This window comes from Methylobacterium sp. E-045 (assembly GCF_022829685.1).
Classification (GTDB): Bacteria; Pseudomonadota; Alphaproteobacteria; order Rhizobiales; family Beijerinckiaceae; genus Methylobacterium.
The window spans coordinates 1-53,975 of sequence record NZ_JAKSYE010000117.1 but is presented as its reverse complement, the minus strand read 5'-3'; the positions used below and the strand labels follow the sequence as shown (position 1 = coordinate 53,975).

The following is a 53,975-nucleotide window of genomic DNA, read 5'->3' as shown; positions in this document are numbered from 1 at the left end:
GCAGCACCAGGGCGTCGCCGTCGTCGAGAACCGTCGGCTCGGGCAGGTCGAGCAGGAAGGACAGGCCGCCGACCCCGCGCATGGCCATGCGCCGGCGATGGCGGTCGCCATGGTCGAGGACGATGCGGTCGACGATCTCGTCGGAGAGCGAGTCGCGGCGCAGGGCGCGGGTGGCGGGGAGCATGGCTCGCGACGTTTCCACCAATTCGCGCCGCGGATGGCGTCGTCCCCGTAAGTATCGGGCAGGAATCCGAGCGTCAAGATCTCGTCCTCCAGGAACGGCGAGCGACAAGCCCGCGCCGGTGGAATCCACCAAACCGCCGGTTCGTGACAATCCGCCCCCTGCGCCGGCTCCCGCCCCGCTCGGCTTCTGGGCCCGGCTACACGCCGCCCTCTCGCGAAAGGCCGCCTGATGCCCCGTCGCCTCTTCCGCACGCGCGTCCGCGCCTGGCTGTCCTCGCTGAAGGGCTGGCGCACCTATCTCGTCGCCTTCGTCCTGGCCCTGCCTGAGATCCTGGAAGGCCTCGGCGCCGTGGATTTCAGCGCGGTGCTGCCGGCGGCTATTGCCTCGAAGGTCGGCCTGATCCTGCTCGTCGCGCGCCTGGTGCTCGCGCCCTACCTGCGCACTCTCGCCGCCGCGAAGGCGCCGGCCGCCGAGGAGCCCCGCTGATGTGGGGCTTCCTCGCCAAGCTGCTGCTCGGTCTGCCGGGCCTCGCCGACGGCCTCTTCGGCTACCTGAACAAGCGGTCCGACAACACCGTCCTGGTGAACGGCCAGAACGTCACCGCCGATGTCTCGATCGGACAGGCGCAGCTCGCCGCCTACGTCGAGGAGCGCAAGGTCATCGCCCAGGAGCGGGCGGCGCAGAACGGCTCGCCGTGGACCGCCTGGATGATCCCGACGGCGTTCGGGCTCTGCATGATCCACTTCGGCGCGATCGTCCTCGACTCGACCTTCCTGTTCAACTGGCGCGTGGCGAAGCTACCGACGCCGTACGATCAGATGGAATGGTCGATCGTCATGGCGGTGATCGGTGTCGCCGGCATCGCCGGGACCGTCCGCAAGGTCTTCTCGAAGTAGCACCCCTCCCCTGAGGAGGGGGAGGGTCATTGACCCCGCGCGACCGGAACGCCGGCGCGCCACCTCGCCCGTGGGGGCTTGCATCATGGACACCTCGTTCCTCGCCGGCGGCCCGATCACCTGGGCCGCCCTCATCGCGTTTGCGCTGTTCCTGGTCGCGGTGCTGAAGGTGGTCGACTGGATCGCCTCCAAGCTCAAAACGCGAGAGAAGGAGGCTGTCAGCCCGCTGGTGCTCGATCTCGCCTCGGTGAAGCTGAACGTCGAACGTCAGGGCGACGCCCTGAACGCCTTCAAGGTGGAGGTCGCGCAGAAATACGTGACCGGCGATGTCATCACCCGCCTCGAGGGGCGGATCGACGGCATGGTGTCTTCGGTGCGGGATGAGATGCGGGCGACGCGCACCGAGCTGCTCGACGCGGTTCTGAACGGGCGATCGAAGTAGCCGTCCCTGCTATCCACAGCCCTGTAAACCTGTCCTGCCCCGCCCGGCTCACGCCGCGGCGGGGCTTTCTGCTGTCTGCGTGTCGTCCTCGTAGACGACCTTGCCGTCCACCGCGATCGAGACGGTGTAGAGGTTGTCACTGCATAAGATGTTCGGATCGTCCTCGCCTACGCACTCTGCAAAGAACTGCGCGCGATTGCAGTCACAGGCATAGTTGCCCTCACACCATATGTAATTGTCCGTCCACTCGCTCGGATGAGTGTAGCTGCGGCTTTCGCCAGTCTCTCGTTTCGTGATCGTCACGTCATAGGGCATCCTCAACTCCTCACGCCCGGCCGCCGTCATGGCGCGCCGGGCTTTTTCGCGTCTGTGGCCCGGACCTCGGACCATCGTGCCCATGCGGCCTTCACCGCGTCGGCCGCCTCCTGCTTCGTCGGCGCCTCGCCGTTCAGGGCGCATCCGACAGTGCCGGGCGAGGCCTGGATGCCATTCGCGAACCACAGCCATCGGCCGTCCTGCGGGCCGCCGCCCATCCGGTAGATGCGGCCGACGAGCTCGCCGTCGTCATGCGCGACGAAGTCGTGCTTGCGCTCAGTGCCGGGGTACGTGTGGGTCCAGACGATCGGCATTCAGCGAGACGTGTCCTACTTCTCAGCGTGCCGGAGTCCCGCGACGACGACCGCGATCGCGCTCCCAAGGATGGCAGTGCTTACCCCGGCCTCTGCGGCAGTTGTCGAGAAGCCCTGCGCGAGAAGCGCCTCATAGAACCATCGAACCACGTTCCACGCCACGACGACGAGCGCCGCCGAGGCGAAAGGCCCGAGGGCGATCAGGGCGATGTTCGTGCGGCTCATTCCTGTGTTCCTTCCTGTGCCGACCTGATGTGCCGACCCCCGGTTTCGGCGGGAATCGGCGGAACGAGCCCCTACGAGGGGGATCGAGAACGGGCGGGGAACGGAATGTGCCGAGTCTTGTGCCTTGACGAAGCGCCAGCAAACGTCTTTAAAGTCGCCCCTGACGCGACTAAACCATGAATTTCTTCAATGGTTTCAGAGCGAATGCCGGATTAGCTCAGCGGTAGAGCAGCGGTTTTGTAAACCGAAGGTCGGGGGTTCAATCCCCTCATCCGGCACCATCCCCCAGCGCTGATGACCATCGGTTGCGCGTCCCAGGGCCGGTCCGAAGGCGGACTTCGTTAACGATCAGGCGCCATCAAGAGGCGGTCGGGAGATTTCGGTCGTCCGTTCATATCGGCACGTCGGGAACGAGGGCGGAAACCCATGCGGATAGGTGTTGCGGCGGGTGTGCTCGCGGCGTTGGGCGTCGGGATGGCGGCTCATGCACAAGGTCTCGCACGGGGCACCGAGGACGGCGCAGAGCGCGGCGGCAACATCGCCGGCCCCCTGGGCGCGGCCGTCGGCAGCGTGATCGGAGGCGCGGTGGGGACCGCCAACGAGATCCTCGGGATCGATCGCCGGGAACGGTTCAGGATCTACACCCGCGGCGAGCGGCGCCCGTCCTTCGCCTACCGCGGCAAGGTGCAAGTCGGCACCGTGCTGCCCGAGGGCGGTGTCGTCTATTACGACGTACCCCCCGAATTCGCCCTGAAAGGCTACAACTACACCGTCGTGAACGATATCCCGGTGCTGGTCGAGCCGGGCACCCGCCGGATCGTCGAGGTGATCGACTGAGTCGAGAGCGCGTCCGAGACGGCCCTTCGTCTCTTGTTCCCATGACGACCCACTTGACCATCGCCGCCGATGGCGAACGCCATGCCGGCGCAGAGGGCCCCCGGTGACTTGCTTCGCGGCCTATTGCGACGGCCTTCAGGCGATAAATATTGCCGATTAACAGTCCCGCTGCATTGAAGCGGGAATAGACATTCAGTCATGCTCTCTGCGACGGGCGTGAGACTGTCTCCGACCCGGGTCGAGGTAGGGTCATGGACCGTAGGGGCACCACTCACTGGGTGAGCGACGACCGACTAAGCGTCCGAAAGGCGACGCAACCGACATCCTGTCCGGTCTCGGGTTAGGATGGGTCCATGGCTGACGATGTCTCCAACCGAGAACCAACCATCGGTCACGCCAGGGAAGCGGCGGACGCGGTCGAAACATGGGCCGTCGATGACGAGCGGTACCGCCTGCTGGTGGACAGCATCGTCGATTACGCCATCTATATGCTCGATCCGCAGGGGCGGGTGGCGAGTTGGAATCGCGGCGCCCAGCGCTTCAAGGGCTATACCGATTCGGAAATCATCGGCGAGCATTTTTCGCGCTTCTATACAGACGACGACCGGGCCATCGGTCTTCCCGGCCGCGCCCTGAGGATCGCCGAGACCGAGGGCCGTTTCGAGCAAGAGGGCTGGCGCGTCCGCAAGGACGGCAGCCTGATGTGGGCCCACGTGCTCATCGATCCGATCCGAGGCAAGGACGGTACCCTCATCGGCTACGCCAAGGTCACCCGCGACCTCAGTGAGCGACGGGCTGCGCGGGCCGCCCTCGAACGGAGCGAGCAGCAGTTCCGCCTCCTCGTCCAGGGCGTGCGGGACTACGCCATCTACATGCTCGACCCTCAGGGAAAGGTCACGAGCTGGAATCGCGGCGCCCAGCGCTTCAAGGGCTACACGGACGACGAGATCATCGGCGAGCATTTTTCGCGCTTCTATACCGACGAGGATCGCGCCTCCGGCCTGCCCGCCCAGGCGCTCCGGACCGCGGCCACCGAAGGCCGTTTCGAGGCGGAGGGCTGGCGTATCCGCAAGGACGGGACGTGTTTCTGGGCGCATGTCGTCATCGATCCGATCCGGGGCGAGCATGGCGAGCTGATCGGTTTCGCCAAGATCACGCGGGACGACACGGAGCGGCGAAACACCGAGCAGGCTCTCGAGGACAGCCGCGCGCGCATCGTCCAGTCGCAGAAGATGGAGGCGATCGGCCAGCTCACCGGCGGTGTCGCGCACGATTTCAACAACCTCCTCGCCGTCGTGCTCGGCAATCTGCATCTCGCCCTCAAGCGCCTTCCGCCGGATCGCAAGCTGCTGCGGCTGGTGGAAAACTCCATTCAGGCGGCCGAGCGGGGGGCCACGCTGACCAAGCGCATGCTCGCCTTCGCCCGCCAGCAGAAGCTGGAGACCGGCCCCGTGGACGTGCCGGAGCTCGTGCGGGGCATGGCCGAGCTGCTGAAGGGCTCCATCGGCTCGGCCATCCCGGTCGCCATGCTGTTCCCCCCGGAACTGCCGCTCGCCAACGTCGATGCCAACCAGCTCGAACTCGCCCTGCTCAATCTCGCCGTCAACGCCCGCGACGCCATGCCGGAGGGCGGCACGATCACCATCGCCGCACGCGAAGCGGCGGTCGCCTGCGACGAGGTTCCCGGTCTCGGCCAGGGACGCTACGTCTGCCTGTCGGTCACCGACACGGGCGGCGGCATGGACGGGCAGACGCTTGCCCGCGCGACCGAGCCGTTCTTCACGACCAAGGGTGTCGGCAAAGGCACCGGGCTGGGCCTTTCCATGATCCACGGCTTCGCCGAGCAGTCGGGCGGCCGGCTGTTTCTCAGGAGCGTACCGGGCCAGGGCACGATTGCGGAGCTGTGGTTGCCCGAGGCCGAGGTGGGTGATCCGGGAACGGGGACGCCGGAAACGGCCCTCTCCCCGGCAGCGACGACGCCGTTGAGGGTTCTGGTGGTCGATGACGACCCACTGGTCCTGATGAACACGGCGGCCATGCTGGAGGATCTCGGTCACGTGGTGGCCGAGGCGGCGTCTGCCTCGCAGGCCCTGGACCTCCTCCGCAATGCCGAACCGTTCGATCTCGTGATCACGGACCAGTTGATGCCGGGTATGAGCGGCACGCAGCTCATCGCGGCGATCAGCCGGGGATCCCCCGGACTGCCGGTCATCCTCGCCAGCGGCTACGCCGACCTGACGGAGGGCGAGCATGCCGATGACGTGCGCCTGACCAAGCCGTTCGGGCAGGAAGAGCTGGCGCGGGCCATCCAGACGAGATTGCGGGTGGAGCCTCCGATCCTGGCGTTCCGGCCGGCGGTGGACGAGTCCAGTGCCTCCCCCGACACGATGACGGCCGGGGTCGGCTCATATCTCGGCTGACCGGACGAGTACGCCGGTTCGCCATCGACGAATTCGAGACGTGCGAAGCCGCCATCGCCGTGACCTCGCGCGAAAAGGCCCCGATGAGACGAACTCATCGAGGCCTGGCGTGACGGATCGGCTCGAAGGAGTTCTCAGAACCCCATGGCGACCTTCAACGAGCCGACGATCGTCGCGATGAGACCGACGGCGAAGACGCCGATCATCGCGTAGTTGAACGGTTTCAGCTTCATCGGCGAACCCTATCGACCGATCAACAGCGATTCCCGCCGGAGGTCTGGCCGTATTGCTGAACCGGAAAGTTCTGCTGGTTGGCGTTGCCTTCGGCGGCCGAACTCATCGGGCAGGTGGCTGGGTTGCGCGAGAAGACATCGCCGCGGGACTGAAACGAACCCGTCGTCTCAACATCGTAAGGCGAGGACCCCGTGTAGCGGGAGGGGTGATCGTAAGCCATCGCCGACGAAATCGAAGAAACACCAAGAAAAAGAGCGGTAGCTATGGCGGCAATACAGGTCTTCATGGGGATGGCGTGGCTCCTATAAGCTGCAGATCTGGAATGAGGTCTGCTTGTTGCTGTTGAAAACGAATATGGGGTGCCATCTCCATTCTTGGCGTGCTCGCGCGCACGCGCTGTCGCGGATTATAACGCGCGCCGCACGTCCGCCCGACCCGCTCAGACGACGAGGCGCGCCTCCACCAGATCGATCTCCCGGACGAGCCGCCGCAGCACCACGTCGTCGATCGCTTCCGAGCGGCGCAGGCGATAGAGGGCCTGGCGCTCGGCCTCGATGCCGACGAGGCGCAGGCGCTTCTCGGTGAGGGCGAGCTGCTTGATGCGGCTGACATCCTTTCGCGGCTCCGCCGTCGCCGCTTCCAGCCCCTCGTAGCGGTCCATGGCGCGGGCGCTGGCTTCCACCGCGATGGAGGCGTCCTCCTGCTCCTCCACGAGCCGGTGCTGCAGGGCCTCGATGGCCTTCACGGCGTCGTCTCGCGCGGCGGCGCGGGCGGCGTCCTCCTCGGAATCATGGCTGGGTTCGGGGGGAAGGCGCAGGCCCCGCAGCAGCGGGGGAAGGACCGTGCTTGCGAGGAGGAGCGAGGTCAGGATCACACCCATGGCCAGGAGGATCGAGAGATCCCGCGCGGGGAACGGCGTGCCGTCCTTCAGGGTGAGCGGCAGCGTCAGGATACCCGCGAGGGTGATGGCGCCCTTGACGCCCGCCAGGGTCGTCGCGGCCACGAGGCGCAGGGTCGGCGTCTCTCGTCGATCGCCGCTCCGGCGCGCCTTCATCAGGACGAACTGGAGCGAGATCCAGACCCAGACGAAGCGGATCGCCATCAACCCGGCGGTGATGGCCAGGATCCAGGCGACGAGCCAGCCGGCCCCCTGGACGTCGGCCTGCCTGACGGCCTGCCGGAACACCTCCGGCAACTGCTCGCCCAGCAGGACGAAGATCGAGCCGTTGGCCGCGAGAGCCACCGTGTCCCAGACGGCGGTGCGCCGGACGCGCGTGGCCCCCAGGCTGCGCCCCTGGATCTCCACATAGGTCATGGCGATGCCGGCCGCGACGGCGGCCAGGATGCCGGAGGCGTGGACGTGCTCGGCGGCGAGATAGGCGCCGAAGGGCGTCAGCAGGCTGAACAGGATCTGCAGGCCGGGATCTTCGCCCGTGCGCCGCCGCAGCAGGTCCTGGGCGCCCATGAGGAGGAAGGTCGTCGCGGCGCCGATGCCGATTCCACCCAGGGCGAGCCACACGAACGTGGTCGCCGCCTGAGGAAGCGAGAAGGTACCCGTGAGGGCGGCGGCGATGGCGAAGCGCAGGCAGACGAGGCCGGTGGCGTCGTTGAGGAGGGCTTCCCCTTCGAGGATGTGCATGAGGCGCCGCGGGACCGGGGCCTGTGCCGCCACGGAGGAGACGGCGATGGGGTCCGTCGGCGACAGGACGGCCGCGAGGGCGAAGGCCACCGCCAGCGGCATCCCCGGAATCATGCCGTGGATCAGCGCGCCGATGCCGAGCACCGTCAGGACCACGAGGCCCAGCGCCAGGGCCAGCACGGTCTTGCCGTCGCGGAACAGGTCGCGCTTGGGGATGCGCCACCCGTCGAGGAACAGGAGCGGAGGCAGGAAAACGAGGAAGAAGATTTCGGGGTCGAGGGACGTGCTTGGGAGCGGTCCAAGAGCCAGGGCGACGCCGATGGCGATCTGGATCAGCGGCAACGGCAACGGAATCAAGCGGCCGAGGGCGCCGCTGACCAGGACGGACAGCAGCAGGGCCAGTACGACGGTAACGCTTTCCATTCGTCTCTTTCATGCATGGGCCGGCAGGGCTGACGGTGCCTCGACCGGGTTGACGTCATGACCCCCGATGCCTGTCGCGGCGCTTACTGACCGAGGGCTCGGTGGGGTGGGCGTGCCGCCCGGATGTCCGCGGGCACCCCATGGCGGGCGGTCACGTTCCAGTGATCGACCGGCACGTCTTTGACGGTCGATCGCGGCCGAATTCCTAGCAGCGCGAGGGTGGCGATGTCCCGCGCGATGCCATCTCCAGCCCGTTCGATCCTACCTGCCTCTGATCAAGGCAGGGTGCCTAGCAAGATTGCAAAGCGAGGGAGGGTCTGTCAGTATTCTTCTGGTATACCAGACGACATGACTGGCAAGTGCAACTTTTGCCTGCCGGTTGGGCGCTCTGAGCGCGCGAAGGAAAGACGGGATGTCCCATATCGGCAACCTGCTCGCATCCCGGATGTTTCGGCCGATCCTGGCGGGCGCGACCCTGCGCGAGCGTCTCATCGCCTGCCTCGGTGCCCTGATCGGCATCGCACTGACGGGTCTCGTGAGCGGCTGGATCGTCGGGGAGGGGCCGCACATTCCCTTGATCGTGGCTCCCATGGGGGCGACGGCGGTGCTGCTCTTCGCCGTGCCGGCAAGCCCCCTCGCACAGCCCTGGCCGATCATCGGCGGCAACACGATTTCGGCCCTGATCGGTGTCACGGCGGCTTATTTCATTCCCCATCCCGTCCTGGCCATCGGCGTCGGCGTCTCGCTGGCCATTGCCGCCATGTCATTGACGCGGTGCCTGCATCCGCCGGGAGGGGCAGCCGCCCTGACGGCGCTCATCGGCGGGTCGGCGGTCACCTCGTCCGGCTTCCTGTTTCCCTTCGTCCCCGTCTGCCTGAACTCGATCATCCTGGTGGGCCTCGGCATCGTCTTCCATCGCCTGTCCGGGCGGACCTATCCGCATCGCCCGGCCGCGGCTCCCGCCAACCTCCACGGGACGGCCGACCTGCCTCCTCCGCTCCGCGTCGGCTTCAACGCCGGGGACGTGGATGCGGCGCTCCAGTCCTTGAACGAAACCCTCGACATCGACCGGACCGACCTGGACCGGCTGCTGCGGGAGGTCGAAAGCCAGGCAATGACCCGCACGCACGGGACGCTGGACTGTGGCACCGTCATGTCGCGGGACATGGTCACGATCGGGGTGGACGAACCCATCGCGAAGGCGCGCCGATTGCTGCTCCTGCACAACATCCGGACGCTGCCCGTGGTGGATGGCGAGGGCCGCCTTGCCGGCACGCTGGGCCTGCGCGAACTCGCCTTGCACGGTGACGGGGCCATCGCGCAGGTGATGTCCGAGGCCCGGACGGCCATGGCGGATGAGCCCGTGCTCTCCCTGGTCGACGCGTTGAGCGACGGACGCACGCATGCGGTGGTGGTCACGGCCGAGGATCGCAGCATTCGCGGAATCGTCACCCAGACCGACCTGCTGGCGCTGCTGATGCGCCTGGTCTCGACCAAGGTCTTCGAGGTGCCCACCCCTCATCGAGCTTGAACGGCCTGTCGCAGAGCATGGCCCGGTTGTTGCGGAGAGAGGTGCTTTCCTCCCACCGTACCAGCACGGGTCCGGGGCCGATGAACGACACGCCGCTCCTCCTTCATCTCCTCTACGCGATCCTGATGGCATCGAGCATGATGCTCACGTGGCAGGTCCATCGGCTCCTCGGCCGCGCCTAGAGACGACACGTCGGGCCATTGGCACCAGCACGGGAATGCCCACGAGGGCGGCGGCCCGGGATCGCGAGACCGGAGTCCACCGTTCGACGGCCGGAGCGGGGCGCCCTCACGAGGCCGCCCTCCGGTTGCGGATCATCCCGGCGATGCCCAGCACGATGATGGCGGCCAGCGCCCCGGTGATCGCCAGGAAGGTGAGGGTGCGGTTCCACAATTGGTCGAGTCCGAGATCGGTGGTGACGAGGTCGGGACGGCCCGCATCGGCCATCACCCGGATGCTATAATCGCCCACATGCAGGCCGGTGAACACGTAGTTCACCCGGCGTGCCACGGTGCCGGTGGGCGTACGCAGGTTCAGCGTCGCGTCGCAGATGTGGATCACGATCTTGGCGCTGCACTTGCCGTCCGTCACCCGCGCGTCGGCGACGGGATGGGCCGTGTCGCGGACCTGCCAGTCCGAGAGCAATGGCGGTGCCGTGTAGACGAGGCAGGCGCCCAGGAGGCCCGCGAGCGCCGCGAGGCCGAACAGCGTCCAGACCATGTTGCCCCAGCCCTGGCGGGGAGGGGGGAGGCGCAAGGTGTCCGGGCTTTTCGCGGAAGCGGTCATGGGTGCGGGCCTTAAGGGGCTCTGGCGTGGGAGGTGGCGCGGGCCGGGGATGAGCCGGCCTCGGCGAGGACGCGGCGCGCTTCCGCCGCCTGCCGGTAGCGGCCGATCAGGTCGGCGAAGTCCTGCAGCGTCATCCTTCGCGGCAGGCTGGCCCATATCGTGACGATGCGGCGCTTGGGGTCGAGGCGGATCTTCCGGCCTCCCGGCACCCGCTGCGGGAAGGGGGCTTCCGGCGGCAGCAGCAGGCGCGTGACGATTCCGGTCTGCTGCAACGTCATGTCGAGGTCGGCCATGTCGTCCCAGGGGATGGGCCGGTCGAGGCCGGGAATCGTCAGCGCTTCAGGCCGCAGGATCATCGTCGTCCGCTCGCCCCGCCACAGCCTGAACAGGCCGAATCCCGCGAGCCCGATCCCGCAGGCGAGGGCCACCGCCGCCACGAGGCGTGCCTCCCAGGCCGCCAACCCCGGAAAACCGAGGGCCACGAAAGCGAGGGCGGCCATGGCGAAGAGCAGGCCGGCGACGATCAGGACGATGGCGCCGGGCCGGCTGTTCTCGCGCAGGACCCGCTCCTCGGCGTCGATCGCCGCCGCCGTCGCCTCCAGATGCGCGCGCACGGCCGCGTCATGCTCTTCCACCGCCCCCCGGAAATCCGCCGTGGCCGCCCGGCACAATCCGGCGGGGTCGACGAAATAGGCGGCGAGCTGGCCCAGCGCGTGCGGCGGCGGCACGATGGCAGACGCAGCCAGGAGATCGGCGTCCAGGGGCCTGCCGAGGGCGGCGATGCGCTCGCGGGTCGGCGGATGGGTGTCGGTGGGGTGGAGCTGCTCGGCCTCCAGATGCGCGGCCGGGTCGTCGAGGCCGCGTGCGATCACATGGTCGAGGATGGCCGCGACGAGATCGGCGGGGGCCGATCCGGGCTTCTCGGCGGCGGCATCGAGCACCTCTGCGATGCGCGGCTGGACCGCGCCGGTGCGGAGCAGCGCCCGCGCGGCGGCATCCGGCGAGGTCGGCCCGGCGCCCGCGGCGTCGGCGGCGAATTCCCGCGCCCGGCTCCAGTGCCGCACGGCGAGGTGGAAGCGCTCCATCACGAAGGCGCCGAGGCGCAAGGACGGGGTCAGCAGCCCGAAGGATCCGGCATGGCCCTCCGCCACCGCGTCGAGGGAGCGCCCGACCCCGGCATAGATCGGCAGGAAGCGCTGGCTGTAGACGGTGTCGCCACCGGCGTAATGGGCGAGTTCGTGGCCGATGATTGCCGCCACCTCGTCGCCCCGCATCAGGGCGAGGTAGGGCAGCGGGAGATAGAGGATGCGGCCCGTCAGCCGCTCGCCGCCCGGCTCTACCACGGCGGGCCCGGCGCTGACGAAGAAGCCCCCGGTGAGGCCCACCACCACGGCGTCGGGCGTCAGCGCGCCGAGCCGTTCGGCCAGGCCCTCGGTGAGCCGCCACAGGCCGGGCGCTTCCGCCGGCGAGACGGTCCGGCCGAAGATCGGCAGCGGATCGGGCTCGAACGCGGCCAGAGCGCGGCGCAGGCCGAGAACGGTGGCGCCGGCCGTGACGAGGACGGCGCCGACCGCTACGGCGGCGGCCAGCAGCAGCTTGATCTCGCCGCTGCCGAGGCCGGGCCGGGCGAGGATGCCGGCCTCGACGATCACGGCCGCGACGAACCCTCCCGCGGTGAGGAGGACCTGGATGGCGAGGATGGGAGGCAGCAGCCGCCGCACCAGGGAGAAGCCCGCCACCAGCACGTCCCGCGAGGCCCGCCCCATCCATCCCAGGACGGCGCCGGCCAGGAGGACGAGGATGGACAGGGCCGCCGCGAGTCCCCCGGCCGCGATGACGACGGGCGGCAGCATCCGGCGCCAATCCATCAACCGGGTCAGGGTCGCGGCCTCGTCGCGCGCCGCGCGGGCCTGAACGAGGGCGAGGGGGCCGCCATAGACCTGACCGTTACGGCGGAACTGCATGCGGAAATCGATGCGGCCGTCCCGCGGCTCCCGCGCCTCGAGATCCTGGACGATCCGCGTCAGGTTCAGGTGTTGGGCATCGAGCTCGGCCCAGTCGGCGGCGGCGCGCTCCCGCTCCCAGACACCGAGCAGCATGACCGCCAGGGGCAGCAGGACGGTGGCGGCCACGAGGCCGGCCAGCGAGCTCAGATGCGACGGTGCGCGCGTCATCGTTGCGTCGGCGATGCCTGCCTCCTGAGATGCGTCTTCGCGCAATCGGGCACCGGCATAGGCCGTTTCCTAGGAAAAATCACCCGTCCGGCCGCGGGTGCGGTCCGGGCGACCTTTTGGGTTGTGTCCCCATGGCGAGGCGGAGGCCGCAGGCACCAGTACCAGGGCGCTCCGGTTCCATCGGAGCGCCCTCTGCCGCGACCAATCTCTGGGATGAAGCATGAAACTTTATTGTATGCCACTCCGTAGCGAGGCGGATGGATCTCAACCTCTTTCCGGGTTTCTCCACCCCCGTGCTCGCCTCCACGGAGGCCGACCTGATTGCTGCCGACGCGGCATGGATCGCGGAATTGGCGAGCGTGTTCGGATGCGACAGGATCGACGAGATGGCGGCTCAGGGCGCGGGCCGGGGGGAGGAGGGAAGTCGCCTCCGGCATCTCTACGATGCCCGTGAGGGCGCCTTGGCGGCATGGCGCGCCGCGCGCGGCATGGATTAGGGCGGCCTCGTAAGATTCCCAATCACCACCGGTTTCTGCCTTCGGCATGAGGGTGCTGCGGGCGTTTAGCAAGGGACACCGAGCCGCGCCGGTCCCATTGGATCAGAGGCGATGGCTGCCCGTCATCCCCGACCCTGTGCCCGATCCCGCGAGGCTGACACCCTTCTTCGACGCGCGGTGTCCGTCACCATAGGTGGGGGCCGTGTAGCCCTGTCGGGACTGCCGGTGGATCGCGTCGCCGAGATCGCCGGCGACCTGTCGGAGGGTGGTGGCATGGCAGGATGCGGCCACCTGGGTCGCAAGCTCGCGGGTATGGCTTCGGGCATAGAGGAAGGCGGCGAGGCGGGCGCGGGTCCGCTCCGGGATGGTGGCCAGCAGCGCGGGAATCGCATCAGCGTGGGCACGGTAGATCGTCCCGAGCTGTTCGCCGGAAACAGGGCAGTCGTCGTTGAAATCTTCGATGCCGATCGAACGGGCCTGGAACACGCGGATACCTGCAAGTTGGGTTGCTCCATCAGTGCGGTGCCGTGGTTAACGAATGGTATCGATCCCCGCCGATCGGTGGGACGTCATTAACAGACGGCCGGTCGGCAGAGCGTCACCGGCCGTGTGTCGATCGATCCCGTCGTGTCGGGGTCGTGACTGAGCGTGGCGTGAGGGCCGGGCTGAGGAGCGGTCTTGGGGATCTTCATCAGCTGGAGGGCGCACACGCAGCAGAGAGCCAGTGAGGCCAGCCAGAGGGCGCATCGTGCGGTTTTGACGGTTTGTTTCGACATGCCCCCAGGGTGGGGCCGATTGGTTAGCCAATGTTGAATACCGGTCGGCGGCCTGGAGGGCTTCATCCAAGCCGCAATTCGGCGGCGAGCCGTTCCGCGTCGCTGCGCATCAGGGCCAGGAAGTTCCGGGCCATCGGTCCCGAGCGCAGATGGTAGAGGGCATAGACATCCGCCGACAGGATCGGCGAGACGACCGGCCGGTAGGTGACGTTCGCATGGGCGAGCTTCGCCACGAATTCCGGGATCAGGGCGACGCCGAATCCCGCCGCCACGAGACTGGTGAGCGAGGCGGCCTCCACCGCCTGCTGCGAGATTGTCGGGTAGAACCCGCTGCCGATGCAGCATTGCAGGATGTGCTTGGCAAACAGCGAATCCCGCAGCCGCAGGAAGACGAACTTCTCGTCCTTGAGGAGGCTCAGGGTCACCGAATCGCTGACGATCCCGTGACCCTTGGGCAGGACGACGGTGATCCCCTCGCTCCAGGCCAGTTCGCTCATGAGGTCGGGGTCCTGCGGCGGCGTGCGCAGGAAACTGATGTCCGTCTGCCCCGACTTCAGCGCGGCGATCTGCTTGTCCGGCGACATCTCGTGGATCTGGATGTCGACTCCGGCAAAGGTCTCCTGGAATTTATGGATGAGTTTGCCTAGCGGTCCGGCGAGCATCGAGCCGGTCAGTCCGACATTCAGAACGCCGACGCTGCCGCAGCCGATGGCATGGGCCCGTTCGGAGGCGTCCTGCGCGCTGTGGAGAATGGCCTTCGCCCTGACCAGAAAATCCTGGCCGGCCTGCGTGAGCGAGACGCGGCGGGTCGTCCGCTCCAGCAGACAGGTTCCGATCTCCGTCTCGAGATCCCGGATCTGCTGGCTCAACGGCGGTTGCGCCACGCCGAGGGCCTCCGCCGCCGCCGTGAAACTGAGCTTTTCTGCGACGGCGACGAAGTAGCGGAGGTGGCGAAGTTCCATACCCACCATTCATACGGAGAAGCTCTTAATGGCGACGAAAGATATATTTGACGGCCGCCACGGGTCGTACAATGCTGCGCATGGCGATGGGTGACGACATGCCGCTCCTGAACGATTCCGCAGGACGTGACGTCTCCCGTCGGCGAACCTTCCGATGCACCGGGGCCGGGCACGCGGAGCGACGAACGGCCTGAAGCAACGGTTGGAGGTTCGCATGCGGCGCTTCTTTGCGTCCCTGTTCGGTCAGGTGGTCGCGGCCCTCGTCCTCGGGGTCGTCCTCGGCATCGTATGGCCGGATTTCGCCGTCGCCCTGAAGCCCCTCGGCGACGGATTCATCAAGCTGATCAAGATGGCGATCGCGCCGCTGGTCTTCGGTGTCGTCGTGCACGGCATCGTCGGCGCGGGAGACCTGCGCAAGGTCGGCCGGGTCGGGCTCAAGGCCCTGATCTATTTCGAGGCGGTCACGACGCTGGCCCTCGTCCTCGGCATCGTCCTCGCCTACGCGTTCGCGCCGGGGGCCGGCATGAACATCGATCCCGCCACCCTCGATGCCAAGGCCATCGCCAGCTACACCGATCGGGTCGGTCAGGTGACGGGCACCGTCGACTTCCTGATGAAGATCATCCCGACCACGATCGTCGACGCCTTCGCCAAGGGCGACATCCTCCAGGTCCTCATCATCGCGATCCTGTTCGGTGCGGGACTGGCGCTGCTGGGGGAGCACGGGCAGCCCCTGGCTCAGAGCATCGAACGGATCACCGCGGTCCTGTTCCAGATCGTCGGCTTCATCGTCAGGCTGGCCCCCCTCGGCGTCCTCGGCGCCGTCGCCTTCACCGTCGGCAAGTACGGCATCGGCTCCCTGCGGCAACTCGGGATGCTGGTCGCCCTGTTCTATGTGGGCGTCGCCTTCTTCGTCTTCGTCGTGCTCGGCGCGATCCTGCGCGCGGCCGGCTTCAGCATCCTGAAGCTGCTGGCCTATCTGCGCGAGGAGCTCTTGGTGGTGGCGGGCACGGCCTCCTCCGACAGCGTGCTGCCGCAGATCATGCGCAAGCTCGAACGGCTCGGCATCCGCGACTCCACCGTCGGCCTCGTGATCCCCACCGGCTACTCGTTCAACCTCGACGCCTTTTCCCTCTACCTCACCCTTGCCACCGTCTTCATCGCGCAGGCCACCAACACGCCCCTGTCCTTCGGGCATCTGCTGCTGATCCTCGGCATCGCCCTCCTGACCTCCAAGGGTTCGCATGGCGTCCCCGGATCGGCCATCGTCGTCCTGGCGGCGACCCTGTCGGCGGTGCCGGAAATCCCGGTGATCGGGCTGGTGCTCGTGCTGTCCATCGACTGGTTCGTCGGCATCGCCCGGGCGCTCGGCAACCTCATCGGCAATTGCGTGGCGACGGTGGTCATCGCCGCCTGGGAGGGCGATATCGACCGGGCGCAGGCCCACCGGGTCCTCAACGGAGAGGTCGCCACCGACACGACGGCGGTGCTCGATAGCCCCCTCGCCAAGGCGTAAGCGTCCGGGATCGCATCCGGCGCGCCCGAGCTGGAACCGCCCGGCCCGGGTCCGCCGTGGCACGATCCGCGCCGCGCCCGCGACGACGATGGCCCGTCCGGGCCGCATGATCTCTTGGAGACGAGCCCATGACCGCCTCTTCCTACAACCCGCCCTGCGGGGGGCTGCCGCCCCAGACCGCGCTGATGACCGGTCGGGCCGTGTTCACGGAAGCCTATGCGGTCATCCCGAAAGGTGTGATGAGCGACATCGTCACCAGCGTCCTGCCGTTCTGGGACGACACCCGCGCCTGGATCCTGTCCCGACCGCTCTCCGGCTTCTCCGAGACCTTCGCTCAGTACTTGATGGAGGTCGCCCCCGGCGGCGGCAGCGAGCGCCCGGAACTCGATGCCAGCGCCGAGGGCGTCCTGTTCGTTGTCGGCGGTCATGCCGGCCTCGTCCTCGACGGGACCGCGCATGCCCTGCGCCCCGGCAGCTACGCCTATCTGCCGCCGGGCGCCGCCTGGACGTTGCGCAATCACGGTGACGAGCCGACCCGCTTCCACTGGATCCGCAAGGCCTACGAGCACGTTCCGGGCATCGACGTGCCACCCGCCTTCATCCGGCACGAGTCCGAGATCGAGCCCCGGGGCATGACCGGTACGAACGGCGCCTGGGCCACGACCCGCTTCGTCTCACCTGACGACCTGCGCCACGACATGCACGTGAACATCGTAACCCTCCAGCCCGGCGCCTCGATCCCCTTCGAAGAGACGCACGTCATGGAGCACGGGCTCTTCGTCCTCGAAGGCAAGGCGGTCTACCGGCTGAACCGCGACTGGGTCGAGGTGGAGGCCGGAGATTTCATGTGGCTGCGCGCCTTCTGCCCCCAGGCCTGCTACGCGGGCGGCCCCGGCCCCTTCCGCTACCTGCTCTACAAGGACGTCAACCGCCACCCGGCCCTCACGCCGCGCAGGGTCGGCTGATGGGCGCCCGCCACATCGTCGCCCGCCCGCTCACGCCCGAGGCCTTCGCCCCGTTCGGGACGGTCATCGACAGGGCGGCCGTCGATCCGCGCCCCATGAATGCCGGCATGGCCCGCCGCTTTCACGATCTGGCGGAGGTCCGCGCCATCGGCGAGGGCGCACGGGTGGTGATCGGCCTCGTGGAAGCCCAGCCCTATCCCCTTCCGCTGACGGTCGGCCTCATCGAGCGCCATCCCCTCGGCGCCCAGGCCTTCGTGCCGCTGAACGCCGCGCCGTTCCTCGTCGTCGTCTGCCCCGACGAGGACGGGCGTCCCGGACCGCCACAGGCCTTCGTCACGGCGCCGGGCCAGGGGATCTGCTACGACGTCGGAACCTGGCACGGCGTGCTCACCCCCTTCGGCGCCCCCCAGGAGTTCCTGGTGATCGATCGCGGCGGGACGGGCCTCAATCTCGAAGAGGTCCGGCTCGACGCGCCCTGGACGGTCGCTCTGCCGGCCGCATAGGCCGCCGTTGCGGGGGGCTCGGCTCCCGTCCCCGCCGGGCGAGGTGGGAAACGGGTCGCGTTCCCCTTATTAAAATATGATCGACGACCGGTCCCAGGCCCGCAAATGGCCGGGAGACAGGCTCGCAGCGCAACAGGAGGAGGGCTTTCGCGTCCTGCGGCGAGCGAGGCGGTGTGGCACGAGGAGTACCTCGAGACGATGTTTCCGACGGAACCACAACGGCTTGATCCGCGCTCGGCCATCGATTTCAGAAATCATATAAATGATTGAAACAACTTCATAATTTGCAGCGTGCCCTTTTGTTTCCAGCTCCGAAGGATTGTGCGATCCCGCGATGATCCCGAAGCGATGGGGCTGGTGTCGTGCAGCTGGCAGCGATGAATGCGCTGCATCGTAGCCAAGGCGCGAAACTTCGCCGCCGCCATCGACGCATGGCCGGCCCCGGTGCTGTGATCGTCTTCGAGACGTGACGTCCGGTATCGGCCCCTTCGTTGATCCCGGAGAACGGAGACGCACGGCCCGGCACTCGGGGCCGGAGAGCACCCCGCGTCCCTAACGCGATCCCGGGCCCGCTACTGGCCGGCGCTGACCCTAAGTCGCGTTCGAAGCCGACGGCCTGTTGGACGCGCTGAAGACGGCCCTGTCCGAGCGGGCGCTCGACGCCGAGATGGACCGCCAACTGGCGGGCGAGGAGGCCGGCAACGGCCGCAACGGCTGGCGAGCCTCGAACGGGCTCGTCTTCCAGTACCGAAGAGGCGCTCGCCCGGCCGGAGCGGGCCGGCCGGGTCCCGCAGGCGAAGGGCGGCGAGGTGCCCCGCCGGATCTCCTCGATGGCTGCGATCCGAACTCGGTCTACGAGCCGAACTTGTAGTTCAGCCCGACCCGGACGACGCTTCCCTCCGACCGGAAGCGCGAGGTCGCCTCCACGAGGGACTGGCCGAGTCCGCTGGAACTCGTCAACGGGACGCTGCGCTTGCCGAGATCGTAATGCAGGTATTCCACCTTCAGCGTGACCGCGGAGGACCGGAAGACGTTGAGGAAACTCTCGGTCGGCAGCGCGTATTCGATGCCCCCGCCATAGGCGAAGCCGGTCTCCAGGCGGTCGATTCCGCCGGCGAAGAGGTCGAGGGTCGGAACCCCCGCCACCTGGAAGCTCGTCGCACTCTGGTAGCTCACGTTGCCATAGGCGAGACCGCCGGTGCCGTAGACCAGAACGCGGTCGAACGCATAGCCGAGCCGGCCGCGCACGGTGCCGAGGAAATCGAGGCTTTGCCGCGTGGTGTTGACCACGAACGAATCGCTGCCCGAACCGAAGATCCCGCGCGACCGGCTCTTGGTCTCATCGAGGTCGGTATAGGCGATGTCGGTCTCGATGCCGAGAACGAGGCCCGAGCCGGGGGTGAGCTGGTAATTGTACCCGGCCTGACCGCCGGCCACGAAGCCCTGCTGCTGCGAGGACAGCGAGGCGATGCCGGAGCGTTCGATGAAGAAATCGGTGCCGCTTCCGTTCCCCGAGGTTGCCGCGGTGCGGACGGTCTGCCGGTCGGTGAAGCCGTATCCGGCCTGCACGCCCGCATAGAAGCCGGTCCAGCTGAAGCTCGGGAGGGGCACGAAGACGGGCGGGGGCGAAACGCGGCGAGGCAGGTCCGCCGCAGCCACGCTTCCGGTCATCAGCCCGATCATCGCGCCGACACCCAACAAAATTTTCGCCATCGTCCCCTCACCGCCTCCGTTGAGGCAGCGACGAGAATCGAAGGCGCGATTCTGGGATAGTGCCGGGAAGACACAAATTCGGTCCGACCGCCCCAAATATTTAACCAAGAAGCGACGCGGCCGACTCCCCCTCGGAGAGGTGCAAAAATGCCACTATCGGGCGCTTGGCGGTCGGTCTCCCACACTCCGTTAGAGCTGCCCTTCCACGAAGGCGCGCATGAGCAGATGCGCGATCGCCATGGGCGGCGGTACGGTCAGGCCTCCGCCATGGGTGCCGGCGATCATCGCCGATACCTCCTCGCGCGAGAACCAGCGGGCGTCGGCGAGCTCGGCCGGATCGATGGTGATCGCCTCGTTGAGGGATTCGGCCGCACAGCCGATCATCAGCGAGGACGGGAACGGCCAGGGCTGTGAGGCATGATAGGTCACCGCCCCGATCCTGAGCCCCGCCTCTTCGAGGGTCTCGCGGCGGACCGCGTCCTCGATGGTCTCTCCGGGCTCCAGAAAGCCGGCGAGGCAGGAATACATGCCCTCCTTGAAGCGCGGCGAACGCCCGAGCAGGCAGGATTCTCCCCGCCGGATCAGCATGATCACCACGGGATCGACGCGGGGGAAGTGATGGACCTCGCAGGTCGGACATTCGCGGCGGAACCCGCCGGCGGCGAAACGGGTGGCGGTTCCGCAATTGGCGCAGAAGCCATGGCGGGCATGCCAGGCCAGGATCGATTTGGCCGTGGCGAGAAGGCCGAGTTCGTGCGGCGGCACCGCATTCTCGGCGGCAAGGCTGCGCAGGTCGGTGGTGCGGAAACCGGGATCGGAATCGTACCCGTCGGCGGCCTCCGGGGAGACCGCGCAGGCGAAGACCGGAGCGCCGTCGAGGCGGCCGAGGAAGAGCGTCAGATCGTCGTGGCAGGCACTCGCCGCCCGCGCGGACGGCAGGAGCGCCGTATCGCCGGCAAGGACGATGCGGTCCCCCGCCACCAGCACGATCCGCGCATTCGCCGCGTCCGGCATCGGCACGAGGTCGCTGCTCTCGGCCGAATGGCGGATGAGCCGGCTTTCCGCGAAGCCGAGAGCGTCGACGCGCGTGTTCATCAGGCGGCCGCGAACAGGGCGCCGATGCGCTCGATCATCTGGGCGCGGGCGTGGTGCGGATAGAGCTGGCGCGTGCCGACGCCCCAGACCGGCGACGGCCAGGCCGGATCGGACAGGAAGCGGCCGATCACATGGACATGGAGCTGCGGCACGACGTTGCCCAAGGCCGCCACGTTGACCTTGTCGGGCTTGGCGAGCGCCAGCATCACGCCGGTGGCGATCCGGATCTCATCCATGAGGTCGCGCGCATCCTCCGCCGACAGGTCGGTGAGTTCGCTGGCACCCGCCCGGCGCGGCACCAGGATCAGCCAGGGAAACCGGGCGTCGTCCATCAGCAGGACGCTGCACAAGGCGAGGTCGCCCACCGGAACGGTGTCGGCGACGAGGCGCGGGTCGAGGGTGAAATCGTCTGTCATCGCCGCTCAAGTCGGGGTTCGTCGAGGATGCGGAGTTTTCGCCGGTTCGGCCGCGTAAGTCACGCGGGCGGTGGATCGCCCGTTTTTCCATGGTCTCCAGGCGCGGGCCGTTCGCTCTCCAGGAAGCGGAACAGCGCCGGTGCATTGGCATGCGCCACGTTGAAGCGCAGCCACGGGGTCGGCTCCTGATCGGCGCGGAACAGGTGTCCGGGGGCGAGCATGATGCCCTTGGCGGCGGCCCTCTGCGCGAGACCGGCCGTGTCGGGATCGCCGCCGAAGCCGGCCCAGAGGAAGAGCCCGTTGGCGGGGCGGTGGAACAGCGACAGGCCCACCGAGAGCAGGGCGTCGGCGACAGTCTTCTGCTCGGCGGCGAGCTTGTCGCGGAGCCGCGCGATGTGGAGGCGGTACTGGCCTTCCGTCAGGATCGAGTGGACGATGCTCTCGGAGATCTCCGAGCTGGTCAGGCTCGCCGCCATCTTCATGCGGAGGAGCCGCTGCGCGTTCTCGGGGTTGCAGGCGAGATAGCCGACCCGCAAGGCGGGCGAGATGGTCTTCGAGAAGCTGCTGATGTGAATAACGCGCCCGAGCTGGTCGAGGCTGGCGATGCTGGGTGCCGTCTCCTCGACGAAGCTCGCATAGATGTCGTCCTCGACGATCTGGAAGTCGTGTTTCTCGGCGATGCGGAGGATCTGGTAGGCGGTGGCCGGCGTGCTGGACGTGCCGGTGGGGTTGTGGAAGCTCGTATTGGTGAAGAACAGCTTCGGCTTGTAGCGCTCCGCCAGGGCCTGGAGTGCGGGAATCGACGGTCCCTGGAGGGTCCGCTCGACGCCCACGATGGTCACTCCCATGGCGTGAAGCGACGGATAGAGGTTGCAATAGCCGGGATCGTCCACGAGGGCGACGTCGCCCGGCTGCAGGAAGGTCCGCATGGTCAGGTCGAGGGCTTGGCTCGCCCCGTGCGTCAGCAGGATCTGGTCCGGATCGCACGCGATGTTGCGCTGAGCGAGGAGCAGCTGGATCGCCCGGCGCAAGGGGGCGTAGCCGAGGGGATGCCCGTAGCGCGAGACCAACCGGTCGGGCCGCCGCGCCAGGGCCGCCAGGGCCTGCTTGATCCCGTCTGCGAACAGATGGCTGTCGGGAAGCCAGCCGCAGCCGGCTTTGACCGTGAAGGCGTCCTCCTCGTAGACCCGCTGGAGCAGCCAGCCGGAATCCACCGAGATCTGCACGGGCTTGCGGCGTGGGGCGGCGGCCTTGCGATCGAGGAGCCGGGCCGAGACGAAGTAGCCGCTGGCGCGCCGGGCTTCGAGGAGCCCGTCCGCCACCAGCCGGTTATAGGCGTTCGAGACGGTCAGGGTGCTCACGCCGCATTGCACGGCGAGCTTGCGCACCGAGGGCAGGCGGGCGCCCGGCGCCACGCTCCCGCTGCGGATGCGCTCGGAGACGGCCTCCACCAGCTGGGCGACGAGGGGGGCGGTGCTGGCGGGGTCGAGGCTGATCATGGGCCGTCTTCCAAGGGCGGGACCGGTCTCGACGATCCGACTGTATCGGCGCGTGAATAGATACAGCTGCGGATGCCAACCCGCCAACTGTCGATAGTCGGTCGGTCACGGCCGGGCGATAACGCAGCGCGACGAGGGTCGGGTTCTTGCATCGCGGATCGGCGGAGAGACACATGGATCATGCGATCATCGACCAGGCGGCGGATCGGCAGCTCAACGTCGAGCCGTACTGGATGCCGTTCACGCCGAACCGCCATGTGAAAGCCGATCCGACGCCGCGCATCATCACCTCGGCCAAGGGTGCCTACTATCGGACGGCCGAGGGGCGCGAACTGTTTGACAGTCTGTCGGGCCTGTGGTGCTGCCCCCTCGGCCACGCCCAGCCGCGGATCGTCGAGGCCCTGCGCCGGCAGGCCGAGACCCTCGATTACTGTACCTCCTTCCAGATGACCAACCCGGTGACGCTGCGGCTCGCCGAGCGCATCGCCGACATGGCGCCGGACGGGCTCGACCGGGTGTTCTTCACCAATTCCGGGTCGGAGGCCGTCGATACCGCCCTCAAGATCGCTCTCGGCTACCACCGCCTGCGTGGCGAGGCCGGCCGATTCCGCATGATCGGCCGTGAGAAGGGCTATCACGGGGTCGGCTTCGGCGGCATGTCGGTGGGCGGCATGGTGGCCAACCGCAAGATGTTCGCCACCGCCATGATCCAGGGCGTCGATCACCTGCGCCACACCCACGATTACGCCGAGATGGCCTTCTCGAAAGGCCAGCCCGCCTGGGGCGCGCATCTCGCCGACGACCTCGAACGGATGGTGGCTCTGCACGATGCAGGCACCATCGCCTGCGTCATCGTCGAGCCGCTGCAGGGCTCGGCCGGGGTCATCGTGCCGCCGCTGGGCTATCTCCAGCGCTTGCGCGAGATCTGTGACCGGCACGGAATCCTGCTGATCTTCGACGAGGTGATCACCGGGTTCGGCCGCCTCGGCGCCCCCTTCGGCGCTCAGCGCCTCGGCGTGACCCCGGACATGATCACCTTCGCCAAGGGCATCACCAACGGCATCGTGCCCATGGGCGGCGTCATCGTCCGCAAGGAGATCTACGACACGTTCATGACCGGGCCGGCCTCGGCGGTGGAGCTGTTCCACGGCTACACCTATTCGGGCCATCCCCTGGCGGCGGCCGTCGCCCATGCCTCCCTCGACCTGATGGACGAGGGCGACCTCTTCGCCCGCGTGCGCGAGCTGGAGCCGATCCTTGGGGAGGCCGTCCACACGCTGCGCGACGAGCCGGGCATCAAGGACATCCGCAATTTCGGCCTGACGGCGGCCGTCGACCTCGAGCCGGCACCGGGCCAGCCCGGCGCGCGCGCATTGCGGATCTTCGAGCGCGGTCTGCGCGAGGGCATCCTCCTGCGCTTCACCGGCGACACCATCGCCATGGGTCCCCCCTTCATCTCGACCCCTGCCGAGATCACCGGGATGATCGAGATGCTGCGCGGCCTCATCCGCGCCGAAGCCTGACCGGCGGACGGCGCTTTTCCCGACGGCGGGCCCCTGACCATTCCCCTTCTCTTCAAAGGTTGAACGATATGCCCCTGATGCGCTTCGACCTTCTGGAAGGACGGACTGACGCCGAACTGCAGACGCTCCTCGACGCCGCCCACGAGGCGATGCTGGAGGCGTTCGACGTCCCGGCGGGCGACCGCTACCAGATCGTCACGGAGCACAAGCCCTCGCGGATGATCGTCGAGGATACCGGGCTCGAGATCCCGCGCACCAAGGACGTGGTGGTGGTCCAGATGATCACGCGGCCGCGCGGCAAGGAGAAGAAGCAGCTGTTCTACCGCCTGCTGACCGAGAAGCTGCAGTCCGCCTGCGGCGTCGCCCCGGCCGATGTCATGGTCTCCACGGTGGAGAATACCGACGAGGACTGGTCCTTCGGCCACGGCCGGGCTCAGTTCCTCACCGGCGAGCTGTAGGACGCTCGCCCCCACCGCTCTCAGCCTTATCGACCGACGGAAAGCCGGCCATGCATGTCCTCATCCTCGGTGGCGGCGTCGTCGGCGTCACCTCGGCCTATTACCTGGCCAGGGCCGGCCACCGGGTCACCGTGCTGGAGCGCCAGCCGGCGGCGGGGCTAGAGACGAGCTTCGCCAATGCGGGCCAGGTCTCGCCGGGATATTCGGCGCCCTGGGCCGCCCCCGGCATTCCCGTCAAGGCTATGAAGTGGCTGATGATGCGCCACCGGCCCCTCGTGGTCTGGCCAAGCTTCGAGCCGCGCTTCTACGGCTGGCTCGCCCGCATGCTGGCGAACTGCACGGAGGAGGCCTACCAGCGCAACAAGGGCCGGATGGTGCGTCTGGCCGAATACAGCCGCGACGTGCTGCGCGACCTGCGCACCGAGACCGGCATCGTCTACGACCATCGCGAGCAGGGCACGCTCCAGCTGTTCCGCACGCAGAAGCAGCTCGACCATGTCGGCGACGATACCCGCGTCCTCGACGCCTATGGCGTGCGCTACACGGTGCTCGACCCCGCTGGCTGCATCATGGCCGAACCGGCCCTGGCGCGGGTGGCCGGAACCTTCGTCGGCGGCCTGCGGCTTCCCGGCGACGAGACCGGCGACGCGCATCTCTTCACCCAGCGCCTCGCGGCGATCTGCGAAGGCCTCGGCGTGGTCTTCCGCTACGGCACGGTCATCACGGGTCTGCGGAGCGAGGGCAACCGGATCAGCGGCGTGGCAACGGCAGGGGGCGAGATCCTGACCGCCGACGCCTATGTGGCGGCCATGGGCAGCTACACCCCGGCCCTGCTCCGGCCCTTCGGCATCGACCTGCCGATCTATCCGGTGAAAGGGTATTCCCTCACCCTGCCGGTCACCGATGCCGAGGCGGCGCCGGTCTCGACGGTGATGGACGAGACCTACAAGGTGGCGATCACCCGGCTCGGCGATCGCATCCGGGTGGGCGGCACCGCCGAACTCGCCGGGTTCAGCGCGGTCCTGCGCGGACCGCGGAGGGAGACCCTAGTCCACTCGGTCGGCGACCTGTTCCCGGCGGGCGGGGATCTCTCGCAGGCGACGTTCTGGACCGGCCTGCGGCCGATGACGCCGGATGGCACGCCCATCGTCGGCGGAACGCGCCTGTCGAACCTCTTTACCAATACCGGTCACGGCACCCTGGGCTGGACCATGGCCTGCGGTTCGGGGCGGGTGCTGGCGGACCTCATCTCCGGCCGTACGCCGGACATCGCCACGCCGGACCTCGCCGTCAGCCGCTACGTTCGCGGCGCATGAGACGGCCCTCTCGCGCCGAGGCGCGAGAGGGCCGAGTGAGGCAGGCTATTCCGCCGCGTCGACGTAGAGCTTGCCGCCCTCAGCCTGGAACTCCGCGGATTTGGCCGCCATCCCCGCCTCGCGCTCGGCCTGGCTCATGGGCGTCGCCTCGCCCAGCACTTGTCCGGCCGCCTCCATGGCGAGCACCTCGGCGCGCAGATCCTGCGTGATCTTCATCGAGCAGAATTTCGGCCCGCACATGGAGCAGAAATGGGCGACCTTGTGGGCGTCCTTCGGCAGGGTCTCGTCGTGATAGGCCCGCGCCGTGTCGGGATCGAGGGACAGGTTGAACTGGTCCTCCCAGCGGAAGTCGAACCGGGCGCGTGACAGGGCGTCGTCGCGCAACTGCGCCGCCGGGTGGCCCTTGGCGAGGTCGGCGGCGTGGGCCGCGATCTTGTAGGTGATCACGCCTTCCTTGACGTCGTCGCGGTTGGGCAGGCCGAGGTGCTCCTTCGGGGTGACGTAGCAGAGCATGGCGCAGCCGAACCAGCCGATCATGGCGGCACCGATGCCCGAGGTGATGTGGTCGTAGCCCGGCGCGATGTCGGTGGTCAGCGGGCCGAGGGTGTAGAACGGCGCCTCGCCGCATTCCTCCAGCTGCTTTTCCATGTTCACCTTGATCTTGTGCATCGGCACGTGGCCGGGGCCCTCGATCATGGTCTGGCAACCCTTGTCCCAGGCGATCTTGGTGAGTTCGCCGAGGGTCTCGAGTTCCGCGAACTGCGCCGCGTCGTTGGCATCCGCGATGGAGCCGGGCCGCAGGCCGTCGCCGAGGGAGAACGAGACGTCGTAGGCCCGCATGATGTCGCAGATCTCGTCGAACCGCTCGTAGAGGAACGATTCCCGGTGCCCGGCGAGGCACCAGCGCGCCATGATCGAGCCGCCGCGTGAGACGATGCCGGTGACCCGGCGCGCGGTGAGTGGGACGTGGGCGAGGCGCACGCCCGCATGGATCGTGAAATAGTCGATGCCCTGCTCGGCCTGCTCGATGAGCGTGTCCTTGAACACCTCCCAGTCGAGTTTCAACGGATCGCCGCCGACCTTCTCCAGGGCCTGGTAGATCGGCACCGTGCCGATGGGGACGGGCGAGTTGCGCACGATCCACGAGCGGATGTTGTGGATGTTGCGGCCCGTCGAGAGGTCCATCACCGTGTCGGCGCCCCAGCGGGTCGCCCAGACCAGCTTCTCCACCTCCTCGGCCGCCGAGGACGTCACGGCCGAATTGCCGATATTGGCGTTGATCTTGACGAGGAAGTTGCGGCCGATCGCCATCGGCTCGACTTCGGGGTGGTTGATGTTGGCCGGGATGATGGCGCGGCCGCGCGCCACCTCGTCGCGCACGAATTCGGGGGTGATGAAGGCCGGCAGCGAGGCACCGAAGCTGTTGCCGTCGGCCAGCGCGGTCTGCGCGCCGTCCAGCATCGTCTCGCGGGCGAGGTTCTCGCGGTGGGCGACGTAGATCATCTCCTCGGTGATGATCCCGGCTTTGGCGAACTCGTATTGCGTCACCATCTGGCCGGGGCCGGCCTTGCGGATCTGGCGCGTCGCCGGACAGGGGGCGACGAGCTTGTCCTCCGGCACGAACCCGTTGTCCTCGGGCTTGACCGCGCGCGGCGTGATCGTGGCGTAGCCGCGCTTGGCGATCCACGGGTCGCGCAGGAGGGGCAGGCCGGCATTGAGGTCGATCCGGGCATCGGTCTCGGTATAGGGACCCGACGGATCATAGACCCGCACCGGGGCCTCCTTCGGATCGCTCAATGCGACCTCGCGGAACGGCACCCGGATATCGTCGCGGCCGGCCACGCTCGCATAGACCTTGCGCGAACCCATGATCGGGCCGGTAGTCACGGCTTGCGGCTGCCCTTTGGCGGGGTCTTGTCCGGAGAGGTCTTTGGGGAGGACGGGTGCGTTCATGTGGGATTCGCTCCTGGCGTGGGAGGCGATCCGATTCGCAACGGTACGTCAGGACGACGGGCGCCCGCTCGACCCGAGCCGGACACCCAAACGCAGTTCCCGTCCCTCCGCCGGTATGAGCCGGATCAGGTTCAAGGGTCAGGGCTGCGGCCCTATCTCAGCCCCCTGAACGGGGCCCCCCTCGGAACGATTCGAAAGTCTGCGCTCGCCGCGCCTTTGTCAATCGCCGTGAGATACATCTTCGCCGGAGTGAATCGTCGCCCGTCCCTAGCGACCCTCGTACCGCCCCGATCGCGGCTTTTCCAATTCACGCGGTTATTCCGCCGCCGACCGTAGTCTCGAATTTCGTCTGCGAGGACTGTTCTTTATTGGCGTGACTTTCGCCCGGCATTAAAACAGTCATTTGAAATGGAGCTTTCCAGCTCGGTGGCGCGTTATCAATCCTAATGTCCCCTTCACGATCAGGCTGGCTTTCCATGAACAAGCTTATTCTCGCATCCGCTGCCTTGCTCGGCGCGATCGCATTTCTTCCAGATACCGCCGAAGCGCGTAGCGGCGGAGGACATGGAGCCGGTGGCGGCGGTCACGGGGGCGGCATGGGTCGTGGCGGCGGCGGTGGCGGCTTCGCACGCGGCGGTGGCGGTCATGGCGCTTTCGGCGGCCATGGTATGGGCGGCGGCGGTGGACGCTGGCACGCCGGTATCGCCCACGGGCCGAATTTCGGTGGTGGCGGGTACAACCGGGGCGGTGGCTTCAACCGAGGCGGCTACGGCTACAACCGCGGGTATGGCCGGGGTTATGGCGGGCTCGGCCTCGGACTGGGCCTCGGTCTTGCGGGCGCCGGGATCGGCTATGGCTACGGCAGCGGTTACTACGGCAACGGCTACGACAACGGGTATTATGGTGGCGGCTATGCCCCGGCCTATTACGGTGGCGCCGTGGAAGTCCAACAGGATGTCGGCGGGTCCGATCAGGACGTGGCCTACTGTATCCAGCGCTTCCGGTCCTACGATCAACGGTCGGGCACCTATCTCGGCAATGACGGTCAGCGTCATCGCTGCCCGCAATAACACCCTGCCGCCGGGCGGTGACGCCTGAGCCTCCTCGCTTCGAGAAGCCCCGCAGCCCCCCGCTGCGGGGCTTCATCGCATCCGGGTGCGGCTCTTCGCTCGGACAAGGAGGGACGACATCGAGGCCGAGGCCATGTCACTGCCCCCGGGCCTCCCGAGCACAAGGCCACCCTCGAGACGGCGCATCTTCCGGTGCGGGGCGGCATGGCGTAACGCCCTATCATGGTCGCTTCCGGTCCCTCCCTCGCTCCCGACGACATCGCTCATGTCATCCAGATCGCCCTTGCGCCCGCCTTCCTGCTGACGGCGCTGGCGACGCTGCTCAACGTCTTCTCCACCCGCCTCGGGCGGGTGGCCGACCGGGTCGATGACGCCGCCGACTGGCTGCAGAAGGCGGATGCGGACGAGGCCGCCCACCTGTCGTACCAGCTGGCCTATCTGCGCCAGCGTTCCTTCATGCTCGACGTGGCGGTGGTCCTCGCCTCCCTCGGCAGCATCATGACCGGCATCGCCGTGCTGACGCTGTTCGTGGGCGCCTTGCGCGATGCCGCCACGGCCTCCGTCCTGTTCGGCTGCTTCGGCGTCGCCCTGGTCTGCACGGTGGCGGCCATCGTTGCCTTCCTCGTGGAGATCCTGATGGCGGGCCGCCGCGTCAGGGACGAGGTCGACCGCCAGACCGTCGAGGCTTCGGACCGGGAAGCGGGCGGACCCGAGATCCCCCACCGGTCGCCTCGACCGCGCCGGTCCTGACCGGGGCCGGCGATCTCACGTCTCGGTGGGTGCCTGCCCATGCGTGTCGAGCCAGCGCACGGCGCCGCCGAGGTCGAAGCCCCGCTCCCGGCCGTAGGCCAGGATGTCATCCCGGCTCAGACGTCCCGCCAGCACTTCGGACAGGGCCCACAGGGTGAGCGAGCGGGTGCCGCTGCGGCAATGGGCGAGGACCGGGCCGGATGCGCCTTCCACCGCCTCGCGGAACCGTGCGATGTCTTCATGGGTGATGCCGGGCCCGGTGACGGGGAGATGGAGATAGGCGAGCCCCGCCGCCTCGGCCGCCGCCGCTTCGGCCGCACTACCCAGCTGGCCCGGCTCCTCGCCTTCGGGACGGTTGTTGATCAGCAGGGCAAAGCCCCTGGTGGACAAGTCCGCGATCTCCGCCTCGCTCGGCTGGCCGGAGACCGACAGGCGGGAATCGATGGGCGTGATCGTCATGGGGCCTCTCTCGTGGGCGGCCTTCGGACCGCGCGGTTCCGCTTGCCGGGGTGGGCGCTCCGCCGATGATCGGCGGGGCATGTTCATTCCACCGCACCGCCCATCGTGAACCCGCGACGGGGCTCGTCCGTTTCCGGTCTGATCCCTCACTCCGCCTTCAGGACGACCACCATGGCCGATGCAAGACAGATCGTCGACGCCCTCGTGCGCTCACGCAAGGGCGGCATCGCCGCCACGGCCGCCCTCGGCGGCCTCGCCCTCGTGGCGGGGCTGGCCCTGCGGGCGCTCCGTCCCTCTGCGGCATCCGAGGCCCCCGATCTGGGCCAGGTCGGCGAGGACGAGGCGCGGATCATGCTGCGCGCCATGGTGGCCGCGACCCTCGCCGACGGCATCGTCGACGCGCAGGAGCGCCGGCGCCTCGACGCGGCGGTGGAGGCCGCCGGCATCGACCGGGATGGCCGCGCGTGGCTGGAGAAAGAACTCACCGAACCGGCCGAGATCGACGAACTCGCCGAGCGCGTGGATTCACCGGAGCAGGGTGCGCGCCTCTATGCGGCGGCGCGTCTGGCCATCGACGCCGATACCCTGCAGGAGCGCGAGTTCCTAAAGCGCCTCGCCGAGGCCCTCGACGTCCCACAGGACGTGGCCGAGCGGGTCGATGCCGGGCTGGAGCAGGCCTGAGACCGGGTTCGGGCTACTTTCCCATCCATTCGTGCCCGGCCACCAGCGCCTCCACCGAGCGCGTCCAGGTGCCGGGCTGGTCGGTGGCGCCGGTGCCGAGCGCCCGCTGGACCATGACGCTGTCGCTCCAGCGACCGTACTTGTAGCCCACCGCCGGCAGCAGGCCGACGCGGACGAAGCCGCAGGCTTCGTGGAGCCGCAGGGACGCTTCGTTCTGCGCGTCGATGTAGCCGATCATCTGGCGGTAGCCGCCGGCGGCGCAGGCCTCGATCAGAGCCGGCAGCAGGCGCCGTCCGATCCCGGCATTCAGGTGCTCGTGATGGACGTAGATCGAGTGCTTGAGCGTGTAGCGATAGGCCGGGCGCTTGCGGAACGGGACGGCATAGGCGTAGCCCGCCACCACCCCGTCGCGGTCGGCCACGAGATGCGGCAGACGCTTCTTGCGCATGGCCTTGCGGCGGCGCTTGAGGTCGTCGGGATGGAGGGGGTCCTCCTCGAAATCGCCGACATCGCCCACGCCCCGCCGGATATGGTGGGCGTAGATCCCCACCATGGCCGGCACGTCCGAATCCGAGGACGGCCGGATGATCACTTCGGGATCGGAGGCGGTGGGAAGCCCGTCCGGACTCACGGGCGGTTCTCGCGCATGACGTAGGTGTAGAACCGGATCGTCCCGTCGGGATCGACGTTGCGGAACACACCCTGGATCTCGGCCTCGAAGCCCGGGAACAGGTTGGCCGAGCGTTCGAACATCTTGAAGTAATCCAGCATGGGTTTCGCCCGCTCGTCCAGTCGCTCGCCCGGCAGCACCGTGCCGATGCCCGGCGGGTAGACCAGAAGCAAGGTCGTCGCCACACGCCCTTCGGCTTCCGCGATCGGCACGTAATCGACGTTGTTGCGGGTGAGCTGCTGCACCGCCTCCTTCGGCGTCATCACCATCTCGGGCAGGTGCCCCGGCTCGAACTGCTTGCGCTGGAGCGTGCTGGTGCCGTGCTCGCGGTGGAAGGCGTGGAAATCCGCGCAGAGGTCGCGCAGGCGCACGCCCTTGTAGCGGTTGGGCCGGCGCCGGACGAATTCCGGCATGGCATCTTCGAGGGGCACGTTCTCGTCGTGCAGGCGCTTGAAGGCCACGAGGCCGGAGATCAGCGTGCCGGCTTTCGAGGATTCGACGCCCGGCGTCAGCAGGAAGAGCAGCGAGTTAAGGTCGTTCTTCTCCGGCACGATGCGGTTTTCGCGCAGGTACTGGGCCACGATGGGCGCGGGCACGCCGTGCTCGGCATATTCCCCCGTGCGCCGGTCGAAGCCGGGGGTGAGCACGGTGAGCTTGTTCGGGTCGGTCATGGCGTAGTCCGGCGCCACATGGGTAAAGCCGTGCCAGGCGGCGCCCGGGGTCAGCTCCCAGTATTTCGCGGTGCTGGCGAGCTCGTCCGTCGACAGGCTCTCCCACGGCACCTTGCCCTCCGGTCCCTTCACCGTGTCCGGCACGAATGGGTCGAAGAACCAGCGGCGCAGGGGATCGCCCTCCTTCTCCTCGAACTCGCGGCGGATGGCGCGGACCTTCTTGCGCCACTCGATGCCGAGGCGGATCGTGTCGTCCCACAGGACGACGCCGGAGCGGCCCTTCATCATCTGCGCGCCCACATCCAGCGACGCGAAGAGCGGGTAGAACGGCGAGGTCGAGGCGTGGACGAGGAAGGTCTCGTTGAAGCGCCGGTGCTCGATGCGCCGGGTCTGGCCGCGAATGTGGCTGTCCTTGGTGTGGATCTGCGAGGCCTGGGAGAAGCTCGCCAGCTGCTTGTGGGTCGATTGCGTGGCGATGATGCCCGGCGAGGTCTCGTCGAGACCCTTCAGACCCATGGCGAAGCGCCCGGCGAAGAGCGGGTGGAACTTCATGAAGCCCGCCCAGGCCTCGTCGAAGAGGATGTAGTCGCACAGATGCCCGATCTTCTCGAGGATCATCTGCGCGTTGTAGATCGTGCCGTCATAGGTGCATTGCTCGACCACCGCGACGCGGAACGGGCGCTCGCGCTTCCAGGCCTCCTTATCGGTGACGAGGGGGTTGGTGCGGATCTTCTCGCGGATGGCCGCCTCGTCGAGGGCCTCGTGGTACATCGGGCCGATGAGGCCGAAGCAGTTGCGGTCGGTCTCGAGGAAGACGGGAATCGCGCCGCCGAGGAACAGGGCGCCGTGATGGGCCGCCTTGTGGTTGTTGCGGTCGAACAGGACGAGGTCGCCCTCGGCGACGAGCGCCGACAGCACGATCTTGTTGGAGGCCGAGGTGCCGTTGAGGACGAAATAGGTTTTCTCCGCCCCGAAAATGACGGCGGCTTCCTTCTGCGCCTTCAGGGCCGGGCCCTCGTGGACCAAGAGATCGCCGAGATCGAGCACCGAATTGTCGAGGTCGTCGCGGAACACCGCCTCGCCGAGATGTTCGACGAAGATGCGTCCGATCGGCGAGCGGTTGTAGAAGATGCCGCCGTTATGCCCGGGGCAGGTCCAGAGCTGGTTGCCCTGCTCGGCGTAATCGACGAGGGCACCGAAGAACGGCGTCTTCAGGGTCTCGGCATATTGCTTCACCCGGCTCACCAGCCCGCGGGCGATGTAGTCGGGGGTCTCCTCGGCCAGGAAGATGTAGCCGTCGATGAAGTCGAGCACCTCGACGGGGATGTCCTCCAGGCGCTTGCGGCGGACCATGATGACGATGGGCATCTCCAGCCCGCGCTTCCTCATCAGGTTGATGAGGGCGGCGGCCTTGCCGTCGAGGCCGCGCTTGCCCCAATCCACCACCATGCAGCCGATGGCAGCGTCGGTCTGGACCGCGATGGCCGCATCCTCCACGCGGCGGGCGCGGACGACCTCGAAGCCGAGCTTTTCCACCGAGCCGATGATCTGCTGGACGCGCACGCCCTCGAGATCGTCCGGGTCGAAGTTCGGCGCGCACATGAGAACGGTGAAGCGGCGAAAAAAGTCCATGCGGGGGAAGGCTCCGGTGGTCGGATGAATCGAGGGGGTGTGGGCGCGTTCGCGTTCCGGATCAACCGGGCCGGCCGGCGACATTGAGCCTGCGGATGACGAGATAGACGGCGAGCGCCGCCAGCGCGCCGATGGCCAGGGCGATCACGGAGCCGCTGTCGGATTCGGAGAAGAACAGCCCCTTGGTGTTCATGCCGAACACGCCCGTCACGAGGGTCGGCGGCAGGAACAGGGCCGTCAGGATCGACAGGGTGAAAAGCTGGCGGTTGGTGAGCGCGGTGGTGCGGGCGGCGATCTCGTCCTGCAGCAGACGGCTGCGCTCGGACAGGACATGCATGTCGCGGTGGAGGGAATCGAGTCGCTGGACCACCCGCGCGGCCATGGCGCCCACGGCGTCCGGCAGTTGGTCGCCCTCCGTGCCGGCTTCGTCCTCCAGCCGGTGGAACACCGCTCGCAACCCGGCGAGCTGCCGGTGGGAGCGCACGGATTGGCGGCGGATCGGTCCCAGGGGCCTCGCGTCGTCCACCTTGGTCTCGTCGAGCATGTCGTCCTCGATGGCGTCGAGGGCGGTGGACAGGCGGTCGGCCGTGGCGATCAGCGCCTCGACGGTGCTACCGACGAAACGCTCCAGCAGCTTGGCCGGGCCGGGGACGAGGGTGCCGGACAAGACCGCGTCGCGGGCCGCCACCGCGCAGGCCGTGGCATGGCGACGGCCGCTGACGAGGAAGCGCGGGCCGAGAATGCAATGGAGCCGGCCGTTCGGCTCCTCGCTCGAGGAACCATCGAAAGCGCGTTCCCGGTCGGCGATGACGAAACCGGCATGGGGGCCGTCCACGACGACGCGCTGATGCTCGTCGCGGGCGAAGGTCGCGGCGGCGAGCCGGGCCGGGCCGAGGCGCCCTTCGAGGATGAGCGCCTCGGTCCGCGCATCGACGAGGTCGACATGAAGCCAGACGAAGCCGTAATCGGGGTCGTCCAGGGAGGGAATCTCGTCCCCCGGTCCGATCTGGCGTCCCCGTCCCTCCGCGTCGAAGGTCAGGGCAAAGATCAGCCCCGGCAGGGGTGATTCCTCGATGAGCAGGTGCGGCATGGTGCGGTCGCGGCAATCATGGCCGGCAAAATGCCGGCTCACTATCGCGCTGGATCGCAACGCTGGGCGACATTGTGATGACGGAGGAGCACCTCCGTCGATCGGTGCTCGGCCTGCGGATCATGCGATCCGCAGGAGGGACGACCAAAACCTCTCGTCAGCGGTCCACGACACCCTTGTCGGCTTCCGTGACGCTTTTGTCGGCGTCCTTGCGATTCAGCCCTCTGTCGGCTTCCTTCCGAAGCTCTTCCGCGAAGGCGGTGGCCTGCTGTCCGACGAAAACCTTCATGTCGGCCGGAACGACGGCCCAGATGACGGCAAAGATGAACACCATTGCCGCCATGCCGTAAGCGAACGTTTCCATGATGCCCAGCCAGCCGAGCAGCAACGGGATGCTACTTGCGATCAATCCGATGAAAGAACTTTTGGTTAGGAAGTAAACGGAAACAAAGGTGATGACGGCCAGGGCTGTTGGTTTGATAAAACGAACTAAATAGCGTTCCATTGCATTTTATCTCCTATTATGACGTTTTTAAGAAGTTTTTTGGGACTCAAGAATGTATTCGTTAATATATGACAGAGATATGAGATTTATAGTTCAACGAGTCGCATGGTTTTTTGCTCGGTATCAGGAAAAACTTCTACCGTTTCTATAGACGTCGCATATCAGAAGCTGCTCAAGAGTCCAGAGATTCTTCGTTTTTCCGCATCAGATACTGCATTCTACGAATCAAATAAGGAATGTGGTGCCGTCACCCTCGAGGGTCGCCTTACTGTCATGCAGCTGTGATCCAAGCGTGCGGGTGATTCCCAACTCGTCAGGAAGGCACCACTATGGATGGCACTCGCGCCGGGGCTCGTCCTTTCGATATCGAGGCTATTCGTCGAGAGATGGCGGACGATTTCGATGAAGAACTCGAGATGGAGCTCGAAGACGAGCGCCTCGAGCAACTCGTTAGCGAAATCGATGCCAAGCCTCGTCTACCCACCATGGACCGGAAGATCTATTTCCGCGAACTGTTCCGGCTGCAACACGAGCTGGTTCGTCTTCAAGATTGGGTGCAGGCCCAGAAACTACGCGTGGTTGTGATCTTTGAGGGGCGGGATTCGGCCGGCAAGGGCGGCGCGATCAAGCGCATCACCCAGCGTCTCAATCCCCGCGTCTGCCGCGTGGCGGCGCTCCCTGCTCCGAACGAGCGCGAGCGCACGCAATGGTACTTCCAGCGCTACGTGGCGCATCTGCCGGCGGGCGGCGAGATCGTGCTGTTCGACCGCTCCTGGTACAATCGGGCCGGCGTCGAGCGCGTGATGGGCTTCTGCACCCCGGACCAGTACGAGGAATTCTTCCAGTCCGCGCCGGAATTCGAGCGCATGCTGGTCCGGTCCGGCATCATCGTGCTGAAATACTGGTTCTCGATCACCGACGAGGAGCAGGAGCTGCGCTTCAACATGCGCATCCACGATCCCCTGAAACAATGGAAGCTCTCGCCGATGGACGTAGAGTCCCGGCGCCGCTGGGAGGATTACACCAAGGCGAAGGAGGTGATGCTCGCCCGCACGCACATTCCGGAGGCGCCGTGGTGGGTGGTCGAGGCCGTGGACAAGAAGAAGGCCCGCCTCAACTGCATCAGCCATCTCCTCACGCAGATCCCCTATGGCGAGGTGGAGCACCCGCCGGTGCACCTGCCCGAGCGCATGCGCCACGAGGATTATGCCCGCCAGCCGGTCCCGCAGGAGATGTTCGTCCCCGCCCTCTTCTGACGATGCCGGGGCGCTCTGCCGGCGGTGGTTGCCCAAAGCGGCCGGGATGGGCAAGACCTGTATCGGACGGGCCGATTCTCGGCCGGTCCGGCATGGGACCCCCGCATGAGCGCCACCGACGAGATCCTGTTCGACACCGATGAGGCGGGCATCGCCCGCATCGTTCTCAACCGGCCGCAGGCGCGCAACGCCCTGACCTTCGCGATGTATCAGGGCCTCATCGACCTCTGCGACAGGATCGAGGCGGACGAGCGCATCAAGGTCGTCGTCATCACCGGCGCCGGCGAGAAGGCCTTCGCCGCCGGCACCGACATCGCTCAGTTCCGTGGCTTCTCCAGTGCGGAGGATGCCCTCGGCTACGAGCGCTTCATGGACAAGGTCCTCGGCGCGCTCGAGCGCCTGCGCGTGCCCGTGATCGCCGCCGTCGCAGGTGCCTGTACCGGCGGCGGGGCCGCCATCGCCGCCTCCTGCGACCTGCGCATCGCCACGCGCGACGCCCGTTTCGGGTTTCCCATCGCGCGGACCCTGGGCAATTGCCTGTCGATGTCCAACCTCCGGCGCTTGTCCGGCCTCATCGGTCCCGCGCGGGTGAAGGACATGATCTTCACCGCCCGTCTGTTCGGCGCGGAGGAGGCGCTCTCGGCCGGCCTCGTCGGCGAGGTGGTGGAGGATGCCGCCGCCCTCGCCGCCAGGGCGACGGAACTCGCGACGCAGCTCGCCGGCCATGCTCCGCTGACCCTGCGGGCCACCAAGGAGGGCCTGCGTCGGCTCGCCGCCGAGGAGGAGGCGACGGAGCGACCCGACGATGACCTCATCCTGATGTGCTACACCAGCGCCGATTTCCGCGAGGGCATGGAGGCCTTCCTGGCCAAGCGTCCCCCGAACTGGACCGGCCGGTAAGGCGCTCGTCGAACATCGCCGCCCCATGCGGATGTGGGCAGCGTGACACACCGGACGGGGAAAGCCCTCGGCCGCCCCGTTCCCTCGGTGCGGTTGCAGCCCTGTCATGCTCTCCGTGATAGAGCACGGTCAGGGGGGCGGTCGCCCTGGGACACGCTTTCTCCGAGGGATGATGCTCCGCTCGTTTCCTCTCGCGACCGTCGTGGCCCTGCTGTCGGGCCTCACCGCTTCGGGAGCCCTTGCCCAGACCGCCGCCGAAGTCGCGGCGCGGCAGGCGCGTCTGGCGCTGGAGGGGCTCGACATCGGGTCGCCCCGCGGCGCCGGCGGCGATCCGCAGACGTCGGTGGCGCAGTCGGTGACCTCGGCCAAGCCGTCGGCCAACCTCAACACCTCGATCCAGGACCAGCTCGGCCCCTATGGCGATCCCTACGGCCTGCGCTCGTTCCTGAAGACCAAAGGCATCGAGTACAGCCTCACCTATATCGGCGAGAGTTTTGGCAACGCGACGGGCGGTGCGCGGCGCGGCGCCATCGTCGAAGGTCGCCTCGACGTCCAGTTCGATGCCGACCTCGAAAAGCTGGCGGGCTGGCAGGGCGCGGCCTTCCACACCAACCTCTACCTCATCCACGGCACCGGCCTGTCGCGCTACTACGTCAACAATTTCATCACCGCGAGCGCCATCGAGGCCTTGCCCTCGTCGCGGCTCTACGAGCTCTGGCTCGAGCAGAAGCTGTTCGACGGGCAGTTCGGACTGAAGGTCGGTCAGATCGCGGCCGATACCGAGTTCGCGGTGAGCCAGACCGGTACGCTGTTCATCAACTCCACCTTCGGCTGGCCCAACATCATGGCCGAGGTGCTGCCCAGCGGCGGGCCGATCTATCCCCTGGCGGTGCCGGCGATCCGCGCGAAATACGTGCCCAACCAGAACTTCTCCCTGCAGGTCGGCATTTTTGACGGCGATCCGGCGGGGCCTTACCCCAGCGATCTCGATCCGCAACGCCGCAACCGCACCGGCACGAATTTCCGCACCAACGATCCCGCCCTGGTCATCGCAGAGGCCGCCTACGCCTACAACATCGCGCAGGGCGATATCGGCGATCCCGGGACGGTGACGTTGGGGGGCTGGCACCATTTCGGCCGGTTCGACAGCCAGCGCTTCGACACTGCCGGGCGCTCGCTGGCCGATCCGTCCACCACCGGCATCGCCCGGCGCTTCCGGGGCGACAGCGGCCTCTACGGCATCATCGACCAGACCATCTACCGCGAACCCGACGATCCGAACGACGGCGCCAGCGTGTTCCTGCGCCTCTCCGGGGCGCCCTCGGACCGCAACATCGTGGATCTCTACGCCGATGCCGGCATCGCCTATAAGGGCCTCTTCAAGAGCCGCTCCGACGACACGATCGGTGTCGCCTTCGCCATCGCGCGGATCTCGGACTCGGCACGCGGCCTGGACACCGACGCGATCCTGCTGGCCGGGGCCAACATGCCCCGGCGCAGCAGCGAGGCGGTCCTCGAGGCGACCTATCAGGCCGTCCTCGGACCGGGCGTGACGGTGCAGCCGGACGTTCAGTACGTGTTCCGTCCCGGCGGCGGTGTGCCCAACCCGCGCGACCCCAACGGCGCCCGTATCAAGAACGCCGCCGTGTTCGGCCTGCGGGCGACGGTGCGTTACTGAGAGGCCGATCGCGCCGGTGCGTCTCTTGGCGGGGCAGGATGGATGACCGGCTTCGTCTCAGCGAGCACGTACTGTTCTTCGGCATTGACGATATCGATATCCTCTATCGATCGTATTTGTTTGATGGATGGTGCGTCGCAAAATATATCCCTCCATGAAACGGGGCATCGGCCCCGGAACACCTGAGGGATCCTCATCATGACCGTTCGTAGCCTTGTCCTCGCCGCTCTCGCCTCCGCCACCCTGGTCGGTATTGCGACCGCCGACGAGCTCATCACCGTCACCCCCACCCTCTACCGCGAGCAGGCCCGCGTCACGGCCGCCGTGCGTCCGGCCTCGGAGCTGACCACCACGCCGTCCCTGACCTCGCGCGCTCCCGCGACCCGGCGCATCGTCGCTGGGATCGTCGACCCCGCGACCCGCTAAAGTGCCTCCCTTGAGCGGGACCGAAGCACGGGCATGCATCAGCGCTCCATGGGTTCGCCCCATGGAGCGCTTTGCTTGTCGACCATGCCGGATCGTGCGCGCTCACGCGCTGGCCTGGCTCACGAACTTCGTCGTCAGATAGGCCTCGATCGCCTCGGAGCCGCCCTCGCTGCCGTAGCCGGAATCCTTGATCCCGCCGAAGGGGGTTTCCGGGAAGGCGAGGCCGTGATGGTTGATGCCGAGCATGCCGCTCTCGACCCGGGCGGCGATCTCCGTCGCGCGGGCGGCCGAACGCGTATAGGCGTAGGCGGCCAGCCCATAGGGCAGTCGGTTCGCCTCTTCGAAGGCGGCTTCGTCGTCGGAGAAGCGCTGGACCAGGGCCACGGGGCCGAACGGCTCCTCGTTCATGATCCGCGCGGTGAGCGGGGTCTCGGCGAGCACGGTCGGTTCGAAGAAATGGCCGCGGTTGCCGATGCGCTTGCCGCCGGTGCGGAGTTCCGCGCCCTGCGCCACGGCATCGGCCACGAGGGATTCCATCGCCTCGCGCCGGCGGGCATGGATCAGCGGCCCCATCCGGGTCTCGGGATCGAGCCCGTCGCCCACCCTGATGCCCCGTGCATGTGCCACGAACCCCTCGACGAAGCGGTCGTAGACGGAATCGTGGACGAGGAAGCGGGTCGGTGCGACGCAGACCTGTCCGGCATTGCGGAACTTGTTGGCGCCGAGCACCGAGACGGCCTTCTCCACATCCGCGTCGGCGAACACCAGGGCGGGGGCGTGGCCGCCGAGCTCCATGGTGACGCGCTTCATGTGGCGCCCGGCCAAGGCCGCGAGCTCCTTGCCCACCACGGTGGAGCCGGTGAACGAGATCTTGGCGATGACCGGATGCGGGATGAGGTAGGACGAGATCTCAGCCGGATCGCCGAAGACCAGGGACAGCACGTCACCCGGCACACCGGCATCGAGGAAGGCGCGGACGAGTTCGGCGCAGCTCGCCGGCGTATCCTCCGGCCCCTTCAGGATCACCGAGCAGCCGGTGCAGAGCGCCGCCGACAGCTTGCGGACGGCCTGGTTGATCGGGAAGTTCCAGGGCGTGAAGGCGGCCACCGGGCCCACCGGCTCGCGTAAGGTCATCTGGGTCACGCCCGGCAGGCGGGCGGGGATGATGCGGCCGTAGGCGCGTTTCCCTTCCTCGGCGAACCAGTCGATGACGTCGGCGGCGGCAAGCGTCTCCACCCGCGCCTCGGCCAGCGGCTTGCCCTGTTCCAGGGTCATCGTCCGGGCGATGTCGTCGACGCGCGCGCGCAGGAGATCGGCGGCCCGCCGCATCACCTTGGCGCGATCGAAGGCTGCGACCCCGCGCCATTCGGCGAACCCGCGACGGGCGGCCTCGAGGGCACGGTCGAGATCGTCGCGCGTCGCCACCGCCACGGTGCCGATGGCGTCGCCGGTGGCGGGGTTGAGGACGGGGATCGTCCGGGCATCGGAGCCGGGCGTCCAGGCCCCGGCGATGTGAAGGGCTACGTCCTTATAGGTCATCGGCGGCTCACGCTCTCGCAGGAGCATGGGTTGTCCGCCCTTCGCGCCAGCGCCGCAACCCTTCGTGCCGCACCCTTTCGAGCTGGCCTCAGGCGGCGATGCGGACCCTGGCCTCGTCGGCGCCCTTCACCGTCACCGCGCCGCCGCGGGTCGCCTGCAGGGTGCCGCCGCGCGGGATCACGATCCAGCCGTCCTTGCGATCGTCGATCGGCTCGGAGACCACCACGAGGCCGGTCTCGGTCTGGCGGTAATAGAGGCTCGGCGGCCGGCCGTCGCAGGCCCAGCGATAGGCGGTCAGGGTCTCCCCGTCGGTGACGACGGCGGTGAAGCGCAGGGCCTCGGTGATGCCGGCGGCCTGCATCAGGTCGCGGACGGTGGAGAGGGTTTCGGCCATGGCGCCGATCGGGTCTTCGGCGAGGCCGTTGGCCAGGGCCAGGAGGAAGATCGCCTCGGAATCGGTGGTGCCGCGCCGTGCTTCATACAGCGCGTCCGGAATCAGGGCCTCGATCCGCCGCTTGATGCGGTGGTAGCCGCCGATCTGGCCGTTATGCATGAACAGGTGCCGGCCATGGGCGAAGGGGTGGCAGTTCGCCCGCGTGGTGGCCGTGCCGGTGGAGGCGCGGACATGGGCGAAGAACATCCGCGCGCGGACCTGCTGGCAGAGGTTGACGAGGTTCTCGTCCGACCAGGCCGGGCAGACGTCGCGATACTGGCCCGGATCGGCCCGCTCGCCGTACCAGCCGATGCCGAAACCGTCGCCGTTGGTTTCCGTCTTCGCCTCGGTGGCGTGCAGCGACTGATGCACCAGCGAGTGCGTCGGGGCGCAGACGAGATCGGTCAGGAAGACCGGATCACCGCTATAGGCGAGAAAGCGGCACATGACTGAGCAACAACCCCCTGTTTCGGCACCCATCCCCGGATCGGGAATCAGAAACTGTTCCATGATCCAGCTTGACGGTCGTTGAACTGTAACATTCGATCTTTCGCGGTGAACAGATCGTTAATGCATTGCAGCATGCCCGAACCTTGTGCGTCTGCGCAGGCGATGCGCAGAGACGCTCGATTTCGTGCACACTCGGCCCATAGGCCGTCACCAAGCCCGCTTTGAGGCGGTTCCCGCGATTTCGTTGCGGGAGGCGCATGGCCGTGGCGACGGATGGCGCCCTTGCCGATCCCGGCCCGGCGGCGCAGCCTTCCGCACAATCGAATCATCGACCGGGCGCACGACGCCCCGCAGGGCCGGCATCGTGCCTGGCCCCATCCTTGGAAAGTGACCTCATGGATCGCACAATCCGCTCGACCGACGGCGTCGCATCGCGCCCTCAGATCGATGGGCCCGTCGCCCTCGTGGTGGAGGACGATGCGGCGGTCCGCGACCTCGCCACCGCCATTCTCGAAGAGACCGATCTCGACGTCATCGCCTGTGACAGCGCCGAGGCGGCCATCGGCGTCCTGGAGCGCAAGGGACTGAACGTCGCCCTGCTGTTTGCGGACGTGCGCCTCGGCGGGGCCATGGACGGCATCGCCCTGGCGCGGACGGTGGAACGGCGCTGGCCCGACGTGCGGATGGTCTTGACCTCGGGTTACGACGAGCGCAGCACCGGCCGTCTGCCCCAACAGGCGGTCTACATGCAGAAGCCCTGGCGCGCCCTCGACGTGCTGGTGGAGGCGGAGCACGCTTCCGCTGCCGTGGGCATCGCCTGAAACGACACGACGCCCGGCCGCATCTGCGGCCGGGCGTCGTGCGAGATCGAAGGACGGCCGGTGCGGGACCGGCCGACTGGCCTTACGAGGCGACGTTGGTCGAGGGAGCGGCGCTCGGAGCGAAGGGCGAGCCGCCCGGACGACGCGGAGCACCGGCGCCGAAACGGGGCTTCGGCTTCGGAGCGGCGATCAGGCCCTCACGGATGGCGGTCTTGCGGGCCTGCTTGCGGGCGCGGCGCACGGCCTCGGCCTTCTCGCGTGCCTTGCGCACGGAGGGCTTCTCGTAGGCCTTGCGCTGCTTCATCTCGCGGAAGATGCCCTCGCGCTGCATCTTCTTCTTGAGAACGCGGAGTGCCTGGTCGACGTTGTTATCGCGAACGAGTACCTGCAACGGACTTGATCCTTTAGAGACGTATGTTTGTCGGACGGCGCCCTCTCCGAACACCCCCGCCTGTCCGACGAGGGCAAACCGCCAATAGCCCCATACCCTGGATCGCTCCAGGGAGGGACCTGTATGTGACGGTCTCGAATCGACGCTGAAAACTCACTTGGGGCAGGCTCATACACCAAGCGGACACGAGTTCCAACCGCTCTCGGCTAAATCCTGAGCCGGACCCGCATCCTCATGCGTGCGACTGGATGAAGTTGCGCACGAGCGGGTAGGTCTGCCCCTCCCACTTGCGGCCGGTGAAGACGCCGTAATGGCCGACGCCCGCCTGGAGGTGGTGGCTCTTCATGTGCGGGGGAAGGCTGCTGCAGAGATCGTGCGCCGCCATCGTCTGGCCGACCGCGCAGATGTCGTCGCGCTCGCCCTCCACGGTCATCAGTGCGGTCCGGCGGATGGAGCGCATGTCGATGGGATTGCCGCGATAGGTCAGCTCGTTCTTGGCGAGGGTGTAGTCCTGGAACACCGTCTGGACGGTCTCGATGTAGAACTCGGCGGCGAGGTCGAGGACGGCGAAATACTCGTCGTAGAAGGTCTCGATCTGGTGGGCCTTGTCGGTCTCGCCGTTGGCGAAGTGCCAGAACAGGTCGGCATGGCTCTGCTGGTGGCGCTTGGCATTCATCGAGACGAAGGCCGAGACCTGCATGAAGCCGGGATAGACCCGTCGGCCCGCCCCCGCATGGCGCTTGGGCACGGTGGCGATGAGGTTCTTCTCGAACCATGCGATCGGTTTCGAGGTGGCGAGCTTGTTCACCGAGGTGGGGCTGATGCGGCAATCCACCGGCCCGGCCATGAGCGTCATGCTGCGCGGAGGCGCGATGTCCTTCGACTGGGCCATGACGGCGGCGGCGGCGAGCGCCTGCACCGCCGGCTGGCAGACCGCCACCACGTGCGAGCCCTCGCCCATCACGCCGAGGAACTGCACCAGGTGATCAACGTAGTCGTCGAACCCGAACGGGCCGTCGGCCAGGGGCACGTCGCGGGCATTGTGCCAGTCGGTGATGTAGACGTCGTGGTCGGCGAGCAGGGTGCGCACCGTGCCGCGCAGCAGCGTGGCGAAATGGCCCGAGAGCGGCGCCACCACGAGCACCTTGGGCTGCTCGGTATCGATGTCCTTCCTGAAGCGCAGCAGCGTCCCGAACGGGGTCGAGAACGTCGCTTCCTCGGTGACCGGAACCTCGCGGTTGCCGACCCGGACGCTGTCGATGCCGAAGGCGGGGCGGGCGAAGGTCAGTCCGGCGCGCATCATCATCCGGGCGCCGGCCGACCACCAGTTCATCGGCGCCGCGTTTCCGGATCCGACCCAGGGCGATACGGCATCGTGGACGAGCTTGCCCCAGGAGCGGGTGCGCTGGGCGAGGTCGGACTGCACTTCGAAGGCATCGTAGAGCATGACGCTCGAACTCCTGCGCGAACGATCGGATAGCGAACCATTCGCTTCGCCGTGCACGGCCGCCGGATCGTCTCCGGACGGTCGTTCACGGCCCGCTAGGCTGGGCCAGGGTTGCGGGCAACGCAATCGGCTCAAAGTACGATCTGGAATAAATGTTGTGAGAATGCACCACTGTTCCATCCCCGTAACAGGAAAGGATTATCTCTCGCGAGAGAGGTGGCGCGGCGCGGCACGAGACTTGGATGTCCCTTGCCGATCCCGGGCCGAGAACTGCATGGACATTCGGGGATAACGACAACAGGGGATGGACATGCCGGTCGCCACGCTCACGATCTCCAGCCGGAACTACTCGTCGTGGTCGCTCCGGGGATGGCTGGTCTGCCGCATGGCCGGGCTCGATTTCGAGACCGAAGTCCTGCCCGGCGACGATGCGTCCACGCGGGCCGAATTACTGCACCTGTCGCCGTCCTTCCTCGTGCCCCGCCTCGTCCATGGCGAGATCGAGGTCTGGGACACCCTGGCCCTCGCCCAGTATCTCAACGAGACCTATCCCGATGCGGGCTTCCTGCCGAAGGATCCTGTGGCCCGGGCGCGCTGCCGCTCGATCTCGGGCGAGATGCATGGCGGATTCATCAACCTGCGCTCGGCGCTGCCGATGAACCTCAGGGCCCGCCACACGAATTTCAAGATCTTCAACGGCGCCCGGGGCGATATCGAGCGGGTCATCACGATCGTCGAGGATTGCCTGTCGCGCTACGACGGCCCGTTCCTGTTCGGGACACGCCCGAGCCTGGCCGATGCCATGTTCGCCCCGGTCTGCACCCGGTTCCAAACCTACGGCGTCCCACTGCCGGGCAGGGTCGCCGCTTATCGCGACACCATCCTGGCCTGGCCGCTGATGGTGGAGTGGACCGAAGCGGCCGCCGCCGAGCCCGACGAGATCGAAGAACTCGACATGGAGTTCTAAGGGACGAGAGTTGGTTTCCGACCCGGAGGAGGGGGCTGCGCGTGTCTCCGCGACCTGTCCGGACGGGCTTCGTCGATGCGCAGCCCGTCCGGTTCCGATCCTCAGGTGTCGAAGTCGAACAGCAGGGCACTGGCGCTGGCGCTCGAAGCCGTAGTCCCCGAGGCGGCGTAGCCGGAGGCGCTGGTCTGGGAGGCCTGCAGCGACTTCATGAAGCCGTCGAGGAGGTCGCTGACGCTGGTCGAGGAATCCGTCGAGGAGGTGCTCGTGCTGTCGTCCGACGGAGGCATGCCGGGCGGAGCGCCGCCGGGTCCGCCCGCGCCGCCTGCCTCTCCCTTGCCCGGCGCGTTGGCCTGGAACAGCGACTTCAGGGTTTCGGCCTGATCGCTGGTAAGGCTGCCGCTCGAGACCTGATCGTCGATGAGGCTGCTGATCTTGTCCTGGATCTGCGAGGGGTCGAGGCGGGTGCTGGTGCCGCCGGTCGTGTCGGACCTTCCGCTCTTCAGGCTCGCATCGATGGAATCGAGGGCACTGGAGAGCGCGGTGGCGTCGGTGGCGCTGATGCTGCCGGTGGAGGCTTCGCCGGCGATGGCCTGCGCGACGGGATTGCCTCTGGGCGGCGGCGGACGCTGGGTCTGGAACAGGGCGGAGGTCTGGGTATTGCTGACGGATGTCATGGCGCGGTCGCCTCGGTCGGACTCCGTCGCGAAGAGCCGTCGACGGAAGTCCAGAGGACGGGTTGCAGGGTTAACCGGACCTTACCGGCATTCGGCACAAGAGTTTCTCGACGTTTCCGGCCTGCCGACCGAAACATTCCGATGCGAAAATCATCAGGTCGCGGGTGCTTCGGCCTGGCGATGGGCCGAGGCGGCCGCGCGTAGCTGCGCAGGCTGGGCGATGGCGAGGGGCAGGTCGAGACGGGCGACGAGGCCGCGGGGGAGCTTGTTCGACAGGGTCAGCCGGCCGCCATGCCCCTCGACGATGGCGAGCACGATCGAGAGGCCGAGGCCGAAGCCGCTGGCCTCGTCGAGGTTCCGGGCCCGGTCGCCGCGCACGAAGGGCTGTACCATGGCATCGCGCTCCGCCTCGGGGATGCCGGGGCCGTCGTCGGACACTTCCAGGGCCACGCCCTGCTCGGACGGGTGCATCGTCAGCCGAGCGCTGCCGCCATACTTCACCGCATTGTCGACGAGGTTGACGATGGCCCGCTGGAGATCGTCCGCCCGGCCGCGCACGAGGACGTGGCGCGTCTGCTCCAGCCGCACGTCGGCGCCGACATCGGTGAAGCCGTCGCACACGGTCTGGACCACCGAGGCGAGGTCGACGAGGCTGTGCGCGCCGCCCGCCTGGCCGTCCCGGATGAAGGACAGGGCGGCTTCCACCAATCCGTTCATCTGGTCGAGGTCGCGCAGGGTCATCGTACGGGCGTGGTCGTCCTCGATGAACTCGGCCCGCAGGCGCAAGCGGGTGATCGGGGTGCGCAGGTCGTGGCTGATCGCCGCCAGCATCTGGGTCCGGTCGTCGATCAGGCGGCGGACACGCCCGCGCATGGTGTCGAGGGCGCGCGAGACCGCCGCCACCTCCTTCGGCCCGTTCTGGGGCAGGGCCACGAGGTTCATGCCTGTGCCGAAGGCGTCGGCGGCCTCGGCGAGTTTCGCCAGCGGCGCGGTCAGGGCCCGCGTCGCCCAGATCGACATGAGGGACAGGGTGATGCCGAGGAGGACGAAGGTGAAGACGATCGGGCCGGCGCCGAAGGGCGGACGGTCGTCGTCCGGCAGGGTGGCCCGCAGGCTCGCCCCCGAGGGCGTCAGGATGGCGATGCGGATGCCGCTCCCCGGCTCCTTCCGGCCCGGCGGGGACAGATCGGTGATGGTGAGCGGCCGGCCGAATCCCTCGCGCATGCGCTTGACCATGGGATGGTCGGGCCGCTCGTTCCGGGTGCCGGCGGCGGGAGGTTCCGGCGAGGCCGGGGCCGTTTCGATCTGCAGCGCGGGCAGGCTGCGTGCCGCGTCCTGCAGCAGGCGCAGCCGATCCCCCGGCAAAGCGGCATCGAGCAGGCGGACGATGGTGGCCAGCCTAGTCGCGGCCACGCCCGGATGATTGTCCGGGTTCCAGGGTTCGCGCAGCAGCAGGAAGGCGAGGGCCGCCACGGCGTGGCTGACGACGATGGCGGCTACGCTGAGCATCGCGATCTGGCCGGCGATGCTGCGGGGCGGGAAGCCGATGAGGCGACGCCACCGGCCCTTCGCGACCGCGCTCATGATCGCGTCACCGCGGGCGTGAACAGGTAGCCGCCCGAGCGGATGGTGCGGATGATCTCGGGATTGCGCGGATCGGCCTCGATCTTCTGGCGGATGCGGCTGATGAGGACGTCGATGCTGCGCTCGAACGGGCCGGCGGCGCGCCCCTGCGTCAGGTCGAGGAGCTGATCGCGCGAGAGCACCCGGCCAGGCCTGAGGCAGAGGGCGTGGAGGAGGTCGAACTCGGCCCCGGTGATGGTGATGCGGGCCTCTTGCGGGCTGAGGAGCTGGCGCAGGGACACGTCGAGGGTCCAGTCGAGGAAGCGCAACCGGCGGGCGCCGTCGTCGCTGGCTGCCTCGGTGCCGGCACCCCGCCGCAGGATCGCACGGATGCGGGCGAGGAGCTCGCGCGGGTTGAACGGCTTGGCGAGGTAATCGTCCGCGCCGATCTCGAGGCCGACGATCCGGTCGATCTCCTCGGCCTTGGCGGTGAGCATCAGGATCGGGATCGAGGATCCCGCCCGCAGGCGCCGGCACAGGCTCAACCCGTCCTCGCCCGGCAGCATCAGATCGAGCACGATGAGGTCGACCCGCGCATCCGCCAGCGCCTTGTCCATCTCGCGCCCGTCCCCGGCGAGACTCACCCGGCACTCATTGGCGCGCAGATAGCGCGCGACGAGGGCGCTGATCTCGCGGTCGTCCTCGACCACGAGGATGTGGGGCGTGGCGGGAGTCGTCTGCGTCATGTCTCGTCCATCCGGTGGCCGTTTATGGCGCGTCGGCGGAGGGATTCGAAGGGGATCGCGAGATCAGAATTGTAAACGTCTGTTTCGATCCCGGATCCGAGATACGTTTGGCAAATGTTGTCGGACGCAAGAGTGCGTCCGCGCCGCCTCTACCGTCGGCGAAACCCGAAATACCCGCCATCGGCGTCGTAAAGCACGTCGAAGCCGTTGAGGAAGCGCAGGCCCGTGTTCACGAAGGGCTCAGGGCGACGGGTGTTGAGGGTCACCTTGTCCGGCGAGAGGGGGGACGTGTCGCCCACGACGATGTCGTAGGTCGCGGCCGGGGTCGAGCCTTGTGCGGGAAAGGCAAAGCCGAGGCGGGTACCGGGCAGGAACCGGTTGCGGCCGTCGTCATCGAGGGCGACGGCGCCGTTCACGGCCCCGCCCGGCAGGGTCAGGTACATCACTGACACGCCGGTATCGACGAGCGCCCGGCCGCAGGCACCGGGTGTCTGCCCGTTCACCGCGATGCAGACGGGCACGCCCTGCCATTCACCGGGAATGTCGGGATGCGGATCGAGCTTCACGAAGTGGATGTCGCCGCGCGTATTGGCCCCGGTGAGGCCCGCGTGGACGCCCGTCCGCGTCACCACGTAGCCGTGCCGGGCCGGCCCCCGACCCTCGGGCGCGAGGTTGAGGAGGGGGTTGGTGTCGGGCGTGCTCTGCCTCTGCGCGTCGCCCTCCCGCCCGAAACCCACGCCCATCATGGCGACATGCTCCGGCATCGTCTCGGGCGTACAGGCGCGGGCCGTGTCCGTGCAATCGATCCGCGTCACCGCGAGGACCGGGATCGGCACTGTGGTGACGCTGGCCCCGTTGCGGCCGACCAGGGTGACCGGCAGCGTCACCCAGCGCCCGATCATGATCCGCCCCGAACTGCTGTAGGTGAGCCGCCCCGGCCGCGAGGGCATCGACTCGAAGCCGGGGATTCGGCTCATAGAGACCACGATGCCGGTGGAGCCGGTATCCATCAGGACCGGCCGCACTTCGCCGCCGAAGGACAGGCCGAGACGCGGCGAGCGCGTCATCTCGGCGCCATCCTCCGCCGCGTTCAGGTAGGAGAGATACGTGCCCTGGCGGAAGCCATCGTAATCCGGCCTGTCGGCGGCATGGGCCGGATGTGCGGCGAGTCCCAAAGCGGCGATCCCGAATGCGAGTGCGGCAGGCCATGCGATCCTCGACCGCTTGGCCCTCTCTTGCGCGATGCCGACACGATGCCGACGGCCCCTGCTTATCATCTCGCCCTCCCGAGCGACGAGGAAGCGGCACCGGAGCCGACCGGATCATCGTCACTCCATCCGTTCTTCGGCCGAGCTTGCCAGATCGGCGTTTAAGGGACGCTTACAGGGAGGCGACGACGGCCCGGGCCACCGACGCGATGGTGGCGCTGCGCGCCTCCGGCGACGTCCTCGCGCCGGTCAGGTAGACCGTCAGGACGAGGGGCGCCCGGCGCGCCGGCCAGATCACGGCGACGTCGTTGGCCGTGTCGTTCTCCCCCGATCCGGTCTTGTCGCCGATGCGCCAGTCCTTCGGCAGGCCGGCGCGCAACCGCGCATCGCCGGTGCGGCAGCCGACGAGCCAGGCGGTGAGGAGGGCGCGCGAGGCCGGCGAGAGGGCGTCCGCGAGGACGAGGCGCCGGAGCGTTTCCGCCATGGCGAGCGGCGTGGTGGTGTCGCGGGGATCGCCGGGGGCGGCCTCGTTGAGATCGGGCTCGGTGCGGTCGAGGCGGGTCGTCGCATCACCGAAACCACGGATGTGGCCGGTGAGCCCGGCCGGGCCGTCCATCGTTCCGAGAAGGAGGTTCGCGGCCGTGTTGTCGCTCACCGTGACGGCTGCCTCGCAGAGTTCGGCGATCGTCATGCCCTCGCCCTCCGCCCTCGGCCCGCTCAGGGGCGAATACGGCACGACCTCGCGCGGTTCGTAGCGAAGGCGCCGGTCGAGGCTGTCCTCGCCCCGGTCCACCCGCGCCAGCACAGCGCCGGCGGCGAGGGCCTTGAACGTGCTGCACATCGGAAAGCGCTCGTCCCCGCGATGCACTGCCCGTATGCGGCTGCCGGTATCGAGAAGCCCGATCCCGAGCCGACCGCCGCTCGCCTCCTCGATATGGGCGAACCGGTCGGCGAGATCCTGCCGGAACGCTCCTTCCGCCCGGGCGGCCTGTCCCGCGCCGAGCCAGTTCCCCACGGCCCAGGCGGCCGCGCCGAGAGTGAGTTCGCGTCGCCTGACCATGCATGTCCTCGCCGGGAATCGGGATTGGAGTCCGGTGGATCGTCGCCGAGCAACGCGGCGGCTTTACGGTGTCCCTGGCCAGCGGAACGGGGCTCCGGCCCGTTCCGCCGTCGATTCCTCGCTTCCCGGCCGGGGGATCGGATTGCCTCGCGGGCCGTCGATTCTTATCTCCTCCTCTCAGGTGCCGGCGCGATGTCCGACGCGGGCCTCGATCTCGGGAGACGACGATGCAAGGCTCTAAGGACGGCGCGGGCCGTGGTTCGAACCGGTTGTTCGACGATTTCGCCCGGTTGATGACCGACGCCGCCGGGGCGGCGCAGGGCGTGAAGCGCGAGGCGGAGACGGTGTTCAAGGCGCAGGTGGAGCGCCTGATCCGCGATATGGACATCGCCTCGCGCGAGGAGGTGGACGTCCTGCGCGACCTCGTCTCGGCGCTCCGCAGCCAGAACGATGCCCTCGCCGCCCGCGTCTCGGTGCTGGAAGGCCGCATCGGCACGCAGGATGCGCCGCCTCCGCCGGCGACATCGGTCTGATTCGCCGGCGCTGAGTCCGGTCTAAGCTTGTGCACAGGAAGGAACGGTGGAAATCCGCTTTCCTGTTCACCGCTTCTCTCGAGCGCTTTGAAACGCGAGTCCGCCACGGTCTATAGTGAGTGAAGCACTGATTCGCTTCGCCCCCGGACCCGACCTTCGACCCCTCAACTTCTCGCCGACCAAGCTGTGCCTTGCCTATGCGCGGATTCAGCTTGGGAACGGTGACTCGTGAGAGGGATCGATTGTCGTTCACCATTATCGGCGCCCCTCCCGGGACGCCAGCCTGGACCGCTATGACCCAACTCCACATCGAAGGCCTCGACCGGAACGAGCATCCCCTCGACATCGTCGAGCGGCTCGCCTCCCTTCGCGACTGGATCTTCGACCGGGCCGAGACCGACGAGATGTCGGTGGCCGTGGCCGGCCGCTGGTCCGACTATCACGTCGCCTTCACCTGGATCGAGGACGTGGAGGCCCTCCACGTGGCCAGCGCCTTCGACCTGAAGGTGCCGGCTCACCGCCGCACCGAAATCCTCACCCTCGTTTCCCTCGTCAACGAGCAGCTCTGGGTCGGCCATTTCGACCTGTGGTCCACCGACAGCGTGGTGATGTTCCGGCACTCGCTGCTGCTCACGGACGGCGCCGCGCCGACCCAGAGCCAGTGCGCGATGATGCTGAAATCCGCCGTGGATGCCTGTGAGCGCTACTATCAGGCGTTCCAGTTCGTGCTCTGGGCGGGCAAGTCCGCTCGCGAATCCCTCGATGCGGTCCTGTTCGAGACCGAAGGCGAGGCGTGAGCATCCCGTCTCCCTCCGCCTTGCCCGCGTCCCTCACCCTGGTGGGGGCGGGCAAGATGGGCGGCGCGATGCTGGCGGGCTGGCTCGCGGGCGGTCTCGATGCAGCCAGAACCTGCGTCGTCGATCCGCAGGCCTCGCCCGAGATGGTGCGGCTCTGCGAGAGCCACGGCATCGCCCTCAACCCCGGCGACGTGCCGGCGAACGATGCGCTGATCCTCGCGATCAAGCCGCAGGGGCTGGAGGGCGCCGCCGGCCTCCTCGACGGAGTGATCGCATCCCACACGCTCGTGGTCTCGATCCTGGCGGGCAAAACCATCGCCGACCTGAGCCGCCGCCTGCCCTCCGCCCGCGCCATCGTCCGGGCGATGCCGAACCTTCCGGCGAGCATCGGCCGCGGCGTCACCGGCGCGGTGGCGAGCGCCGACGTATCCCCCGATCAGCGTGACCAGGCCGATGCGCTGCTGAAGGGGGTCGGCGCGGTTGAATGGCTCGACGATGAGGCGCTCATCGACGCACTCACGGCGGTGTCCGGTTCCGGCCCGGCCTATGTCTTCCTCCTGGCCGAGGCCATGGCGGAGGCGGGCGTGGCCGCCGGCTTACCCGCCGACATGGCTGCGCGGCTCGCCCGCGCCACGGTGGCGGGGGCAGGGGCGCTCCTCTCCACCAGCCCGTACGAGGCGGGACAGTTGCGGCGCGACGTCACCTCGCCCGGTGGCACCACGGCGGCGGCCCTTGCCGTACTCATGCGCGAGGGCGGCGTGCCGGACCTGATGCGCGAGGCGGTGATCGCCGCGAAGAAGCGCGCGGGCGAACTCTCCGGCTGAGCCGCCCCCTGACGGATCCGCGTGCGCAACCTACATGGTGGGGAACAGACACAAGGATCGAACGACCATGGCCAACACCACAGGTGCGAAGCCCAAGAGCGATAATGAGACCGGCGGAACCGACATCGCCGTCGCCACCCTGCAGCAATCCCCGCGCGAGGCCGCCGTCGAGGCCCTGATGCGGCTCGCCGCCGTGCAGCCCTGGAACGACATCGAGATCGGCGACATCGCCCGCGAGGCCGGCCTGTCGCTGGCCGAGTTCCGCGAGTTGTTCCCATCGAAAGGAGCCGTGCTCGGCGGCCTGTCACGGGTCATCGACCGCAAGGTGCTGGAGGGTGATTCCTCCGACCTCGCCGAGGAGCCCACGCGCGAGCGCCTGTTCGACGTGCTCATGCGCCGGCTGGATGCGATGACCCCCTACAAGGACGCCCTGCGCCGGATTTCTTATGCGTTGCGTGGCGATCCGCTCTCCCTCGTGGCCTTGAACGGCGTCGCGCTGAACTCCCACCGCTTCATGCTGGCGGCCGCCGGCATCGACACCGAGGGCCCCCTCGGCCGGATCAAGCTCCAGGGTGTCGTCATCGCCTTCGCCCGCACGGTGGAAGTCTGGCTCGACGACGACGATCCGGCCCTGGCGCGGACCATGGCGCGCCTCGACAAGGAAATTCGCAACGGCGAGCGCTTCATGGAGCGCGCCGACGACGCCCGCCGCCTCACCGCACCGTTCCGTGCGCTGGGCCGCTCGCTCCTCGATCGCGGCGCCCGACGGCGCCGGGGTGACCGTCCGAAGGACGAGGTCGACCAGCAGACGGTGTGAACGGCCATCTTCTTCCCGCGAGGGGAGGGGGAGGCGCCTGCCGCAAATGAAAAGGGCCGCCCCATCGGCAGGCTGTGTGGAAAGCCGGGCAATTTGATAGACTGGCCGCCTCGGGAACGGGGCGGCCATTTTCATGGGATACATTGTCGGCGAGGATCGGGCTCAGGCGTCGCTGATGCCGGCGTGCGTCGAAGATTACGTGGGGGCGGAGGCGGCCGTCCGCGTGATCGACGCCTTTGTCGACGGGCTCGACCTGTCAGGTCTCGGCTTTGTCCGCTCGGTTCCCGCTGCGACGGGGCGCCCGG

55 protein-coding genes, 1 tRNA gene, 2 pseudogenes and 1 riboswitch are annotated in these 53,975 nt (G+C 67.9%); of the genes and pseudogenes, 29 read left to right on the top strand and 29 right to left on the bottom strand.

Features of this window, described 5'->3' with window-relative positions; translation table 11 throughout:
- A pseudogene (locus MKK51_RS21500) lies at positions 1–184 on the bottom strand (urease accessory protein UreE); the annotation flags it as partial.
- 228 nt (positions 185–412) lie between these two features.
- Here MKK51_RS21500 and MKK51_RS21495 point away from each other — a divergent pair.
- The 3 genes from MKK51_RS21495 to MKK51_RS21485 all read left to right on the top strand — a co-directional run bounded on the left by MKK51_RS21495 (position 413) and on the right by MKK51_RS21485 (position 1,522).
- A complete protein-coding gene (locus MKK51_RS21495; RefSeq protein WP_243980748.1) occupies positions 413–670 on the top strand; it encodes a hypothetical protein in 258 nt (85 codons plus the stop codon).
- Positions 670–1,080 (top strand): hypothetical protein, encoded by a 411-nt coding sequence (locus MKK51_RS21490; protein WP_243980746.1) that lies wholly within the window; start codon positions 670–672, stop codon positions 1,078–1,080. Before MKK51_RS21495 ends, MKK51_RS21490 begins: the two co-directional genes overlap by 1 nt.
- 85 nt (positions 1,081–1,165) lie before the next feature.
- A complete protein-coding gene (locus MKK51_RS21485) occupies positions 1,166–1,522 on the top strand; it encodes a hypothetical protein (RefSeq protein WP_243980744.1) in 357 nt (118 codons plus the stop codon).
- Between the two features lie 48 nt (positions 1,523–1,570).
- Here MKK51_RS21485 and MKK51_RS21480 read toward each other — a convergent pair whose 3' ends face one another.
- From MKK51_RS21480 to MKK51_RS21470, 3 genes are read right to left on the bottom strand one after another with little or no spacing between them, the layout of a single operon-like run.
- Positions 1,571–1,837, bottom strand: coding sequence for a hypothetical protein (locus MKK51_RS21480; protein ID WP_243980743.1), 267 nt, complete (start codon positions 1,835–1,837; stop codon positions 1,571–1,573).
- Between the two features lie 26 nt (positions 1,838–1,863).
- Positions 1,864–2,151 (bottom strand): hypothetical protein, encoded by a 288-nt coding sequence (locus tag MKK51_RS21475; protein ID WP_243980741.1) that lies wholly within the window; start codon positions 2,149–2,151, stop codon positions 1,864–1,866.
- Between the two features lie 15 nt (positions 2,152–2,166).
- Positions 2,167–2,376 (bottom strand): hypothetical protein, encoded by a 210-nt coding sequence (locus MKK51_RS21470; protein ID WP_243980733.1) that lies wholly within the window; start codon positions 2,374–2,376, stop codon positions 2,167–2,169.
- 206 nt (positions 2,377–2,582) lie between these two features.
- Here MKK51_RS21470 and MKK51_RS21465 point away from each other — a divergent pair.
- The 3 genes from MKK51_RS21465 to MKK51_RS21455 all read left to right on the top strand — a co-directional run bounded on the left by MKK51_RS21465 (position 2,583) and on the right by MKK51_RS21455 (position 5,633).
- A tRNA-Thr gene (locus tag MKK51_RS21465) sits at positions 2,583–2,657 on the top strand.
- Between the two features lie 145 nt (positions 2,658–2,802).
- The gene (locus MKK51_RS21460; RefSeq protein WP_243980731.1) at positions 2,803–3,213 is read left to right on the top strand and encodes a DUF1236 domain-containing protein; all 411 of its coding nucleotides are present in this window, start codon (positions 2,803–2,805) and stop codon (positions 3,211–3,213) included.
- Positions 3,214–3,566: 353 nt separating this feature from the next.
- Positions 3,567–5,633: a PAS domain-containing sensor histidine kinase gene (locus MKK51_RS21455; protein WP_243980729.1), complete on the top strand. Its 2,067-nt coding sequence runs from the start codon at positions 3,567–3,569 to the stop codon at positions 5,631–5,633.
- Between the two features lie 253 nt (positions 5,634–5,886).
- Here the strand turns inward: MKK51_RS21455 and MKK51_RS21450 are convergent, their stop codons facing one another.
- Positions 5,887–6,153: a hypothetical protein gene (locus MKK51_RS21450; protein ID WP_243980727.1), complete on the bottom strand. Its 267-nt coding sequence runs from the start codon at positions 6,151–6,153 to the stop codon at positions 5,887–5,889.
- A 153-nt stretch (positions 6,154–6,306) separates the two neighbouring features.
- Positions 6,307–7,929 (bottom strand): Na+/H+ antiporter, encoded by a 1,623-nt coding sequence (locus MKK51_RS21445; RefSeq protein ID WP_243980725.1) that lies wholly within the window; start codon positions 7,927–7,929, stop codon positions 6,307–6,309.
- 412 nt (positions 7,930–8,341) lie between these two features.
- On the opposite strand from MKK51_RS21445, the gene MKK51_RS21440 reads away from it, so the two are divergent.
- Both MKK51_RS21440 and MKK51_RS21435 read left to right on the top strand, forming a co-directional pair.
- A complete protein-coding gene (locus tag MKK51_RS21440; RefSeq protein WP_243980723.1) occupies positions 8,342–9,460 on the top strand; it encodes an HPP family protein in 1,119 nt (372 codons plus the stop codon).
- Between the two features lie 41 nt (positions 9,461–9,501).
- On the top strand, positions 9,502–9,642 hold the full coding sequence (locus MKK51_RS21435) for a hypothetical protein (RefSeq protein ID WP_243980721.1): 141 nt from the start codon (positions 9,502–9,504) through the stop codon (positions 9,640–9,642).
- Positions 9,643–9,748: 106 nt separating this feature from the next.
- Here the strand turns inward: MKK51_RS21435 and MKK51_RS21430 are convergent, their stop codons facing one another.
- Complete coding sequence (locus MKK51_RS21430; RefSeq protein WP_243980720.1) at positions 9,749–10,246, bottom strand: hypothetical protein; 498 nt, start codon at positions 10,244–10,246, stop codon at positions 9,749–9,751.
- A gap of 11 nt (positions 10,247–10,257) precedes the next feature.
- Positions 10,258–12,420 carry a M48 family metallopeptidase gene (locus MKK51_RS21425; protein ID WP_243980717.1) on the bottom strand — a complete coding sequence of 721 codons (2,163 nt, stop codon included), beginning with the start codon at positions 12,418–12,420 and terminating at the stop codon, positions 10,258–10,260.
- Positions 12,421–12,677: 257 nt separating this feature from the next.
- Between MKK51_RS21425 and MKK51_RS21420 the strand changes: the two genes are divergently transcribed.
- Positions 12,678–12,917 carry a hypothetical protein gene (locus MKK51_RS21420; RefSeq protein WP_243980716.1) on the top strand — a complete coding sequence of 80 codons (240 nt, stop codon included), beginning with the start codon at positions 12,678–12,680 and terminating at the stop codon, positions 12,915–12,917.
- A gap of 102 nt (positions 12,918–13,019) precedes the next feature.
- Here the strand turns inward: MKK51_RS21420 and MKK51_RS21415 are convergent, their stop codons facing one another.
- Together MKK51_RS21415 and MKK51_RS21410 are read right to left on the bottom strand one after the other, a co-directional pair.
- Positions 13,020–13,403 (bottom strand): hypothetical protein, encoded by a 384-nt coding sequence (locus MKK51_RS21415; protein ID WP_243980715.1) that lies wholly within the window; start codon positions 13,401–13,403, stop codon positions 13,020–13,022.
- A gap of 352 nt (positions 13,404–13,755) precedes the next feature.
- Positions 13,756–14,655 carry a LysR family transcriptional regulator gene (locus MKK51_RS21410; RefSeq protein ID WP_243980713.1) on the bottom strand — a complete coding sequence of 300 codons (900 nt, stop codon included), beginning with the start codon at positions 14,653–14,655 and terminating at the stop codon, positions 13,756–13,758.
- Between the two features lie 214 nt (positions 14,656–14,869).
- Between MKK51_RS21410 and MKK51_RS21405 the strand changes: the two genes are divergently transcribed.
- The 4 genes and pseudogenes from MKK51_RS21405 to MKK51_RS21390 form a co-directional block, all read left to right on the top strand.
- Positions 14,870–16,171 carry a dicarboxylate/amino acid:cation symporter gene (locus MKK51_RS21405; RefSeq protein ID WP_243980711.1) on the top strand — a complete coding sequence of 434 codons (1,302 nt, stop codon included), beginning with the start codon at positions 14,870–14,872 and terminating at the stop codon, positions 16,169–16,171.
- Positions 16,172–16,299: 128 nt separating this feature from the next.
- Entirely contained in the window at positions 16,300–17,136 is an 837-nt protein-coding gene (locus MKK51_RS21400) for a bifunctional allantoicase/(S)-ureidoglycine aminohydrolase (RefSeq protein WP_243980709.1), read from the top strand.
- Positions 17,136–17,639: an ureidoglycolate lyase gene (locus MKK51_RS21395; RefSeq protein ID WP_243980707.1), complete on the top strand. Its 504-nt coding sequence runs from the start codon at positions 17,136–17,138 to the stop codon at positions 17,637–17,639. The genes MKK51_RS21400 and MKK51_RS21395 overlap by 1 nt, the downstream gene beginning before the upstream one ends.
- Positions 17,640–18,133: 494 nt before the next feature.
- A pseudogene (locus MKK51_RS21390) lies at positions 18,134–18,357 on the top strand (hypothetical protein); the annotation flags it as partial.
- 134 nt (positions 18,358–18,491) lie between these two features.
- Here MKK51_RS21390 and MKK51_RS21385 read toward each other — a convergent pair.
- From MKK51_RS21385 to MKK51_RS21370, 4 genes are all read right to left on the bottom strand, one after another.
- Positions 18,492–19,352, bottom strand: a complete 861-nt coding sequence (locus MKK51_RS21385; RefSeq protein ID WP_243980705.1) for an outer membrane protein — start codon at positions 19,350–19,352, stop codon at positions 18,492–18,494.
- Between the two features lie 189 nt (positions 19,353–19,541).
- Positions 19,542–20,447, bottom strand: coding sequence for an NAD(+) diphosphatase (nudC, locus tag MKK51_RS21380; RefSeq protein ID WP_243980703.1), 906 nt, complete (start codon positions 20,445–20,447; stop codon positions 19,542–19,544).
- Positions 20,447–20,863 carry an HIT domain-containing protein gene (locus MKK51_RS21375; protein WP_243980702.1) on the bottom strand — a complete coding sequence of 139 codons (417 nt, stop codon included), beginning with the start codon at positions 20,861–20,863 and terminating at the stop codon, positions 20,447–20,449. Before MKK51_RS21375 ends, nudC begins: the two co-directional genes overlap by 1 nt.
- A 59-nt stretch (positions 20,864–20,922) precedes the next feature.
- Entirely contained in the window at positions 20,923–22,362 is a 1,440-nt protein-coding gene (locus MKK51_RS21370) for a PLP-dependent aminotransferase family protein (protein WP_243980701.1), read from the bottom strand.
- Positions 22,363–22,535: 173 nt separating this feature from the next.
- Here MKK51_RS21370 and MKK51_RS21365 point away from each other — a divergent pair, with 173 nt between their 5' ends.
- The 3 genes from MKK51_RS21365 to MKK51_RS21355 all read left to right on the top strand — a co-directional run bounded on the left by MKK51_RS21365 (position 22,536) and on the right by MKK51_RS21355 (position 25,659).
- Positions 22,536–23,885 carry an aspartate aminotransferase family protein gene (locus MKK51_RS21365; RefSeq protein WP_243980700.1) on the top strand — a complete coding sequence of 450 codons (1,350 nt, stop codon included), beginning with the start codon at positions 22,536–22,538 and terminating at the stop codon, positions 23,883–23,885.
- A 68-nt stretch (positions 23,886–23,953) separates the two neighbouring features.
- Positions 23,954–24,343, top strand: coding sequence for a tautomerase family protein (locus MKK51_RS21360; RefSeq protein ID WP_243980699.1), 390 nt, complete (start codon positions 23,954–23,956; stop codon positions 24,341–24,343).
- 50 nt (positions 24,344–24,393) lie between these two features.
- Positions 24,394–25,659 (top strand): D-amino acid dehydrogenase, encoded by a 1,266-nt coding sequence (locus MKK51_RS21355; RefSeq protein WP_243980697.1) that lies wholly within the window; start codon positions 24,394–24,396, stop codon positions 25,657–25,659.
- Between the two features lie 45 nt (positions 25,660–25,704).
- Here the strand turns inward: MKK51_RS21355 and thiC are convergent, their stop codons facing one another.
- Positions 25,705–27,612, bottom strand: coding sequence for a phosphomethylpyrimidine synthase ThiC (gene thiC / locus MKK51_RS21350; protein WP_279601267.1), 1,908 nt, complete (start codon positions 27,610–27,612; stop codon positions 25,705–25,707).
- 85 nt (positions 27,613–27,697) lie between these two features.
- Positions 27,698–27,804: riboswitch (TPP riboswitch) on the bottom strand.
- Between the two features lie 284 nt (positions 27,805–28,088).
- On the opposite strand from thiC, the gene MKK51_RS21345 reads away from it, so the two are divergent.
- Positions 28,089–28,682 carry a BA14K family protein gene (locus MKK51_RS21345; RefSeq protein ID WP_243980695.1) on the top strand — a complete coding sequence of 198 codons (594 nt, stop codon included), beginning with the start codon at positions 28,089–28,091 and terminating at the stop codon, positions 28,680–28,682.
- Positions 28,683–28,904: 222 nt separating this feature from the next.
- Entirely contained in the window at positions 28,905–29,432 is a 528-nt protein-coding gene (locus MKK51_RS21340) for a DUF2721 domain-containing protein (RefSeq protein ID WP_243980693.1), read from the top strand.
- A 15-nt stretch (positions 29,433–29,447) separates the two neighbouring features.
- Here the strand turns inward: MKK51_RS21340 and MKK51_RS21335 are convergent, their stop codons facing one another.
- Positions 29,448–29,891, bottom strand: a complete 444-nt coding sequence (locus tag MKK51_RS21335) for a TIGR01244 family sulfur transferase (RefSeq protein WP_243980691.1) — start codon at positions 29,889–29,891, stop codon at positions 29,448–29,450.
- A gap of 171 nt (positions 29,892–30,062) precedes the next feature.
- On the opposite strand from MKK51_RS21335, the gene MKK51_RS21330 reads away from it, so the two are divergent.
- Positions 30,063–30,572, top strand: a complete 510-nt coding sequence (locus tag MKK51_RS21330) for a DUF533 domain-containing protein (protein WP_243980682.1) — start codon at positions 30,063–30,065, stop codon at positions 30,570–30,572.
- A 13-nt stretch (positions 30,573–30,585) separates the two neighbouring features.
- Here the strand turns inward: MKK51_RS21330 and MKK51_RS21325 are convergent, their stop codons facing one another.
- The 4 genes from MKK51_RS21325 to MKK51_RS21310 form a co-directional block, all read right to left on the bottom strand.
- The gene (locus tag MKK51_RS21325; protein WP_313898827.1) at positions 30,586–31,203 is read right to left on the bottom strand and encodes an N-acetyltransferase family protein; all 618 of its coding nucleotides are present in this window, start codon (positions 31,201–31,203) and stop codon (positions 30,586–30,588) included.
- Positions 31,200–33,545, bottom strand: coding sequence for an Orn/Lys/Arg decarboxylase N-terminal domain-containing protein (locus MKK51_RS21320; protein WP_243980681.1), 2,346 nt, complete (start codon positions 33,543–33,545; stop codon positions 31,200–31,202). The genes MKK51_RS21325 and MKK51_RS21320 overlap by 4 nt, the downstream gene beginning before the upstream one ends.
- A gap of 61 nt (positions 33,546–33,606) precedes the next feature.
- On the bottom strand, positions 33,607–34,635 hold the full coding sequence (locus tag MKK51_RS21315) for a CorA family divalent cation transporter (RefSeq protein ID WP_243980679.1): 1,029 nt from the start codon (positions 34,633–34,635) through the stop codon (positions 33,607–33,609).
- Positions 34,636–34,792: 157 nt separating this feature from the next.
- Complete coding sequence (locus MKK51_RS21310) at positions 34,793–35,140, bottom strand: hypothetical protein (protein WP_243980677.1); 348 nt, start codon at positions 35,138–35,140, stop codon at positions 34,793–34,795.
- 329 nt (positions 35,141–35,469) lie between these two features.
- Between MKK51_RS21310 and ppk2 the strand changes: the two genes are divergently transcribed.
- From ppk2 to MKK51_RS21290, 4 genes are all read left to right on the top strand, one after another.
- Positions 35,470–36,396 carry a polyphosphate kinase 2 gene (gene ppk2 / locus MKK51_RS21305; RefSeq protein ID WP_243980675.1) on the top strand — a complete coding sequence of 309 codons (927 nt, stop codon included), beginning with the start codon at positions 35,470–35,472 and terminating at the stop codon, positions 36,394–36,396.
- A 105-nt stretch (positions 36,397–36,501) separates the two neighbouring features.
- Positions 36,502–37,296, top strand: a complete 795-nt coding sequence (locus MKK51_RS21300; protein WP_243980673.1) for an enoyl-CoA hydratase/isomerase family protein — start codon at positions 36,502–36,504, stop codon at positions 37,294–37,296.
- A 169-nt stretch (positions 37,297–37,465) separates the two neighbouring features.
- Entirely contained in the window at positions 37,466–38,974 is a 1,509-nt protein-coding gene (locus MKK51_RS21295) for a carbohydrate porin (protein ID WP_243980672.1), read from the top strand.
- Positions 38,975–39,172: 198 nt separating this feature from the next.
- Positions 39,173–39,400, top strand: a complete 228-nt coding sequence (locus MKK51_RS21290) for a hypothetical protein (protein WP_243980670.1) — start codon at positions 39,173–39,175, stop codon at positions 39,398–39,400.
- A gap of 102 nt (positions 39,401–39,502) precedes the next feature.
- On the opposite strand, the gene MKK51_RS21285 is transcribed toward MKK51_RS21290, so the two are convergent.
- Entirely contained in the window at positions 39,503–40,939 is a 1,437-nt protein-coding gene (locus tag MKK51_RS21285) for an NAD-dependent succinate-semialdehyde dehydrogenase (RefSeq protein ID WP_243980668.1), read from the bottom strand.
- A gap of 88 nt (positions 40,940–41,027) precedes the next feature.
- Positions 41,028–41,819, bottom strand: coding sequence for a class II glutamine amidotransferase (locus MKK51_RS21280; protein ID WP_243980667.1), 792 nt, complete (start codon positions 41,817–41,819; stop codon positions 41,028–41,030).
- Between the two features lie 398 nt (positions 41,820–42,217).
- Here MKK51_RS21280 and MKK51_RS21275 point away from each other — a divergent pair, with 398 nt between their 5' ends.
- Positions 42,218–42,643, top strand: coding sequence for a response regulator (locus MKK51_RS21275; RefSeq protein WP_243980665.1), 426 nt, complete (start codon positions 42,218–42,220; stop codon positions 42,641–42,643).
- A gap of 82 nt (positions 42,644–42,725) precedes the next feature.
- On the opposite strand, the gene rpsU is transcribed toward MKK51_RS21275, so the two are convergent.
- Positions 42,726–43,034, bottom strand: a complete 309-nt coding sequence (gene rpsU, locus MKK51_RS21270) for a 30S ribosomal protein S21 (RefSeq protein ID WP_018045519.1) — start codon at positions 43,032–43,034, stop codon at positions 42,726–42,728.
- Between the two features lie 232 nt (positions 43,035–43,266).
- Complete coding sequence (locus tag MKK51_RS21265; RefSeq protein WP_243980663.1) at positions 43,267–44,481, bottom strand: polyhydroxyalkanoate depolymerase; 1,215 nt, start codon at positions 44,479–44,481, stop codon at positions 43,267–43,269.
- A gap of 310 nt (positions 44,482–44,791) precedes the next feature.
- On the opposite strand from MKK51_RS21265, the gene MKK51_RS21260 reads away from it, so the two are divergent.
- Positions 44,792–45,448: a glutathione S-transferase family protein gene (locus MKK51_RS21260; RefSeq protein WP_243980661.1), complete on the top strand. Its 657-nt coding sequence runs from the start codon at positions 44,792–44,794 to the stop codon at positions 45,446–45,448.
- Positions 45,449–45,549: 101 nt separating this feature from the next.
- Here MKK51_RS21260 and MKK51_RS21255 read toward each other — a convergent pair whose 3' ends face one another.
- The 5 genes from MKK51_RS21255 to bla all read right to left on the bottom strand — a co-directional run bounded on the left by MKK51_RS21255 (position 45,550) and on the right by bla (position 50,699).
- On the bottom strand, positions 45,550–46,122 hold the full coding sequence (locus tag MKK51_RS21255; RefSeq protein ID WP_243980660.1) for a hypothetical protein: 573 nt from the start codon (positions 46,120–46,122) through the stop codon (positions 45,550–45,552).
- A 153-nt stretch (positions 46,123–46,275) separates the two neighbouring features.
- Positions 46,276–47,706 (bottom strand): ATP-binding protein, encoded by a 1,431-nt coding sequence (locus MKK51_RS21250; RefSeq protein ID WP_243980658.1) that lies wholly within the window; start codon positions 47,704–47,706, stop codon positions 46,276–46,278.
- Positions 47,703–48,431, bottom strand: a complete 729-nt coding sequence (locus MKK51_RS21245; protein ID WP_243980656.1) for a response regulator — start codon at positions 48,429–48,431, stop codon at positions 47,703–47,705. Before MKK51_RS21245 ends, MKK51_RS21250 begins: the two co-directional genes overlap by 4 nt.
- 149 nt (positions 48,432–48,580) lie before the next feature.
- A complete protein-coding gene (locus MKK51_RS21240) occupies positions 48,581–49,606 on the bottom strand; it encodes a hypothetical protein (RefSeq protein WP_313898826.1) in 1,026 nt (341 codons plus the stop codon).
- Positions 49,607–49,811: 205 nt separating this feature from the next.
- Positions 49,812–50,699, bottom strand: a complete 888-nt coding sequence (gene bla / locus MKK51_RS21235; RefSeq protein ID WP_243980652.1) for a class A beta-lactamase — start codon at positions 50,697–50,699, stop codon at positions 49,812–49,814.
- Between the two features lie 227 nt (positions 50,700–50,926).
- Between bla and MKK51_RS21230 the strand changes: the two genes are divergently transcribed.
- The 4 genes from MKK51_RS21230 to MKK51_RS21215 all read left to right on the top strand — a co-directional run bounded on the left by MKK51_RS21230 (position 50,927) and on the right by MKK51_RS21215 (position 53,670).
- Positions 50,927–51,232 carry an accessory factor UbiK family protein gene (locus MKK51_RS21230; protein ID WP_243980643.1) on the top strand — a complete coding sequence of 102 codons (306 nt, stop codon included), beginning with the start codon at positions 50,927–50,929 and terminating at the stop codon, positions 51,230–51,232.
- A gap of 293 nt (positions 51,233–51,525) precedes the next feature.
- Positions 51,526–52,029, top strand: coding sequence for a YbjN domain-containing protein (locus MKK51_RS21225; protein ID WP_243980634.1), 504 nt, complete (start codon positions 51,526–51,528; stop codon positions 52,027–52,029).
- Positions 52,026–52,853, top strand: coding sequence for a pyrroline-5-carboxylate reductase (gene proC, locus MKK51_RS21220; protein WP_313898825.1), 828 nt, complete (start codon positions 52,026–52,028; stop codon positions 52,851–52,853). The genes MKK51_RS21225 and proC overlap by 4 nt, the downstream gene beginning before the upstream one ends.
- 67 nt (positions 52,854–52,920) lie before the next feature.
- On the top strand, positions 52,921–53,670 hold the full coding sequence (locus MKK51_RS21215; protein ID WP_243980632.1) for a TetR/AcrR family transcriptional regulator: 750 nt from the start codon (positions 52,921–52,923) through the stop codon (positions 53,668–53,670).
- Positions 53,671–53,975: the final 305 nt, after the last annotated feature.

Coding starts and splice junctions, on each gene's coding strand:
- MKK51_RS21495 (WP_243980748.1), top strand. CDS start 413: ATGCCCCGTCGCCTCTTCCGCACGCGCGTCCGCGCCTGGCTGTCCTCG.
- MKK51_RS21490 (WP_243980746.1), top strand. CDS start 670: ATGTGGGGCTTCCTCGCCAAGCTGCTGCTCGGTCTGCCGGGCCTCGCC.
- MKK51_RS21485 (WP_243980744.1), top strand. CDS start 1,166: ATGGACACCTCGTTCCTCGCCGGCGGCCCGATCACCTGGGCCGCCCTC.
- MKK51_RS21480 (WP_243980743.1), bottom strand. CDS start 1,837: ATGCCCTATGACGTGACGATCACGAAACGAGAGACTGGCGAAAGCCGC.
- MKK51_RS21475 (WP_243980741.1), bottom strand. CDS start 2,151: ATGCCGATCGTCTGGACCCACACGTACCCCGGCACTGAGCGCAAGCAC.
- MKK51_RS21470 (WP_243980733.1), bottom strand. CDS start 2,376: ATGAGCCGCACGAACATCGCCCTGATCGCCCTCGGGCCTTTCGCCTCG.
- MKK51_RS21460 (WP_243980731.1), top strand. CDS start 2,803: ATGCGGATAGGTGTTGCGGCGGGTGTGCTCGCGGCGTTGGGCGTCGGG.
- MKK51_RS21455 (WP_243980729.1), top strand. CDS start 3,567: ATGGCTGACGATGTCTCCAACCGAGAACCAACCATCGGTCACGCCAGG.
- MKK51_RS21450 (WP_243980727.1), bottom strand. CDS start 6,153: ATGAAGACCTGTATTGCCGCCATAGCTACCGCTCTTTTTCTTGGTGTT.
- MKK51_RS21445 (WP_243980725.1), bottom strand. CDS start 7,929: ATGGAAAGCGTTACCGTCGTACTGGCCCTGCTGCTGTCCGTCCTGGTC.
- MKK51_RS21440 (WP_243980723.1), top strand. CDS start 8,342: ATGTCCCATATCGGCAACCTGCTCGCATCCCGGATGTTTCGGCCGATC.
- MKK51_RS21430 (WP_243980720.1), bottom strand. CDS start 10,246: ATGACCGCTTCCGCGAAAAGCCCGGACACCTTGCGCCTCCCCCCTCCC.
- MKK51_RS21425 (WP_243980717.1), bottom strand. CDS start 12,420: ATGACGCGCGCACCGTCGCATCTGAGCTCGCTGGCCGGCCTCGTGGCC.
- MKK51_RS21420 (WP_243980716.1), top strand. CDS start 12,678: ATGGATCTCAACCTCTTTCCGGGTTTCTCCACCCCCGTGCTCGCCTCC.
- MKK51_RS21410 (WP_243980713.1), bottom strand. CDS start 14,655: ATGGAACTTCGCCACCTCCGCTACTTCGTCGCCGTCGCAGAAAAGCTC.
- MKK51_RS21405 (WP_243980711.1), top strand. CDS start 14,870: ATGCGGCGCTTCTTTGCGTCCCTGTTCGGTCAGGTGGTCGCGGCCCTC.
- MKK51_RS21400 (WP_243980709.1), top strand. CDS start 16,300: ATGACCGCCTCTTCCTACAACCCGCCCTGCGGGGGGCTGCCGCCCCAG.
- MKK51_RS21395 (WP_243980707.1), top strand. CDS start 17,136: ATGGGCGCCCGCCACATCGTCGCCCGCCCGCTCACGCCCGAGGCCTTC.
- MKK51_RS21385 (WP_243980705.1), bottom strand. CDS start 19,352: ATGGCGAAAATTTTGTTGGGTGTCGGCGCGATGATCGGGCTGATGACC.
- nudC (WP_243980703.1), bottom strand. CDS start 20,447: ATGAACACGCGCGTCGACGCTCTCGGCTTCGCGGAAAGCCGGCTCATC.
- MKK51_RS21375 (WP_243980702.1), bottom strand. CDS start 20,863: ATGACAGACGATTTCACCCTCGACCCGCGCCTCGTCGCCGACACCGTT.
- MKK51_RS21370 (WP_243980701.1), bottom strand. CDS start 22,362: ATGATCAGCCTCGACCCCGCCAGCACCGCCCCCCTCGTCGCCCAGCTG.
- MKK51_RS21365 (WP_243980700.1), top strand. CDS start 22,536: ATGGATCATGCGATCATCGACCAGGCGGCGGATCGGCAGCTCAACGTC.
- MKK51_RS21360 (WP_243980699.1), top strand. CDS start 23,954: ATGCCCCTGATGCGCTTCGACCTTCTGGAAGGACGGACTGACGCCGAA.
- MKK51_RS21355 (WP_243980697.1), top strand. CDS start 24,394: ATGCATGTCCTCATCCTCGGTGGCGGCGTCGTCGGCGTCACCTCGGCC.
- thiC (WP_279601267.1), bottom strand. CDS start 27,612: ATGAACGCACCCGTCCTCCCCAAAGACCTCTCCGGACAAGACCCCGCC.
- MKK51_RS21345 (WP_243980695.1), top strand. CDS start 28,089: ATGAACAAGCTTATTCTCGCATCCGCTGCCTTGCTCGGCGCGATCGCA.
- MKK51_RS21340 (WP_243980693.1), top strand. CDS start 28,905: ATGGTCGCTTCCGGTCCCTCCCTCGCTCCCGACGACATCGCTCATGTC.
- MKK51_RS21335 (WP_243980691.1), bottom strand. CDS start 29,891: ATGACGATCACGCCCATCGATTCCCGCCTGTCGGTCTCCGGCCAGCCG.
- MKK51_RS21330 (WP_243980682.1), top strand. CDS start 30,063: ATGGCCGATGCAAGACAGATCGTCGACGCCCTCGTGCGCTCACGCAAG.
- MKK51_RS21320 (WP_243980681.1), bottom strand. CDS start 33,545: ATGGACTTTTTTCGCCGCTTCACCGTTCTCATGTGCGCGCCGAACTTC.
- MKK51_RS21315 (WP_243980679.1), bottom strand. CDS start 34,635: ATGCCGCACCTGCTCATCGAGGAATCACCCCTGCCGGGGCTGATCTTT.
- MKK51_RS21310 (WP_243980677.1), bottom strand. CDS start 35,140: ATGGAACGCTATTTAGTTCGTTTTATCAAACCAACAGCCCTGGCCGTC.
- ppk2 (WP_243980675.1), top strand. CDS start 35,470: ATGGATGGCACTCGCGCCGGGGCTCGTCCTTTCGATATCGAGGCTATT.
- MKK51_RS21300 (WP_243980673.1), top strand. CDS start 36,502: ATGAGCGCCACCGACGAGATCCTGTTCGACACCGATGAGGCGGGCATC.
- MKK51_RS21295 (WP_243980672.1), top strand. CDS start 37,466: ATGATGCTCCGCTCGTTTCCTCTCGCGACCGTCGTGGCCCTGCTGTCG.
- MKK51_RS21290 (WP_243980670.1), top strand. CDS start 39,173: ATGACCGTTCGTAGCCTTGTCCTCGCCGCTCTCGCCTCCGCCACCCTG.
- MKK51_RS21285 (WP_243980668.1), bottom strand. CDS start 40,939: ATGACCTATAAGGACGTAGCCCTTCACATCGCCGGGGCCTGGACGCCC.
- MKK51_RS21280 (WP_243980667.1), bottom strand. CDS start 41,819: ATGTGCCGCTTTCTCGCCTATAGCGGTGATCCGGTCTTCCTGACCGAT.
- MKK51_RS21275 (WP_243980665.1), top strand. CDS start 42,218: ATGGATCGCACAATCCGCTCGACCGACGGCGTCGCATCGCGCCCTCAG.
- MKK51_RS21265 (WP_243980663.1), bottom strand. CDS start 44,481: ATGCTCTACGATGCCTTCGAAGTGCAGTCCGACCTCGCCCAGCGCACC.
- MKK51_RS21260 (WP_243980661.1), top strand. CDS start 44,792: ATGCCGGTCGCCACGCTCACGATCTCCAGCCGGAACTACTCGTCGTGG.
- MKK51_RS21255 (WP_243980660.1), bottom strand. CDS start 46,122: ATGACATCCGTCAGCAATACCCAGACCTCCGCCCTGTTCCAGACCCAG.
- MKK51_RS21250 (WP_243980658.1), bottom strand. CDS start 47,706: ATGAGCGCGGTCGCGAAGGGCCGGTGGCGTCGCCTCATCGGCTTCCCG.
- MKK51_RS21245 (WP_243980656.1), bottom strand. CDS start 48,431: ATGACGCAGACGACTCCCGCCACGCCCCACATCCTCGTGGTCGAGGAC.
- bla (WP_243980652.1), bottom strand. CDS start 50,699: ATGGTCAGGCGACGCGAACTCACTCTCGGCGCGGCCGCCTGGGCCGTG.
- MKK51_RS21230 (WP_243980643.1), top strand. CDS start 50,927: ATGCAAGGCTCTAAGGACGGCGCGGGCCGTGGTTCGAACCGGTTGTTC.
- MKK51_RS21225 (WP_243980634.1), top strand. CDS start 51,526: ATGACCCAACTCCACATCGAAGGCCTCGACCGGAACGAGCATCCCCTC.
- MKK51_RS21215 (WP_243980632.1), top strand. CDS start 52,921: ATGGCCAACACCACAGGTGCGAAGCCCAAGAGCGATAATGAGACCGGC.